Annotated in this window: 46 protein-coding genes, 1 tRNA gene and 1 pseudogene (2 of these 48 cut by a window edge); 34 read left to right on the forward strand and 14 right to left on the reverse strand. The window is 45.8% G+C overall.

All coding sequences use genetic code 11. The annotated features are described in order from the left end of the window. Positions 1 to 3,363, reverse strand: partial view of a vitamin B12-dependent ribonucleotide reductase gene (locus tag LEP1GSC061_RS08530; RefSeq protein ID WP_016544943.1) — the 5' portion only. 237 nt of this gene lie to the left of the window's left edge; the window shows 3,363 of its 3,600 coding nt (coding positions 1–3,363); its start codon is at positions 3,361 to 3,363; its stop codon lies off the left edge, out of view. A 53-nt stretch (positions 3,364 to 3,416) separates the two neighbouring features. After that, a pseudogene (locus tag LEP1GSC061_RS22110) lies at positions 3,417 to 3,485 on the reverse strand (hypothetical protein); the annotation flags it as partial. A gap of 96 nt (positions 3,486 to 3,581) precedes the next feature. Between LEP1GSC061_RS22110 and LEP1GSC061_RS08535 the strand changes: the two are divergent. The 3 genes from LEP1GSC061_RS08535 (at position 3,582) to LEP1GSC061_RS08550 (ending at position 7,099) form a co-directional block, all read left to right on the forward strand. Then, positions 3,582 to 3,657 (forward strand) — tRNA-Asn (locus LEP1GSC061_RS08535). Positions 3,658 to 4,319: 662 nt separating this feature from the next. Continuing rightward, complete coding sequence (locus LEP1GSC061_RS08545) at positions 4,320 to 4,868, forward strand: hypothetical protein (RefSeq protein ID WP_016544776.1); 549 nt, start codon at positions 4,320 to 4,322, stop codon at positions 4,866 to 4,868. Between the two features lie 17 nt (positions 4,869 to 4,885). Further along, positions 4,886 to 7,099, forward strand: coding sequence for a membrane dipeptidase (locus LEP1GSC061_RS08550; RefSeq protein WP_016544852.1), 2,214 nt, complete (start codon positions 4,886 to 4,888; stop codon positions 7,097 to 7,099). 98 nt (positions 7,100 to 7,197) lie between these two features. On the opposite strand, the gene LEP1GSC061_RS08555 is transcribed toward LEP1GSC061_RS08550, so the two are convergent. Beyond that, on the reverse strand, positions 7,198 to 7,935 hold the full coding sequence (locus tag LEP1GSC061_RS08555; RefSeq protein ID WP_016544971.1) for a LytR/AlgR family response regulator transcription factor: 738 nt from the start codon (positions 7,933 to 7,935) through the stop codon (positions 7,198 to 7,200). 42 nt (positions 7,936 to 7,977) lie between these two features. Then, positions 7,978 to 9,378, reverse strand: a complete 1,401-nt coding sequence (locus LEP1GSC061_RS08560) for a sensor histidine kinase (protein WP_016545056.1) — start codon at positions 9,376 to 9,378, stop codon at positions 7,978 to 7,980. A gap of 230 nt (positions 9,379 to 9,608) precedes the next feature. On the opposite strand from LEP1GSC061_RS08560, the gene LEP1GSC061_RS08565 reads away from it, so the two are divergent. The 3 genes from LEP1GSC061_RS08565 (at position 9,609) to LEP1GSC061_RS08575 (ending at position 11,001) form a co-directional block, all read left to right on the forward strand. Then, complete coding sequence (locus tag LEP1GSC061_RS08565) at positions 9,609 to 10,076, forward strand: hypothetical protein (RefSeq protein WP_040508279.1); 468 nt, start codon at positions 9,609 to 9,611, stop codon at positions 10,074 to 10,076. 120 nt (positions 10,077 to 10,196) lie between these two features. Next, positions 10,197 to 10,565, forward strand: coding sequence for a DUF5684 domain-containing protein (locus LEP1GSC061_RS08570; RefSeq protein ID WP_016544380.1), 369 nt, complete (start codon positions 10,197 to 10,199; stop codon positions 10,563 to 10,565). Next, positions 10,537 to 11,001: a DUF2752 domain-containing protein gene (locus LEP1GSC061_RS08575; protein WP_052006502.1), complete on the forward strand. Its 465-nt coding sequence runs from the start codon at positions 10,537 to 10,539 to the stop codon at positions 10,999 to 11,001. Before LEP1GSC061_RS08570 ends, LEP1GSC061_RS08575 begins: the two co-directional genes overlap by 29 nt. Here LEP1GSC061_RS08575 and LEP1GSC061_RS08580 read toward each other — a convergent pair. Genes LEP1GSC061_RS08580 through LEP1GSC061_RS08595 form a run of 4 tightly spaced genes read right to left on the reverse strand, consistent with a single transcriptional unit; the run spans position 10,998 to position 14,176 of the window. Further along, positions 10,998 to 11,285: an exodeoxyribonuclease VII small subunit gene (locus LEP1GSC061_RS08580; protein WP_016544190.1), complete on the reverse strand. Its 288-nt coding sequence runs from the start codon at positions 11,283 to 11,285 to the stop codon at positions 10,998 to 11,000. The two genes, LEP1GSC061_RS08575 and LEP1GSC061_RS08580, sit on opposite strands and share 4 nt — an antisense overlap. Then, complete coding sequence (xseA, locus tag LEP1GSC061_RS08585) at positions 11,282 to 12,559, reverse strand: exodeoxyribonuclease VII large subunit (RefSeq protein WP_016544815.1); 1,278 nt, start codon at positions 12,557 to 12,559, stop codon at positions 11,282 to 11,284. Before xseA ends, LEP1GSC061_RS08580 begins: the two co-directional genes overlap by 4 nt. 4 nt (positions 12,560 to 12,563) lie before the next feature. Then, complete coding sequence (locus tag LEP1GSC061_RS08590; RefSeq protein ID WP_016544508.1) at positions 12,564 to 13,676, reverse strand: AI-2E family transporter; 1,113 nt, start codon at positions 13,674 to 13,676, stop codon at positions 12,564 to 12,566. Continuing rightward, positions 13,676 to 14,176 (reverse strand): hypothetical protein, encoded by a 501-nt coding sequence (locus LEP1GSC061_RS08595; RefSeq protein ID WP_232218382.1) that lies wholly within the window; start codon positions 14,174 to 14,176, stop codon positions 13,676 to 13,678. Before LEP1GSC061_RS08595 ends, LEP1GSC061_RS08590 begins: the two co-directional genes overlap by 1 nt. A 65-nt stretch (positions 14,177 to 14,241) precedes the next feature. On the opposite strand from LEP1GSC061_RS08595, the gene LEP1GSC061_RS08600 reads away from it, so the two are divergent. Then, positions 14,242 to 14,883, forward strand: a complete 642-nt coding sequence (locus LEP1GSC061_RS08600) for a DedA family protein (RefSeq protein ID WP_016544893.1) — start codon at positions 14,242 to 14,244, stop codon at positions 14,881 to 14,883. Here LEP1GSC061_RS08600 and LEP1GSC061_RS08605 read toward each other — a convergent pair. Next, the gene (locus tag LEP1GSC061_RS08605) at positions 14,880 to 16,421 is read right to left on the reverse strand and encodes a phosphatase domain-containing protein (protein ID WP_016544706.1); all 1,542 of its coding nucleotides are present in this window, start codon (positions 16,419 to 16,421) and stop codon (positions 14,880 to 14,882) included. The genes LEP1GSC061_RS08600 and LEP1GSC061_RS08605 overlap by 4 nt on opposite strands. Positions 16,422 to 16,547: 126 nt before the next feature. On the opposite strand from LEP1GSC061_RS08605, the gene LEP1GSC061_RS08610 reads away from it, so the two are divergent. The 7 genes from LEP1GSC061_RS08610 (at position 16,548) to LEP1GSC061_RS22115 (ending at position 22,656) form a co-directional block, all read left to right on the forward strand. Further along, on the forward strand, positions 16,548 to 16,862 hold the full coding sequence (locus tag LEP1GSC061_RS08610; protein ID WP_016544525.1) for a Smr/MutS family protein: 315 nt from the start codon (positions 16,548 to 16,550) through the stop codon (positions 16,860 to 16,862). After that, complete coding sequence (gene cimA, locus LEP1GSC061_RS08615; RefSeq protein WP_016544580.1) at positions 16,859 to 18,412, forward strand: (R)-citramalate synthase CimA; 1,554 nt, start codon at positions 16,859 to 16,861, stop codon at positions 18,410 to 18,412. Before LEP1GSC061_RS08610 ends, cimA begins: the two co-directional genes overlap by 4 nt. Next, positions 18,400 to 18,969 carry an aminoacyl-tRNA hydrolase gene (gene pth / locus LEP1GSC061_RS08620; protein ID WP_016544274.1) on the forward strand — a complete coding sequence of 190 codons (570 nt, stop codon included), beginning with the start codon at positions 18,400 to 18,402 and terminating at the stop codon, positions 18,967 to 18,969. The genes cimA and pth overlap by 13 nt, the downstream gene beginning before the upstream one ends. Positions 18,970 to 19,022: 53 nt before the next feature. Beyond that, positions 19,023 to 19,970 (forward strand): site-specific tyrosine recombinase/integron integrase, encoded by a 948-nt coding sequence (gene xerA, locus LEP1GSC061_RS08625; RefSeq protein WP_016544664.1) that lies wholly within the window; start codon positions 19,023 to 19,025, stop codon positions 19,968 to 19,970. Further along, positions 19,945 to 20,502, forward strand: a complete 558-nt coding sequence (hslV, locus tag LEP1GSC061_RS08630) for an ATP-dependent protease subunit HslV (protein ID WP_016544984.1) — start codon at positions 19,945 to 19,947, stop codon at positions 20,500 to 20,502. Before xerA ends, hslV begins: the two co-directional genes overlap by 26 nt. Further along, positions 20,499 to 21,947 (forward strand): ATP-dependent protease ATPase subunit HslU, encoded by a 1,449-nt coding sequence (gene hslU, locus LEP1GSC061_RS08635; protein WP_016544457.1) that lies wholly within the window; start codon positions 20,499 to 20,501, stop codon positions 21,945 to 21,947. The genes hslV and hslU overlap by 4 nt, the downstream gene beginning before the upstream one ends. A 175-nt stretch (positions 21,948 to 22,122) precedes the next feature. After that, entirely contained in the window at positions 22,123 to 22,656 is a 534-nt protein-coding gene (locus tag LEP1GSC061_RS22115) for an RDD family protein (protein WP_415751830.1), read from the forward strand. A gap of 177 nt (positions 22,657 to 22,833) precedes the next feature. Here LEP1GSC061_RS22115 and LEP1GSC061_RS08645 read toward each other — a convergent pair whose 3' ends face one another. Next, positions 22,834 to 23,667, reverse strand: a complete 834-nt coding sequence (locus LEP1GSC061_RS08645; protein ID WP_016544436.1) for a hypothetical protein — start codon at positions 23,665 to 23,667, stop codon at positions 22,834 to 22,836. 69 nt (positions 23,668 to 23,736) lie between these two features. Between LEP1GSC061_RS08645 and LEP1GSC061_RS08650 the strand changes: the two genes are divergently transcribed. The 8 genes from LEP1GSC061_RS08650 to LEP1GSC061_RS08685 all read left to right on the forward strand — a co-directional run bounded on the left by LEP1GSC061_RS08650 (position 23,737) and on the right by LEP1GSC061_RS08685 (position 30,938). Then, positions 23,737 to 23,997: a lipoyl domain-containing protein gene (locus tag LEP1GSC061_RS08650; protein ID WP_016544535.1), complete on the forward strand. Its 261-nt coding sequence runs from the start codon at positions 23,737 to 23,739 to the stop codon at positions 23,995 to 23,997. Continuing rightward, positions 23,994 to 24,869 (forward strand): metallophosphoesterase family protein, encoded by an 876-nt coding sequence (locus LEP1GSC061_RS08655; protein WP_016544213.1) that lies wholly within the window; start codon positions 23,994 to 23,996, stop codon positions 24,867 to 24,869. The genes LEP1GSC061_RS08650 and LEP1GSC061_RS08655 overlap by 4 nt, the downstream gene beginning before the upstream one ends. Before the next feature lie 13 nt (positions 24,870 to 24,882). Next, a complete protein-coding gene (locus LEP1GSC061_RS08660) occupies positions 24,883 to 25,929 on the forward strand; it encodes an Mrp/NBP35 family ATP-binding protein (protein ID WP_016544301.1) in 1,047 nt (348 codons plus the stop codon). 40 nt (positions 25,930 to 25,969) lie between these two features. After that, positions 25,970 to 26,656, forward strand: a complete 687-nt coding sequence (locus LEP1GSC061_RS08665; RefSeq protein ID WP_016544766.1) for a hypothetical protein — start codon at positions 25,970 to 25,972, stop codon at positions 26,654 to 26,656. Positions 26,657 to 26,805: 149 nt separating this feature from the next. After that, positions 26,806 to 27,651 carry a hypothetical protein gene (locus LEP1GSC061_RS08670; protein ID WP_016544755.1) on the forward strand — a complete coding sequence of 282 codons (846 nt, stop codon included), beginning with the start codon at positions 26,806 to 26,808 and terminating at the stop codon, positions 27,649 to 27,651. Next, positions 27,648 to 28,379, forward strand: coding sequence for a tetratricopeptide repeat protein (locus tag LEP1GSC061_RS08675; RefSeq protein ID WP_016544266.1), 732 nt, complete (start codon positions 27,648 to 27,650; stop codon positions 28,377 to 28,379). The genes LEP1GSC061_RS08670 and LEP1GSC061_RS08675 overlap by 4 nt, the downstream gene beginning before the upstream one ends. 7 nt (positions 28,380 to 28,386) lie before the next feature. After that, on the forward strand, positions 28,387 to 29,898 hold the full coding sequence (locus LEP1GSC061_RS08680) for a tetratricopeptide repeat protein (protein ID WP_016544883.1): 1,512 nt from the start codon (positions 28,387 to 28,389) through the stop codon (positions 29,896 to 29,898). Beyond that, positions 29,895 to 30,938, forward strand: a complete 1,044-nt coding sequence (locus tag LEP1GSC061_RS08685; protein ID WP_016544495.1) for a hypothetical protein — start codon at positions 29,895 to 29,897, stop codon at positions 30,936 to 30,938. The genes LEP1GSC061_RS08680 and LEP1GSC061_RS08685 overlap by 4 nt, the downstream gene beginning before the upstream one ends. Before the next feature lie 11 nt (positions 30,939 to 30,949). On the opposite strand, the gene LEP1GSC061_RS08690 is transcribed toward LEP1GSC061_RS08685, so the two are convergent. Further along, complete coding sequence (locus tag LEP1GSC061_RS08690) at positions 30,950 to 31,579, reverse strand: UbiX family flavin prenyltransferase (RefSeq protein ID WP_016544631.1); 630 nt, start codon at positions 31,577 to 31,579, stop codon at positions 30,950 to 30,952. After that, a complete protein-coding gene (locus LEP1GSC061_RS08695; RefSeq protein WP_040508147.1) occupies positions 31,576 to 32,493 on the reverse strand; it encodes a UbiA-like polyprenyltransferase in 918 nt (305 codons plus the stop codon). Before LEP1GSC061_RS08695 ends, LEP1GSC061_RS08690 begins: the two co-directional genes overlap by 4 nt. 102 nt (positions 32,494 to 32,595) lie before the next feature. Here LEP1GSC061_RS08695 and LEP1GSC061_RS08700 point away from each other — a divergent pair, with 102 nt between their 5' ends. The 3 genes from LEP1GSC061_RS08700 to ychF all read left to right on the forward strand — a co-directional run bounded on the left by LEP1GSC061_RS08700 (position 32,596) and on the right by ychF (position 35,460). Continuing rightward, positions 32,596 to 33,246 carry a hypothetical protein gene (locus LEP1GSC061_RS08700; protein ID WP_016544926.1) on the forward strand — a complete coding sequence of 217 codons (651 nt, stop codon included), beginning with the start codon at positions 32,596 to 32,598 and terminating at the stop codon, positions 33,244 to 33,246. An 8-nt stretch (positions 33,247 to 33,254) separates the two neighbouring features. Next, on the forward strand, positions 33,255 to 34,262 hold the full coding sequence (locus LEP1GSC061_RS08705) for an LIC11612 family fibronectin-binding protein (protein ID WP_040508148.1): 1,008 nt from the start codon (positions 33,255 to 33,257) through the stop codon (positions 34,260 to 34,262). Positions 34,263 to 34,362: 100 nt separating this feature from the next. Next, positions 34,363 to 35,460, forward strand: a complete 1,098-nt coding sequence (gene ychF / locus LEP1GSC061_RS08710; RefSeq protein WP_040508149.1) for a redox-regulated ATPase YchF — start codon at positions 34,363 to 34,365, stop codon at positions 35,458 to 35,460. 8 nt (positions 35,461 to 35,468) lie between these two features. Here ychF and LEP1GSC061_RS08715 read toward each other — a convergent pair whose 3' ends face one another. Next, positions 35,469 to 36,923 carry a helix-turn-helix domain-containing protein gene (locus LEP1GSC061_RS08715; protein ID WP_232218383.1) on the reverse strand — a complete coding sequence of 485 codons (1,455 nt, stop codon included), beginning with the start codon at positions 36,921 to 36,923 and terminating at the stop codon, positions 35,469 to 35,471. Positions 36,924 to 37,620: 697 nt separating this feature from the next. Between LEP1GSC061_RS08715 and LEP1GSC061_RS08720 the strand changes: the two genes are divergently transcribed. The 9 genes from LEP1GSC061_RS08720 (at position 37,621) to LEP1GSC061_RS08760 (ending at position 48,645) form a co-directional block, all read left to right on the forward strand. Next, positions 37,621 to 38,589, forward strand: a complete 969-nt coding sequence (locus tag LEP1GSC061_RS08720) for a sodium-dependent bicarbonate transport family permease (protein ID WP_016544927.1) — start codon at positions 37,621 to 37,623, stop codon at positions 38,587 to 38,589. Between the two features lie 44 nt (positions 38,590 to 38,633). After that, on the forward strand, positions 38,634 to 39,944 hold the full coding sequence (locus LEP1GSC061_RS08725) for a SulP family inorganic anion transporter (RefSeq protein ID WP_232218384.1): 1,311 nt from the start codon (positions 38,634 to 38,636) through the stop codon (positions 39,942 to 39,944). A gap of 152 nt (positions 39,945 to 40,096) precedes the next feature. Next, the gene (locus LEP1GSC061_RS08730; RefSeq protein WP_016544566.1) at positions 40,097 to 41,995 is read left to right on the forward strand and encodes an alginate export family protein; all 1,899 of its coding nucleotides are present in this window, start codon (positions 40,097 to 40,099) and stop codon (positions 41,993 to 41,995) included. Between the two features lie 19 nt (positions 41,996 to 42,014). Then, positions 42,015 to 43,733 carry a proton-conducting transporter transmembrane domain-containing protein gene (locus LEP1GSC061_RS08735; RefSeq protein WP_016544422.1) on the forward strand — a complete coding sequence of 573 codons (1,719 nt, stop codon included), beginning with the start codon at positions 42,015 to 42,017 and terminating at the stop codon, positions 43,731 to 43,733. After that, positions 43,703 to 44,590, forward strand: a complete 888-nt coding sequence (locus LEP1GSC061_RS08740) for an NADH-quinone oxidoreductase subunit H (RefSeq protein ID WP_016544847.1) — start codon at positions 43,703 to 43,705, stop codon at positions 44,588 to 44,590. Before LEP1GSC061_RS08735 ends, LEP1GSC061_RS08740 begins: the two co-directional genes overlap by 31 nt. Positions 44,591 to 44,592: 2 nt before the next feature. Further along, on the forward strand, positions 44,593 to 45,201 hold the full coding sequence (locus tag LEP1GSC061_RS08745; protein WP_016544474.1) for a membrane protein: 609 nt from the start codon (positions 44,593 to 44,595) through the stop codon (positions 45,199 to 45,201). Beyond that, on the forward strand, positions 45,198 to 46,418 hold the full coding sequence (locus LEP1GSC061_RS08750; protein ID WP_016544587.1) for a proton-conducting transporter transmembrane domain-containing protein: 1,221 nt from the start codon (positions 45,198 to 45,200) through the stop codon (positions 46,416 to 46,418). Before LEP1GSC061_RS08745 ends, LEP1GSC061_RS08750 begins: the two co-directional genes overlap by 4 nt. Beyond that, on the forward strand, positions 46,415 to 47,833 hold the full coding sequence (locus tag LEP1GSC061_RS08755) for a hydrogenase large subunit (RefSeq protein ID WP_016544230.1): 1,419 nt from the start codon (positions 46,415 to 46,417) through the stop codon (positions 47,831 to 47,833). Before LEP1GSC061_RS08750 ends, LEP1GSC061_RS08755 begins: the two co-directional genes overlap by 4 nt. Then, a complete protein-coding gene (locus tag LEP1GSC061_RS08760) occupies positions 47,830 to 48,645 on the forward strand; it encodes an NADH-quinone oxidoreductase subunit B family protein (RefSeq protein ID WP_016544194.1) in 816 nt (271 codons plus the stop codon). Before LEP1GSC061_RS08755 ends, LEP1GSC061_RS08760 begins: the two co-directional genes overlap by 4 nt. Positions 48,646 to 48,663: 18 nt before the next feature. Here the strand turns inward: LEP1GSC061_RS08760 and LEP1GSC061_RS08765 are convergent, their stop codons facing one another. Continuing rightward, positions 48,664 to 49,715, reverse strand: partial view of a hypothetical protein gene (locus LEP1GSC061_RS08765; RefSeq protein WP_016544482.1) — the 3' portion only. The gene runs 364 nt beyond the window's last position; only the last 1,052 of its 1,416 coding nucleotides appear in the window; its start codon lies off the right edge, out of view — the gene reads right to left on this strand; its stop codon occupies positions 48,664 to 48,666.

The following is a 49,715-nucleotide window of genomic DNA, read 5'->3' on the forward strand; positions in this document are numbered from 1 at the left end:
AGAAACCGCCGCAGAGGAAGGTTTGTTCTGGATGGATTCGGAGGATTTTCTGGATCCGATCTCGTCTCCTCTTAAATCTTCCGGAGCCACCTGGCCCAGATCGTAACGTCCCAAGTAAGTGATTGCCAATTCTCGGAAGATGAAATCGATTACGGAAGTACTCATCTTGATATGTTTGTTTCCGGTCACGATTCCGTTCGGCTCGAACTTGAAGAAAGTGAAAGCGTCTACGAATTCTTCCAGAGGAACTCCGTGCTGCAATCCGAGAGATACGGAGATCGCAAAAGCGTTCATCAAACTTCTGAATGCGGCTCCTTCTTTATGCATATCCACGAAGATTTCTCCGATTTGGCCGTCTTCGTATTCTCCTGTGCGAAGATATACCTTATGACCGCCGACCACCGCTTTTTGGGTATAACCCGCGCGTCGGTTCGGAAGTTTGCGTCTATGAGAGATGTATTTGTAAACGATCTTCTCGGCGAACTGAGCCGGATCTTTAGAGACGGCCGCTTCCGTGATTTCTTCCTGCTCTTCCAGTTCGATTCCATTCAAGAGTTCCAGAACGGAATTTAAAGGTTGAGAGAGTTTGGATCCGTCGCGATAAAGAGCGTTCGCTTTTACCATCATCTTCCAAGAGATATAGTAAGCGTTTTTGATATCTTCTACGGTAGCGTCTTCCGGAAGGTTGATCGTTTTGGAAATCGCACCGCTGATGAAAGGCTGAGCCGCCGCCATCGTACGGATATGGGATTCGTAGGAAAGATAACGTTTACCGTATTTTCCGCACTTGTTCGCGCAATCGAATACCGGATAATCCTTCTCTTTCAGATAAGGAGCGTTCTCGATAGTCATCGTTCCGCAAACATAGTCGTTGGCCTTATTGATATCCTCTTTGGAGAATCCCAGGTATTCCAAAAGATTGAATGTGAAAGAATCGTAGGTTTCCTTAGCGATTCCCAGAGTCTTTTGTAAGAAGTCCTCGCCCAAATTGAATTTGTTGAAGGCGAAATTGATATCGAAGGCGAGGGGCAGGGAAGCTTCTACCTTCTGCAGGATCTCGTTCGTAAATCCCTTCTCCTTCAAGGTTTGAGTATTGACCACAGGAGCCCCGTTCAGAGTGGCATGTCCCTTACAATAATTGATGATGGATTCGATCTCGGAAGGAGAATATCCCAATTTGCGAAGAGCCAAAGGAACGGATTGGTTGATGATCTTGAAATAACCGCCTCCGGCTAATTTCTTGAATTTCACCAGGGCGAAGTCGGGTTCGATACCTGTAGTATCGCAATCCATGACGAGACCGATAGTTCCAGTAGGTGCGATCACGGTTACTTGAGCGTTTCTGTATCCGTGTTTTTCTCCCAGTTGTTGGGCCTTGTCGGAATCTTCCTGAGCGGCTTTTAACATATAAGAAGGGCAGAATGCAGGGTCGATTCCTACGGGCTTAATGGTTAAGCCTTCGTAATCTTCGGAAGGAGCGTTGTATGCGGCTCTTCTATGGTTACGAATCACTCGAAGCATATGCTTCTTATTCTTCTCGTATCCGGCAAAAGGTCCGAGCTCACTCGCCATTTCCGCGGAAGTAGCATAAGCAGTCATGTGCATGATGGAAGTGATCGCACCGGTAATAGCCATCGCTTCCTTGGAATCGTAAGGAATTCCCATGATCATGAGAGCGGATCCCAGGTTCGCGTATCCGAGTCCCAGAGTACGGAATTTATAGGAAAGCTCCGCGATTTCCCGGGAAGGGAATTGTGCCATGGTTACGGAAATCTCCAGAATGATGGTCCAGAGTCTGCAAAGATAACGGAAACCTTCCACGTCGAAGACCAGAGTTTCCGGATTGATGAATTTTTGCAGGTTTGCAGAAGCCAAATTACATGCTGTATTATCCAAGAACATGTATTCGGAGCAAGGGTTGGAGGCGTTGATCGCTCCATCTTCCGGACAAGTATGCCATTCGTTGATGGTAGTATGATACTGGGTTCCCGGATCCGCAGAAGCCCAAGCGGCGTAAGAAATCCTGTCCCAGAGTTCTCTCGCTCGGATCGTTTTAGAAGGCTTAGGAGATCTCTTCTCCTTATGCGCTTTCTCTTTTTCCGTTCTGTTGAACAGATGCCAAGCCTGGTCTTGCTCCACAGCGGTCATGAATTCGTTAGGCAAACGAACGGAGTTATTGCTGTTCTGACCGGAAACGGTATTGTAAGCCTCGGATTGCCAGTCGGTGGTCAATTCTTCGAAAAGAATTTCCTTATAACCTTGCTTCGCGAGATCGATGACCCGTTTGATATAATTATCCGGAATCAGAACCTTCTTAGCTTCTACGATGGCTTTCTTGAGAGCGGAGTTCTTTTTAGGTTCGAAACGATCCGCGCCTTCCATTTCATAGCAGGCTTTGATAATCGCATTCAAATGTCTGTTATTGAGCATGGACCCGGTGACAAGAGAAGCGACTTTCTTCTCTTCTTCCACTTTCCAATCCACGAAACGATCGATATCCGGGTGATCCACATCCAAGCAGACCATTTTAGCGGCCCTACGAGTGGTTCCTCCGGACTTGATCGCACCTGCGGCACGGTCTCCGATTTTCAAGAAACTCATTAAACCGGAGCTTTTTCCTCCGCCAGAAAGAGGTTCGTTTTCCGCTCTCAAATTAGAGAAATTGGTTCCGGTTCCTGAACCGTATTTAAACAGACGAGCCTCACGAACCCAAAGGTCCATGATTCCACCTTCGTTCACCAAATCGTCGTCTACGCTTTGGATGAAACAAGCATGGGGTTGGGGATGTTCATACGCTGAAGAAGATTTCACGAGCTTTGCAGTCGTAGGGTCTACATAATAATGGCCTTGGGATTTACCGTCGATTCCGTAAGCCCAATTTAAACCTGTATTGAACCATTGAGGAGAATTCGGAGCCGCCATTTGAGACGCGAGCATGTAGGCGACTTCTTCGTAGAAAATCTTAGCGCTTTCTTCGTCGGAGAAATATCCGTATTTGTATCCCCAATAAGTCCAGCAACCGGCTAGACGATGGAAAACCTCTTGTGCGGAAGTTTCTCCGCCGAAACGATCTTCCGATTTTAAGGATTCCAGCTTCTCTTTATCCGGTTCGGAGCGTTGTAACCACTCGGGAATTCCTTTCTCTTCTACCTTTTTCAGGTATTTAGGAACTCCTTTTCGGCGAAAATACTTCTGGGCCAGAATATCAACCGCTACCTGGGACCATTGCTCCGGCACTAGGATATCGTTGGCCTCAAAAACAACGGATCCGTCCGGATTCGATATCTTAGAATTACGTTTTACCCAACGCAGTTCGTTGGAAAAACCCTTATCAGGTGAAGTGAAATGTTTATTTAGCTTCATAGCATGCTCCTCAATGAAACTCCGGCAAAATATAGTGCGTTTTTTGGATTATGTCACGCTACTCTAGCTTTCCAAAAACCCCTAACACTTTTTCCCAAGGCCTTTCCGTTTTCTGGAAATTTCTTCCGACTCGGAGCCTCTAAAAATACCTATGTCTCGAAGATTTTTCATTGCCAGCCTGCCTCATTTCTAAAAACTGGATTCTGCTACCGCAACACTCCCCTTTAGCTCAGTCGGTAGAGCAAGTGACTGTTAATCACTGGGTCGCAGGTTCGAGCCCTGCAGGGGGAGCCATCCTTTTGGTAATCGCTTTCTATCCTTTCTTCGAACCAATTTTTCCGGTTACCCTTAGACCAACCTGTACCAATATTTGTTTAGTATTTCTTAAAGAATTTGGATTTTATCCTTAAATTACGATCTGAGGAGCAAACTCTCTTTCGGAAGAAATCAGAAGGAAGGCCTAAGATTTGGGAGGGAATTCCAATGAAATCCCTCCCGTGTTTGGAAGAATGATAAGTATCATCTCCGACTTATCCGCCAATATTTCCGCAGAATTAGAAGGTCACTTTCCACCAAAAACCATCGATTTTGTCGGTATAGATCGTGATTTCTCAAAAGAAGAATCCGATCTCTCACGGAAGATAAAAAGAAAAAGACACAAATTCCAAACAAAAGCTATATATGGAATGAAATCATAATTCAAAAACCAAAAGAGAAGGGACGCATCCTTCAAAAAGATTTTTCATACCAACGGTTCGAATAAGTAAACGCTCACTCACCGAAAGAAACCTTACTTTTCTCTAATGTAGAATGTGATTCATTTCTAATTTTCTTCGCAAGCATAGCTTGAGGGATAAGTCGAATCGTAGCCGTATTTTTTTCCGTTCGTCATAATTTGCTTATCATTCATCCCAAAATCATTGCATCCTAAATGGAATTACTATACCTTCCTTCGCATGTCGTTTCGAAAAATCGCGATTTTAGTTTCTTCTTTATTAGCTCTTATTCTTCTAATTGCTTTCGTCGTACCGAGTCAAAACACATCGTCCTATTCTTCTTCCAACGGTGCTATATCGGGTGGATTCTCCAGATTCGCGGGTTTTCTGGGCTTCAATAGGTCCTCTCAAGGAAGCGAAGAGGATGGGATCGTTTCTCCTTCCCTTTTAAAAAAAGAAACTCCGGACAATTTGTATTGGTTGGCGGTAGCCACTCCTACGAATCCGGCGGAGAGAAAGGCGCAAGACGAACTAAGGGAAAATTGGGCCACCTTGTACGGAAAAATCTACTCCGGCAAGGCTACTAAAGAGGAGATAGACGAATACTTCAAAGCTCAGATCAAACTGCAGGAAGACCAATTAGAACTCCTTAATATATTAGAAGAAAAGTATCCGGATAAGATCGATAACGACAAGAGAAGAATGATCGTCGCTGGAAAGGAATTATATTCAAAAAAGCTAAAAAACGTAACCGAAGAATATAAAAAATATGCAAACAACAAACCATGAATATGGAGAAGAGAATTATGAACGATCGGTCAATCAGGAGGACCGTATTCGGAGCTATTCTCGTTACGCTTTTTGTAGCGAGTACTTCCGTTTTCGGCGACCCCTATTGGGGGACATTCAAGAAGGATAGTTGCACGGCGATTTTCCCCGGAAAACGTCAATATTCGGCAATCCTTTACGGAATCCCATCGGGTCAAAGTTGGGAAACCACCTGCGCGAATATGGGAGCAACCATTAACGGTCAAGTATTTACAAAGCCTAGTCGTTGTAAGAATACCGGCTTGAATATGTGGGGAGAATTCGATCTAATCGACGATTCTTGTGAAGCGAACTGGGCCGCTACCGACGACGGCGGTGGGTACAACTGGACGCATAAAAACGACGGTTGCCAAACTTCCGGAACGTACGCAGGCAAACGTAAGTATTCTTCCCGCATTTGGAACGTAGTAGGTATCACCTGGGAAGCGGCATGTGCCCAACTTCCTATGACCATCGCAGGTAAGACTTACACTACTCCTCATCGTTGCGTTAACACCGGCTCCACAGGAATGTGGGGAGAATGGTATGTACAAGATTCCAGTTGTGAATCCGCACCTCAAGCTTACGCTCGAGGAACGCAGGACTCTCTGAAAAGAACAGGAACTCTTCCCGGCTACGTGGATCTTCATACTCACCCTATGGCGAACCTAGGCTTTGGGGGCGTAATTTTCCACGGTTCTCCTTTCGGAGATGCGACGACCGCGCTTGCGAATTGCCCTAGCGCTTCGGACGAAGGCCATTCTGCCGGACACTCCAGAGTGGAAGCGATCGTTCAAGACGATATCATCGGAGCCTTATTAGGCACGGCAAAACACGATAATAGAGGAAACCCTCTCTTCTCCTACTGGCCTGCGAATAATAGCTACACCCACCAAACCATGTATTACGAATGGATTAAGAGAGCCTATGAAGGCGGAATGAGAGCCATGGTAGTTCTCGCCGTTAACGGAGATTATATGTTCGGAGCAACGGACAACGGTCTTCCGGATATCATCAAAGGTATAGCGATCGCAACCGATCCGATCTACGATCTGAACGATATGAATACTCTGCGTCGTCAAACCCAAGCGGTCTACGATATGCAAACCTGGATCGACCAACAGAGCGGCGGTTCCGGACAAGGCTGGTTCCGTATCGTAAAAACTCCCGCCGAGGCCCAAAGCGTAATTGCGGCAGGAAAATTAGCGGTGGTTCTGGGAGCGGAAGTGGATTATCTACTGGATTGCACTCCAAGCACCTGTACGGATTCCATGATCTCTCAAGGCGTTCAGCAGCTTTATGATGCGGGTCTTAGATACATTTTCCCGATCCACTTAAAGACCAACGGATTCGGGGGAGCGGGACTCTATAATATCCTAGGCAGTGGAACCAAGTATGACTGTAAGCATTACGGTCAGGATTGTAACGTTGCGGGGCTGACTTCCTACGGACCTAAGATCATGAAAGCCTTGATGCAAAAAGGGATGATCATAGACGTAGGGCATATGTCCGCGAGATCGCTAGACGGAGCGTTGACATACGCAGAGCAGCAAGCCTATCCGGGAATCGTAACGGGACATACCGGAGTTTACGATATGGCCAATAAAACCAATCGTCATGAGGCAAATCCAACGGGAGCCGCTCTCAAACGTATCGTAAATCTGGGAGGAATGATCGGACTCATTCCTGGGCAAGGAAATCTGGATGAAGTAGGGGAGTGGAGAAATTCCGACGGAACCTATATTTCTCACGCTTGCGGTGGAACGAGTCAAACCTTCGCTCAGTCCTACCAGTATCTTCGTAATCTAATCGGAGATCCTGCATATGACGGAAGGATCGCAGTAGGAACCGACTTCAACGGTTTCGCTCATATGCCTGGTCCTCGTTACGGAACGAGAGCCTGTCCGGGAGGAACATCTACGATAGCCCAACCGGCAGCTTCCCAAGTCGTCTATCCGTTCTCTCCGGACGCTTCCATCAGACGTGCAGCCACCCTATCGGCAGCACCTTCTTTAGGAAGGCACCAATTCGGAAACAGGACTTTCGACTTTAATACGGAAGGAGCTTCTCATATAGGACTTATGCCTGATTTCTTCGAAGATCTCAGACAACAAGGACTCAAGCGCTCCGATCTAGAACCGGTCTATAGATCCGCAGACTTCTTTACCACTATGTGGCAGAATGCGGTAACCCGAGGCGCAAGCATCCAGTAAGCAAAAGGAAAAAGAAATTTGTCTTAGGCCCGCCGAACGGCGGGCCTTTTTATTTCATTCTGATAAAGGAAGAGATTCGTAAATGATTCTAAGAAAGATCAATCCAACATCTTTCGAAGTAGATTATAACGGGTCCGGGACAAAGCAACTTCTGTGGATTCTCCCAACTGGACTTTGAAATTATTTCCCTTTGTATGTAGGATCTTTTTTACTTCGGAAAGATTAATGATAAAGGATCTATGAGATCGGAAGAAGTCCGAATTCAATTCGGCTAGAACCGCCTCCATGGTCTTACGCACCAGCTCTTTCCGGCCGGACTTCAAATGGATCTCGGTGAAATTTCCCGCGGCTTCCAAATAAAGAATATCCTGAAATCGGATGACTTCCAACATTCCGTCCTTTTTCAAAGAGATACTATTCCTGCGTAGAGAATCCGTTTGGGAGGCCCTTTTCATCCTATCGATAGCCGCCAAAAATCTTTCTCTTGTGAAAGGCTTGGCCACGAAATCCAAAACGCCGAAATCGAAGGCGCTTACGGCATTTTGTTTGTCCGAAGAAATTACGATGGTATAGAAGGAATCTTTTTCGGGTAATTTCAGGATTTCATAACCGGATTGCCCTTTTAGATTGATGTCCAAAAGGAGAAGGTCGATAGGATTTTCCTGTATGCAATAGATCGCGGGAGTGAGCTCATCGAAAGTCTTGAGAGAAACTAAGTCCTTTCCGAACGCTTCTTTGCAATAATGCTGGATGGTCCTTGCCATTAGCTTATCGTCTTCGACAAGTATCGCTCGAACCATGCAGCAGATTAGAATATTAGGCTGATAGTCGGTCAATCGGAAATTCCGATTATTATGCGAAAACAAATCCGCGACGATTCACTTCCTCGAAGTCTTCTTTGAGATCTTTGCCTTAGGAAAAAGTAGAGTGAATACGGACCCTCGACCGGGCTCGCTGTCCAATATGATCTTAGCACCTAATAATTCCACCAACCTATGGACGGAATACAATCCCACACCGGTAGAACGTTCTCCTCCGGTAGGCTTAGCGGAAAGTCTGGTCAATCTAGTAAAAACGAGTTTCTTATCCGCCTCCGTGAAACCCTTTCCTTCGTCTTGGATTTGAATCTCCACAAAATCTCCCGACTCCTTCACGTGTCGAGTGCGTATAAAAATGGAACCCCCTTTGGGAGAATATTTCACCGCATTCGAAACCAAATTGTCCAAAATCCTAGCCACGGCTTTTCGATCCGAATACACCTTTAACTCGTTCGTCTCAGAGAATGTATGAAACTCTATCCCCTTCAGGGAAGCCTGGTAATTGAAGTTCTGTACTGTGGAGCGAATATAAGAGACGATATCGAAAGTTTCGTAATGCGCCTTTATATTTTCGAAGCCGGAAGCTGCGATTTCCACCAGATCGTCCACGTGACCTAGAATATTTCGGGAAGAACTCTCTATGTCCGAAAGGATCTCCTTCTTTTCCTTATCCGAAAACGACTTTAGACTCTTACGAAGAATGGTACTGATGCTCATGATCCCGGAAAGAGGGCTCTTCAAATCGTGTACCGCGATACTGATCATATCTCTCTTATTTATATCCTCCTCCCTGAGTCTTTGATTTAGCAAAAGTATCCTTTGGGTCTTGAGATAGGTATTCGCAAGTGTCAAAAACGACACCCGGTCGAAAATCAGGATTAGAAAAAAAGTGACTAACGGATTCTGTATTAGAACGGGTTCTCTGTTCCCGCTATAATAAATGAACGAGTATAGAATGGCGTAATTGATCGCATATATAGAATATTTGGTATTATCCGGAAAACGAAATAGGATCGCCACACTGAACATCGCGGCGGAGAAGAGGGAGATTTCCGGGAGTCTGGGAAAAACTACCACCGTGATACAGGTCCCGGTCAATGAGAGTAGAATCACTCCGAGTCTGGAGATAAATTTGATGCGATTCAATTCGGCCCTATGCAAACGCCCAGAATTCAAAAGCACATTCATCACTATGAATGTGCAATAGAAGATCAGGTCGAAGAAAACAAAGGAATTATCCTTAGCCCCATGAAAAGCGTCCACGAAATCGTAGGTTGCGAAAGGAAGAATGATGACCGGTAAAACCAGATAAACGTATCTAAGAACGGTGAGTATTTCCAGATACGCAATACGGGTGAATGTAGGAGCAAAATTTACGGAAGAAAGTATTTTTGCCTTTCTATATTGCCTCAGCGCAAAACGATAATTGAGTCCGAAAAACTTTTGGAGTAGCTTGCGCATATACAGTCGCAACTATCGAATTTGGAGTCGAAAAAGACTAGGGTCAATCAGAAAAAGAACGAGAGAGGGAAGGCATTAATGCGATGCATGTAGCCCTGTTGGAACGGTCCGAGTATCGTAGAAAACGTTCCATTTTTTACTCTTCCATTCTTAGGAAGAATGAGATCCTAGCATGGGAACGAATGGAGAAACGCACGGTCATAATAGATCAAAGAATCCGGAGACATTCCTTGAACCGAAAGACAGCAGTCGCCTTCCTATTATTCGTATTTTTCTTGGGTTGCTCGAACGGAGACACGAGCTCTACGGACGATACCGCGGCGACTCTTCTTTATTCCGCTTACGGGGCAAGCTTCACTCCGGTTCCTACCGGAGGCTGCACCGACTCTGCGGTGCCAACGATTTCCGTAGGAGGATCCACTGTTTTCACCGGAGCGAGCTATTATTATTATTTCTATCTGTTTACCGGAACCGGAGCTAGTAATACTTTCAGCCTAAGTTTTACCTCGGGAGAAGGAGACCTGTGGATCGGAGACGAGGGTGCCTTGCTGATTCCTACCGATTTCAGTTTAGTCGAATTCCGCAGCGAGAATATCGGGGTGGATTCCGTATCCTCCGTCAGCACGAGCCTCAACGCAAAACGTTGTATCGTGGTTCCGGTCACGGACGCCGGCTCCTTTACGCTCAACGTGCAATAGAATATCTCCCATTCGGGTTATAAAACCGCTTAGTAAATTAAAAGTTTCCGGAATTTTCTTCTTGCATTCCTTGTCCGATCATTAAACTTTCCCAGATTCTTCATTTAGGAGCAAAAATTAATGGAAGAAACTTCTGGTTCAGGCATCGGCAGTTTAATCGGGATAATAATTTATTTAGCGGTGATCGTTCTTTTCATAGTTTCCGCTTGGAAACTCTACGAAAAGGCGGGCAAACCCGGATGGGCAGCCATCGTTCCTATCTATAACCTTATCGTGCTATTGGAAATCATCGGAAGACCGACTTGGTGGGTCATCCTGTATTTTATTCCTTGCGTCGGTTTAGTCGTTTTGATCCTGAATGCGATCGACTTAGCTAAATCCTTCGGAAAATCCGCAGGTTATGGAATTCTCATAATCTTCGGTATCGGATATCCGCTACTCGCTTTCTCAGACGCTAAGTATGTGGGACCCGCTGCAAAATCAGCGTAAATCCTATCCTCAATCGGAAACCGAGCCCTCATTCGGCTCGGTTGTTCCGTTCTCTTTTTTTCGCATCCAAGCCTTGTTCTTATTCGGGATCGTTCTAACGTTTTGTGTGATTCTATCCCGCATCGTCCCTTTGGATACGGAGTCCGAACATTGGTTTACGATCTGCTGGTGGAAACATTTAACAGGATGGGACTGTCCCGGTTGCGGATTGGGTAGGGCGGTGGTTTGTTTTTTCCGGGGAGATTTTTCCAGTTCTTGGAATTACCATCCTTTCGGAATCCCCATCGCAATTTTAGGATTAATAGGAGTCTATGTTCGAAGCGGATCTAACGGTCAAGAGTGGAATCGGCTTTTGAACTCTAAGGCTATTACGGTTACTATCTGGGCCTTTGCGCTCGGAATATTCTACTGGTATATCCGAAAGCATTTCTTTTAAAATAATTCGTCGTCATTACTAGGAGGAGTCGCCGCGCGAGAAGAGGATTCCGACTTAGGACTTGCAGTCTTCTTTTGCGTCTCCCCCGATCCGGCTTTAGCCAAGTATTCTATCTTTCCTTCCGCTTCCGCAAGGATTGCCTGGCAAAGGGCTCGGAGTTCCATTCCTCTCTCGTAGGACTTAATGGACTCTTCCAAAGTGAGTTGCCCTCTTTCCAATTTCTCGGCGATCTGCTCCAATTCGGCCAGGGCTTGTTCGAAACTTATTTCAGTCTTTTTACTCATTTTATTTCACCTTGGTTTAAAACCCGGATCCGTCCCTCGGCCAAAATGACCTCTAGTTCTTCCTCTATCTCCAACTGGTTCGGAGATGTAACGACTTTTTTTCCTTTCTTTCTGACAACGGAGTATCCCCGCTTTAAAGTTCCCAAAGGAGAATATCCTTCCACCTTTCCCGCCAGAAGTTCGAATTCCTTTCTCTTTCGTTCGAGTTGGGTCTTGAACGCCGGCAAAAGTCCTGCGGAGATAGGAGTGAATCTGTTTGCGGAAGTCATAAGATTATTCTTTCCGAGCAGGTGGATTCTCGAGGTTAGCTCGTCTAACCTTTGCATCTTATCGCTTAATAAAGACTTGGGATCCTGAAAGGATCGTTTCCCGAGCAGAATCCTAAGTCTCTCTTTCAGATTGCTTGCTTGGTTTTTCAATGCGGTCTTGAGTCGGATTTCGAATTCGGTCAATTCGGATTCTATGATTTCCATTTCGGGTACCGCCATCTCTGCGGCGGCGGTAGGAGTAGGTGCAAAATGGTCCGCGGCCAAATCGGAGAGCACTGAATCTATCTGGTGTCCCACTGCGGAAATGATGGGAACTCTGGATTCGGCGAACGCGATCACCACCTTTTCGTCGTTAAACGCCATGAGATCCTCATAGCTTCCTCCTCCTCTTCCTGCTATGATCAGATCCACGTCCCATTTCGGGTCGTTCAATTCGCGGATCGCACCCACTATGGATTCGGGAGCACCGTCTCCTTGCACTAGGCAGGGAGAGATAAGAATATCCAGATTCGGAAATCTTTGTTTAGAAATGCGGATGATATCCTCTATGGCGGCCCCTGTAGGAGAAGTCGCGACTCCTATTCTCCAAGGAAAAGCGGGGAGTTTCCTCTTTCTATCCGGATCGAAAACGCCTTGTGCGGCTAACTTTCGTTTCAGCTCTTCCACTTTGAGTAGAAGGTCGCCCTGGCCTAATTCCTCCACTCGGGAGACATTCAGATTATACTGTCCCCTAGGTTCGTAAACGGAAATGGCTCCGAAGGCCTTGATCTCCATTCCGTTCTCTATAGGCTTTCCTTTGTATTTTCCGTTACTATAAGAGAAGAATGTACAAGCGACTAAGGATTTAGCATCCTTTAGATTGAAATAGATATGCCCCTGGTGGGACTTGGAATAATTAGAAACTTCTCCCTGTACCCAGATATTACGGAGTATATCCGGACCGGTTAATAATTGCTTAATGATCGCATTGACTTCCGAAACTGTGAGCGGTTTGGTTTCTTCCATCTACTTAGTTGGCGAAAAAATCTTTGCGGTATAATTTCCAGAAATCCCAGAGGATCACTACCATAGTCACAGTGACCGGACCTAGAACCAGTCCCATGATTCCGAATTCCTGGATCCCTCCGATCAGGGAGAGAAAAATAAGAAGGGGGTGAATCCTAAGCTTCTTATCCAACATTTTCGGTTTTACCACATTCTCCAATACGATATAAAGAGCGAGCCCAGAGGCCATAAACAAACTCGCGCCCAGGATATTATTCTCTATGAACATCAAATAGAGTCCGATCGGAAGCCAAACCACCGAGGTTCCTATCACGGGAATCAGGGAGAAGAATGCCGCAATACTAGCGTACAAAAACGGGTTCGAAATTTTAGCAAATAATAGGAGTATATAAACCCCGACCCCTTGCAGAATGGATACGATTAGATTTCCTTTAAATACGGTCTGGACCGCGGAAGCGATTTTACGGCCCACTTGTTCCTCCACCTCGGTGGAAAAAGGAAGATTGTCCAAAATGAATCTTTCAATCTTTCTTCCGTCCTGGTAGAAAAAGAAAAGAAGAAGAAGGGAAAAGAATAGATTCATGAGAATTCCGGCAGGCAGATCGATGGAACCTAGGATAAAAGTGGAAGCGTTACTCAAAACCGCGTATAAGCTGTCCAGGTTCAGAATATCGATATAATTCTTGGCAAAATCCGCATAGATCTCGGGGACCTTGACCCAAAAGAAAGGATTATCCGTGACCAGATCCGTCAGAATATTCAGACTCATCAGAGTATCTATGATCCTGTCCTCGGAAAGGGAAATTCTGATCTTGAAAAGAATGGAAAGGGACTCCTCGATCAGAGTGCGAATCATGAAATAAGAGGGAAGTAGAACGATCATACATACGGATCCGATCATGATCCAAGGAGCAAGAGCCTCGAATCTAGGACCGATCATTCTCCGCAACTGCTTGTATTGCTTTCTAGTGGCGATATACAAAATCAAGGCCACAAGAGCGGAATAAAAATAGGGCCTTAGGACGACGAAGAGTAGGCCTCCGACTCCGATACAAAAAAAGGCCAGAAATACGTTAAAGACCTTGCGATTGGTCTCCATTCCGTCCCGGGGCGACATCAAAATCCACCCGAGGATCTTTGGAATAATTTCACGGTAGTACCTTCTTCTCCCGGAAGAATGGAGATCGCGATGGTTTTTCGATTGAATACTTCCACCAGATACAGGCTTTTTTTATCCGTCTTCTGGCTTTGAAGGATCTTATGCCCCAATAAGGAAATCAAGGCCTCGTAATATCCTTCCACGAATTTCTTGGAGTTGGCGTTTTTCAGGATGAGAATGGATTCCCTTGTCTCAAGGAGTCTCTCCGATTTCAACTCGGTGGAGTATAATAGTTGAGAATCTTTTAATACGAAATCTCTGGGAATCGCACTCGGAATCCGAAGCGGATTTTCCTGTAAAGTAAGACGATTGTAACGAAAGATTCTAGGCTCTTCCTTGGATAGGGAAGGTTTGACCGGGTCCTGCACGGGTAATTCCGGAATCGTTTGCTCCTGGGAAAAAAGAGAGGGGGAAAGGATTAGAACGAAGGATAAAAACAGGAGAGATCGCAATTTCAAGATTCTTTGGGATTCCACGAAATTTAGTTGAATCCACGAGTCCCAGCTTGACAATCCTTTTCTAGATGCAGTTGCCCGGATTCGATTCATACTTCCAGAATCTTTTGGATTGGGTCGCCGGTTTGCCCTCCTTTCTCGTCTGGATTTTTTTCGCCTTTTCCAATCTTACCGAAAACGTTTTTCCTCCCTGGCCGGGAGATACGGTCACCGCTTTCGGCGGATTCTTGCTCGCAAGGGGAGGGATCGGTTTCTGGGAATTGGCCACGAGCACCTTATTCGGAAATCTGGCCGGGGCCTGGATCATGTATTCCTTCGGCCACAAATTGTTGGAATGGCTAAAGAACAAAGATTTCCCCTTTAAATCGGAGCTCTATAACGAGGACTCCATTCAAAAAACCTTGGATTGGTTTTCCCGAAACAGCGTACTCGTCATCATTTTTTCCCGTTTTTCGGCAGGGATCCGATTCTTCGTATCCATCGTGGCCGGAATGGTGGACATCCATCCCGGATTATTCTTCTCTTATTTTTCCCTAGCCGTTTTTCTCTGGTGCGGTATCCTCATCTACGGAGGATTTTATTTAGGAAGCCATTGGGAAAAACTTCTAGAATTTCTATCCTTGTACAACCGAATCTTTCTGACCGTATTCGTCGTAGCTACTGTCTCGTTTGTACTATATAAGAAATTTCGAAAAAAGAAAGAGGCTTAGACCTTCAAGACCTCTTCCAGAGTTTTAACGAATTTCTTATGAACGGAATTTACATCCTTAGGCAATTCCAAATTCTTCGCTAACTCCAGAAGCAGATCGGGTTCTATCACTTTTCCTTCGAACCACTGGCCGGTCATTTCTCCTGCGATTTTAAGAACGGAGGATAAGTCTAGGATTCCTTTTTCCACCATGACAAGCGCAAATCCCAAAGCACCTTCGGTGGGAATATAAGGACGAATCCCTTCCGTTTTCCAAGGATCTAGACCGTGAGGAAGAGCGCTCTGCACATTCCATTTCATTTCTTCCGAAGAAGGCCCCAATTGGGCTTTGTTCACGAGTACGAGCTCCACAGGATTCAAATCCCCGTGGATCCTACGATTTTCTTCCGCAAGTTCCCGGATCAATTTGGCGTTGTCTCTAGTGATTGCGTCTCTTCCCAAAAAATTCAATCTGTATAGAAAATCCTCCAATTCTTTTCCTTGGAGAGCCCCCGTAAGAATGAATTGGTAAAGTAGAAAGATAAGATAATCACTCTCCGAATTGTCCCCGAGGAGAATCTCTTTCGAACCTGTGGGAAGATAAATTCTATCCCGAAGTAGAATGGTAAGTTTATAAGCCAATTGGTCGAATAGACTCTGAAAAGAAGAGCCCGCAAATTTTCGAACTCTTTCCAAGGCTCCCCAAAGTCCGTCGGTTAGAAATCTTGTGGGATGAGAGAGTGTGTCCCAAAACTTATCCACCATCCCTTTGATGGTTCCTTCCAGATACTTTAGATGGAGGGATTCCGTTTTGATTCCTTGCAGACGAAACGTGGAGAGAAGGGTTCTGCGGAAGAAATGGGGACTCGCGGAAATAAAACAAAGAGGAGAATCCTCCGTGCTATCCCTGAGTTCGTGTACCAAGGCAGGCATGCCGGGTAAGGGCAATTTCTGCTCTGGCGTTTCGAATAATGTGGAAATCTTTCCCTTATTGGAATGGATATCTGTGGCAAGATAGGTTTGGTCAATATCGGAAGTCGTCACCCAACCTTCGTATTCTTCGGAAAGAATACGAAGAGCTCCTTTACCGATCAAACTATCCGTGACAAGCTCGTGCTTTCCGGGAGTGTTCAGATACGCTAAATCTTTTCCGAACTGCCTGTAAGAATCCGGCTTCAAAAAATGAATATGAAATAGATAATTTCCCGGCTTGAGAGGAAAGGTGAATTCATGAAAGAAAAAACCGCTTTCATCGCCTCGGATCTCGGGGGAAGTATGTAGTACCTTTCCGGACTCGTCCAGGATCTCTGCAAGTAGGATCGGCTTCCGAACCGATTCCAAGGAGTAATCCAGAAAAGGGGTGATCTCCTTTTCCTGCCCCTCATACAAGCCCGTAAGAAGATTCCACTTGGAAGGATCCGTCATCTCTTCGGTGATTCCTATATCCACAACCTGGCCTCGGATATAGTAACGATTTTCTCTACCCAGGGTTCCGCCGCAAATGGCAGCCCTGCGTTTTTCTGTGTTCCTAGAAACCTTGCGCTCCGCTTCTTCTGTCACAACTCTTCCGGGATCCTTTTTCAAAATTTGGGAAAGGAAAACTCTAACACGGGGTCCCTAAAGGGAAAGCAAAAATCGAATTTCTTTGTTTTCGCCCCGAAGCATCCGTCTAGGATGGTATCTAGGATGCCGAGGGGGAGAGATTCTAGCGGTTCTAAGAAAGGTCCAAGAAGGATCTATATCCGCAAACTACGCTACGAAGAGGCCTATCGCATTCTGGACCGTGAAATTCAGGACGCTTTCCTAAAAGGAGAGACCCTGGTCGAGGTGATTCACGGCATAGGAGAGGGGGTTCTTAGAAAAATGACCGAGGATTATATCGGAGCCAATTCTTTTCTGAAAATCCTGGAAGATGCCGGTCTGAATATAGGAAACCCAGGATCGACTCTCATAGAAATCATGGGACCCTCGGCTGCGGACTTAAAGAAATACTTAAAATGACGACGGAACAGAGAAAAGCCATCCAGATACTCGACGTAACTCTCCGGGACGGGGAGCAAACCCGAGGTGTGAGTTTCTCCGCTTCGGAAAAATTGAATATAGCTAAATTCCTACTCCAAAATCTGAAAGTGGATCGGGTCGAAATCGCCTCGGCCCGAGTTTCCCAGGGAGAATTGGAAAGCGTACGTAAAATCATGGAATGGGCGGACTCCGAAAACGTAGGAGATCGAATCGAAATTCTAGGTTTCGTGGACTCCAATCGCAGCGTGGATTGGATCCTTGCCGCGGGTGCAAGAACTTTGAATCTTCTTACCAAAGGCTCCCTCAAACATTTGGAGGGGCAGCTTAAGAAAACTCCATCGGAGCATTTTGCGGAAGTATCGGAAACGATTCATTACGCCAAAAAGAACGGCTTAAACGTAAATATCTATCTGGAAGATTGGTCCAACGGTTATCTGAATAGCAAAGACTATGTATTGGATTTCGTGGATCATCTTTCCAAAGAGCCAGTGGGAAAAATATTCCTACCGGACACATTAGGAGTTCTTTCTCCCGACGAAACTTTCGAAGGAGTCAACACTCTCGTAAAAAGACATCCCGGAGCTCATTTCGAATTCCACGGTCATAATGATTACGATCTTTCCGTAGCCAATTGCATTTTTGCGGTCAAAGCGGGAGCAAAAGGTGTTCACGTTAGCGTAAATGGATTGGGAGAAAGAGCCGGTAATTCTCCGTTGGAGGCCGTGGTAACCGCGCTACACGATAAAGCCGGCATCCGAACTCTTGTGGATGAGAAATGCATTACGGAAGCAAGCCGCTTAGTAGAGACATTCAGCGGAAAAAGAATCTCAGCCAATCGTCCGGTTGTGGGCGAAGACGTATTCACTCAAACTGCGGGTGTTCATGCCGACGGTGATAAAAAAGGAAATCTATACGCAAATCCCATTCTTCCGGAACGTTTCGGAAGAAAGAGAAGTTACGCTCTGGGTAAACTCGCAGGAAAAGCGAGTATATCGGAAAACCTGAAGCAACTCGGGATGGTTCTTTCTCCCGAGATAGAGAGAAAGGTTTTGGAAAAGGTCATAGAGATGGGAGACCAAAACAAAACCATCACCCCCGAGGATCTTCCCTTTTTGATCGCGGACGTTTCCGGAGCGGCAACGGAACAGGCTCTGAAAATCGTAGGTTGCAAAATCGATTCCGGACTAGGAATCCGTCCTAAGGCAATCGTGGAATTGGAATGGAAGGGCAAAAAATTCTCCGCAGAAGGAGAAGGGGACGGAGGCTACGACGCCTTCATGGTGGCTCTCTCAAGCATCGGCTCCCAAGCAGGATTCACCATTCCTAGGCTCGTGGACTACGAGGTGAGGATTCCTCCCGGAGGAAAGACCGACGCACTTGTGGAGACCATGATCACCTGGAATAAGACCCAGGAAAATCACGAAGAAGAGAACTTCAAAACCATCGGCGTGCATTGCGATCAAACCATCGCTGCGGTCCTCGCTACTGAAAAAATGCTGAACCTAGTTCTCCAAAAATGGCACAACTGAAATTATTATTAGTGGGCCTTGGAAATCCGGGCCGCCAGTACGAAAAGAACAGGCATAATGTGGGTTTCCTTCTCCTGGACGATCTGGCTAAGGATTGGGACGTATCCTATTCTTCTTCCACCAAGGAATCAAAAGGAAAAATAGATCGCAATGGAATCACATTCCATTTTCTAAAGCCCTTGGAATATATGAATCTTTCGGGGAGAGCCGTCGCAGAACTCGCTAGAAAAAACGGAATCCCTCCGGAAAACATTTTAGTCATTCACGACGAAGTCGACTTCCCATTCTCCAAACTCAAATTCAAGCAAAGCGGGGGACACGGGGGCCATAACGGACTTAAAGACATCATCGAAAAATTAGGTTCCCCCGATTTCTTCCGCCTTCGTTTCGGAGTGGGAAAACCGGGTGATAGCGCTCTCACCTCGGGACATGTTCTATCCAATTTCCGTAAAGAGGAGATGGAACAGATGCCGGAACTCTTCCTTGCGGCTAAACAAAAAATCTCGGATTGGGTCCGGGAAAGAGAGATCCTTTTTTCGAAAGCCTCCGATAAGTAAAGTATCCCGAAAGCCTTTGCCGAATCGGGAGAATTGCTTTCGGAGACACCAGTTTGAGCGAATACGCCGTCAAGATTCCGACCTTCGAATCGGAGACCTTAAATTACGCAGCGAACCGGTTCTACGAATACCTGCGGGTGGAAAAGAATTATACCCAGAACACACTCAATGCGTATCTTCTGGATTTAAAATCATTCTTCGAATTCTGCCAAAAGGAACAGATCCAAATCTACGAATTAGAATCCGTCGACGTTCGTTCTTATTTCGCATATCTATCCCAAAACCAAGGACTCGACAGAAGAACCCAGAGCCGTAAACTTTCGAGTCTTCGCACCTTCTACAAGGTTCTCTTAAAAGACAATCTGGTTCCGGGAAATCCGATCCTTTCCGTTAGCTTCCCTAAAACCAGAAAGCAGGTCCCTAAGAATTTCAGAATAGAGGAAACGGAAAGCATACTGGATTTCGAAAACGAAAACGCATCCGAAATCCTAAACCTAAGAGACAAAGCGATTATAGAGGTATTGTATTCCACAGGACTTCGAGTATTCGAATTAGTGGATGCAAGTCTGACTCAATTATCCGCCGACCATACGATCTTAAAAGTAATGGGTAAGCGTAGAAAAGAAAGGTTCGTATACCTGGGAAAAGAAGCCGTAGATTGCTTAAAAGAGTATCTGGAATCCAGACCTCGCTTCCGCCCGAAATGCGATGAAATTTTTCTGAATCAAAAGGGAAATAAACTGACGACGAGAGGGGTCCGTTATATCTTGAACGAGAGAAGAAAGCGGATGGGATGGGACAAACCCATTACTCCCCATAAATTCCGTCACACGTTCGCAACGGATCTACTCGACGCAGGCGCGGATATTCGTGCCGTCCAGGAGCTTTTGGGCCATTCCTCTCTTTCCACCACCCAGGTGTATCTGAGCGTAAGCAAGGAAAAGATAAAAGAGGTCTACCGAAAGGCTCACCCGCATGCAAGACTCGATAAATCCAAGTAAAATCCACGCGACTACGATTCTCTGCGTTCGCAGAAACGGCAAGGTGGCCATTGCGGGAGACGGACAAGTCTCCTTCGGAAACACCGTAATGAAAAATAACGCGCGTAAGGTACGTAAATTATACAATGACCGGATCGTTTCCGGATTCGCGGGTTCCGCTGCGGACGCATTCACTCTATTCGAACTATTCGAAAAAAAAGTACACGAATTCGGAGGCAGTCTTTCTCGTAGCGCGGTCGAATTGGCAAGAGAATGGAGAACGGACCGCATGCTCCGAAGACTGGAAGCAATGCTCATAGTCGCAGATAAGGACGAATCTTTTCTAGTTTCCGGAACCGGGGACGTGATTTCTCCGGACGACGGAATTCTTGCCATCGGATCCGGCGGAAATTACGCTCTTTCTGCAGCTAGGGCCTTATTCCACCACACCCAATTAGAACCTTCCGAAATCGTCAAACAAGCCATGGATATCGCCGCCGATATCTGTATTTATACGAATCATAATATCATCGTGGAGGAAATCACCCCATGAGCGATCTCTTCCCGATCCCGTCCGAAAAAGAAGAATCCAAAATAGGAGACGACGAGCTCACTCCTAGACAAATCGTATCCAAGTTAGACGAGCATATCATCGGGCAGAAGAATGCGAAACGGGCCGTTGCCGTCGCGCTTAGAAACCGTACTCGAAGAAGAAAACTCGATCCGGAACTCAGAGAAGAAATCTATCCTAAAAATATCATCATGATCGGACCCACCGGAGTGGGAAAAACCGAAATCGCCAGAAGACTCTCCAAACTTTGCGGGGCTCCTTTCCTAAAAGTGGAAAGTACCAAATTCACCGAAGTGGGTTATGTGGGTCGGGATGTGGAAAGCATCATCCGAGATCTGGCTATGGTTTCCCTGAATCTAGTAAAGCAGGAATTCCGAAAAGAGGTGGAAGGCAAGGCCAAAGAAAGAGCCGAAGAGGCGTTATTAGATATACTATTGCCTTTTCCTTCTAAGACGACTTCCATTGCGGATCCTCATCCTCCTTCCATAGGCTTCTCTACGAACGTCGACGAAGATGAGAGAGAAAAACGTTTCTTAGAAACCAGAGAAACCATGCGAAAGAAACTAAAGTCGGGAAAATTGGACGACCAGATCGTAGAGTTGGATCTCCCACAGGCAGGTCCCCAAGGTTTGCCCATGCTGCAAGTATTCGGTGCGGGAAACATGGAGGATTTGGATAATCATATCCAAAACGTACTAGGTGATCTCATGCCCAAAAAGCAGAAGAAGAGAAAACTCCCGATCCAAGAAGCCTTAAAGGTTCTGGAAGAATCCGAAGCGGAAAAACTTCTAGATCCGGACAAATTGCAAAGGGAAGCCCAGAAGAGAGTGGAAGAGATGGGCATCGTATTCCTAGATGAAATCGATAAGATTGCGAGTAAGGAAGGAAGAGCGGGGGCAGACGTTTCCAGAGAAGGGGTCCAAAGAGATCTATTGCCTATCGTAGAAGGCGCGACCGTAAACACGAAGATCGGCCCCATCGTAACGGATCATATTCTATTCATCGCTGCGGGTGCATTCCATATGTCCAAACCTTCGGATTTAATCCCCGAGTTGCAGGGACGTTTTCCGATCCGAGTGGAACTGGAAAAATTGTCCATGGACGATTTTGAGAAAATTCTCACAGCCCCTAGATCCTCTCTAGTCAAACAATACCAGGCACTTCTCGCAACGGACGGGATCCAGGTGGAATTCACTTCCGACGGAATCCGGGAAATCGCAAAAATCGCCTACGAGATGAACGAGAAGCACGAGAATATCGGAGCAAGAAGACTCAACACCATCATGGAAAGACTCTTGGAAGATGTGAGTTTCGAAGGACCGGATCTACCCGAGAACCAAAGATCCCTCAAGATCGATCAAAAAACCGTGGAATCCAAACTGAAGGGAATCGTAGAAGATAAGGACCTGAGTCGTTATATTCTATAGTTTAGTCTCGGTAAGTCAAAAACTTACAAAATCATAGGGATAGCAGTTTTTGAGATATCTCGTTTCATTTATAACATTTTTCTTAATCCTGATCCTACTTTCCATTTTCAGCACGCTGATCATAGAAATGTATATCGGCCATGAGCTTTCGGATCGAGATTTGGAAAGTGTTAGAATGACATTATTATCTTTGATCGAGTTATCCTTCTCTTTTCTACTAACAAGATTCCTTGTAAAGAAAGGCTACTTGCCGTTCATCAAAAAAGAGGAAAAAGAGAATCTCATTCCGGACAAAAAAGATTTCGGACAGATATCGGCTTCCTTATTACGTCGTTATCTCGCATTTCAATTCGATACGATATTTCTACTGCTTCTACTGTTTGCGTGCGCTCGATTGATAACATTATTTGAAGCCGAATCGCAATTTCTACAGGCGCTACTATTACTTCCTCTTTATCTCTATGACGCTCTATTCGTTTATTTTTTCGGAGCCACCCCTGGCCATTATCTTGCAGGTCTAAGAGTGGTCTCGGCATCGGGTTCAAAATTAACTTTGGTAAATTGCTGTTTGCGATCTTGGCTTAAATTTGCCCTATGGATATTTTTCTGGATCGCTTTCATCGGGAAACGAAAACAAATGCCGCAGGATTACCTCACTTCGACCTACGTCGTATATTCGAAAAAAATAAAAGATATTTCAATCGAATGAGGCAAGCGGATGCAAATCTTGTGAAGATTACGGTTCCTTTACTGAGACGAGCGGATGCGAGTCTTATATCGAAGGAAGCCGAATCCAAAAATTCAGCCCTTTAATGATTTATACTCCGCATAAATCATTAAAGGGACCGGTCGGTCACAAGGTCGGTCTGATGTCCGTAAGAGAGTATTAAAAAGCCATTTCTCGTAGAGCGCTTAAAGGATATCTCATGTAGACAGTAGTGGTCCTACTTCCGGAAGTGATGGTAAGTAGGTCCAAAGGATTCAGCCCCATGGTATAATAGCCTTCGTCGATCATTGCGATTCCGAAACCGGCGCTTTCCTTCTCATCCAAGAATTCGGGACGAAAGAAATCCGCAGAATTTCCCTGGTCGAATAATTGCTTATGACGAACACGAGATTCTTCTATTCTACCGAAATCCATATTATGAATCGGAGAATCGTTCCGGATCCGGAAATTCAGCTCGTCGTTCGTGATTCGAATCTTGACCGAGATTCTCATCCTATTCTTCTTAAGCTTAAAGCGGATATCGGATAAGAATTCCCTTTCTTCGGATTTTAGGATTAGCTTCTTAGCTCGAATCTTATCTTCGAGTTGCAGGATATTCTGCACCTGGCGCTTGATCTTTTCGGGAACCACGTATCTTTGCATGGCGTCCCTAAGAGGAGAAGTGTCCATGATGATTTCCAGAAGCTCTTCGGCTTCTTCTTGGGAATCGCCTAGATTCGCGATTTTCTTCAGGAGCTCGTCTCGAAAGATGATATGACGAATATTACCTTTGATTGAGTTTAATAGGGCTTCCATCAATCCGCTGAATAAATGAAAAGCAGCCAAAGGATTGGCTCCTATCTCTTCCAAGAGTCCGTTTACAAGCTCGGAAAGAATATCCCGAGTCGGTTTCGTTAGGCCTTTTAGCTCTAAGTGAAAAAACCTTCTCTTTTTGAGGTCTTCGATATTTTGGAGGATTTCAGCCCCTTTGAGGACAGATTTCGGGTTTGCCATAGGAGGGAACTTAGAAAATTTAGTACACGTTGGCGAGCCGATCCGATTCGGCAAGCTGGTTTTAGGAAGATGGTACCAAAAACCGAAGATTTCGAACTCATAACTCCCGATCTAGGCGACACGGATAAGATCGAATTAGTAAGATGGAACGTGCGACTTGGAGAGAAAATCCAGGAAGGACAAGAAGTCTGCGAACTCGTCACGGATAAAGCCTCCTTTCCCATGGAATCTCCCATTAACGGAACCTTATCCAGAATCGATAAGGAAAAAGGCTCCGTGGTGAAAAAAGGTGAGGTGTTAGGCGCAATTGCGAGGGATACCTCCCAGTGAAATTGGTCCATTTATCGGACCTGCATTTTCCCGTTCCTCTTCCTATATCTAGTTTGAAGGGGAAAATGATTCCCGGTTATATCAACTACACCTTTCGGCGTAGAAAAAAATATCCGATTCTTCTCTGGGATGCTATCCTTCGGAAAGTGGAAGAGATCCGACCGGATGCGGTAATCATTTCCGGGGACATTACAAACGTCTCCCATTGGAAGGAATACGAGTACGCACTGGAATACCTCCGTCCATTGTTGGGCGACAAAACTTTTATGATTCCCGGAAATCATGATCGTTATACTATAAAGGCCGCCGGAAAGGAAGCGGAACCTCCTTATTACGAAAAATTCTTTTCCCCTTGGATGGGGGAAACCGTTGCCTCCGTTCCCGGCTATCTCCGTACAAAAAAAATAGGATCCCTGACACTGGTAGGCTGGGACTCTAATATGCCTCTCTTCATTCTTGACGCATTCGGATACGTTCAAAAGGAAATAGCCGAGGCCACCTTGCGGTATTTGGAAAAGGAAAAGATCCGGGATTATATCCTAGTCTGCCACCATCCAATCTGGAACCCGCCGGAAAACCAGGAAAGCTATAGTCATAAGATGAGAAATCGGGACGAAATCGCAGAGCTTTTGCAGGCCAAGCCTCCCTTGGCCTATCTGCACGGACATGTTCATACGAACTGGGTCAAGGCTCCGGATCCGGAAAAACCTTACTACGTGATCAATTCCGCGTCCAGCACTCGAATTTTAGATACGAAACACCAAAGCGGATTCCATGTTTTGGATTACGACGGCAAATCCGTGTCCGTCCAGAGATACGCCTTCTCTAACGACAAGAGAGAATTCATAGAATCGCAAACGATCTTATATTAAGAAAAGGGAAACAATGGCCGGCAAAATCGAACCCATAGAAATCCAAAGAGAACTCACAAAAATAAAACACCCCGAACTAAAGAAGGATATCGTCTCCTTGGGAATGATCGCATCTTTAAGCATAGAAGAAGATGAAACGAATATTCTAGTCAAGACCCCGAACCAAGACCGTAGGGTCCAAATCGGACTCGAGGCGCAGATCCGTCAGGCTCTTTCCAAGAAGGAAGGGGTGGGTAAAATCAAAATCAAATTCGAAGTGGATCCTAAATTCCAGCTCGACGACTCCAATAAGATCCTAGGCGTAAAAAAGGTCATCGCGGTCGGATCCGGAAAAGGAGGAGTCGGTAAGTCCACCGTAACCGTAAACCTTGCCGCCGCTGCTGCAGCCCTAGGATACAAAGTCGGAGTGATGGATGCGGATATCTACGGACCTTCCATCGGAAAGATGTTCGGTATCAACGGAAAAGTCGCTCTAAAGGCCGAAGAAGATAAAATCTATCCTTTGGAAAAAGACGGACTCAAAATCATTTCCTTCTCCTTTCTGATCGAAGAGAAACAACCCGTGGTCTGGAGAGGACCCATGCTTGGAAAGGCAGTCGAACAATTTCTCTACGATATCGTTTGGGGAGAACTCGATTTTCTTTTCATCGATCTACCACCGGGAACCGGTGACGTGCAACTTTCCCTTGCACAGCTCATAGACTTGGATGGGGCCGTTTTGGTAACCACTCCTCAGTCAGTCGCTCTTTTAGATGCGAATAGAGCGGCTTCCATGTTCCAACAAGTAAAGGTCCCGATCCTAGGAGTCGTGGAGAATATGAGCGAATTCATTTGTCCGAATTGCGGACACGCTTCTGCCATCTTTTCCAAAGGAGGAGGACAGAAATTGGCGGATTCTTCGGATACTAAATTCCTGGGCGGGGTCCCACTCACCATGGATGTAATGAACGCAGGAGAGACCGGAAAACCGTTGGTTTTCCAGGATCCGGAAGGAATTATCGCAAAATCCTATAAAAACATACTCCAGAATCTGGCAGAAGAGATAAAAAAGTGGGAATAATTGCCCGGCGACAGTCAGTTAGTACAAGGGGAGGAAAACCGTGAAGTTCGAAAAAGGCACAGAAAAGAATCCGTCCGGAAACCTCATAGTTTATTGTAACGTAGTCGGAGAAAATCCGCTATATCCGGGAGGCAAGATCATCGCATCCAATGTCGTGGTCAGCTTTCTCCGAATCGGCGAAAATTTTCCAGTAGTTACTTTCCCTCCGGTATCCTTGGATAGCTACGACGATCTTAAGAGAATCATAACAGACCATTACGATAAGTATGATGTGGTCAAAATCAAGGACTTCGAAATGCCTGCCGGCCAGGAAGATTCCAATTCCTATATCAAGGAAAGAATGGACCATTTCGAAAACGTGGTCATTCGCTATGTGGAACTCTGTAAAAATAGGGAAGGAGGCAACTTCTCCGCACCCGAGAAAGAACCGGAAGGCGTTAGGGATTATCTGGACGCACTTGCCAATCTTTCCTTAAAAGTAAGACGTTCCAGTGGTATCGCAAGAGAAGCTTCCTTGCTTCATATGGAAAGACTCGTGGAAACTTTTTCCGGAAAACACCCCGAATTCGATCTTCATAATTTCCGCAAGGCGCTGGAAGTTCCGGGCCAAACCGGTGAGGAATTGATCGGTCTTTATCTACAGAAATTCAACGCGATTTCCTACGAAAGATACGAAGACGCCTCTTCCTTGAACAAGCGCATCCAAGAAATAGAATCTGTAGCCTGAAACCTTCGCGGGACCGAATCCTTCGGTCCCGTTTTCAAATCCTTCTTTAATTTCCTAATCAAATCCTAACGTAAGGCTCTTATCCGCAAATAAGGGAAGGCAAAAAAGTTTTTTGTCTCAAAGCATCCTTTATAAGACTATCCTATAGTATGAGAAATCTCCCGGCATTATTCTCGGTGCCTATCCTATTCTTACTATTCGAGTGCAGTACTGCCCCCATTTCTCTTCCTCAAAAATGGATCAATGAGAAATTCCAAGACAAGGTATTGGAGCCGCACGGAGATCTAATCGTTTACCTACCTCCGGGAATCTTTGAAGGAAAGCGATCGGATACCATGCAATTAAAGCTCCGGTTAACGGATATCCGAGAAAGCCGCCTCAGCGGGGAAAGCGATAGAATCTCCGTAAGTCTCCCTTTCATTCCCAAAGAGGAAAATATATTGTATTTTCCCATCCCTGTAGGAACTTATAGGCTTTATTTCGAAATGGGTTACGATATTAGCACCGCTTTCTCGGAGAAATTGGAAGCCAAATCCGACGATTCCTTACAGGGAAAATTCGACATCACCGTAACCAAGGAGAGCCGTTTTGTGATCCGTCCGGAGGCAGAACGAACAGAAGGGGACTTAGCTCTTAATCTTTCCCTATTCTTATTTTCTCCGATTCTTTTTCCTGCCGGAAAATTCCCTTACTACAAAAGAACACATTCCTTCGGATTGGAAGTATTGCCTAACGCTACCAAGGAAACGCGGGAGGAATTTTTTCTTCCTCTGGGAGAAGTATACGAAGCCAACGGTAATTCGTTGAAACTGAAATCCCGTCCTGGAACTCTTAGCCCCGGCCAGGTAATCAGTATACTCGACAAAGACGATCGCACTATTGCTCAAGCTACGATAATTATGAATTTTCACGCGTATTCCGAAGCGAAAATAATCGAACCTTACAAATCCGTAAAATTACAAGGACTCCGATACGGAGTAATAATCAAAAAATGAAAATTTTTCCCTTAACGATTCTACTACTCTTTCTATTCTTCGGATCTGCATTTTCTTCCTGTAAAAAAGGAGAAGGAAAACTAGACGTCGATAAAATCGGGAAATCCGAGTTCAATCAAAAGATAGAGGGACTTTTATCGCGAGCCGTCTCCGAGAAAGATCCGAACATTAAGGCCAAACTTTATGGAGAAGCTTCCGACCTTCTCTCGGAAAAGGGGGACCTGAAAAGAATGTACGAGACCGCACTCCTCGGGAAGAAGGAAAATCCTCTCCAGAAGCAATGCCTCGCCTCCATTGCAGAATATCATTTTAGAAAAGGAAATAAAGAAGAAGCGAGAATCCAATTAACGGATCTTTTATCCAGAGAATCCGATTTTCCACGGGCAAATTTTTTATTCGGGTTAATTCTTATGCATTCCGAGAAACCGAAACTAGCGAGGCCTTATTTTCAAAAAGCCCTTTCTGTAGATGCAGAAAATCCGGAGTATGCGCTGAATTGGTTAGTCTCCGTCTATGAATCCGGAGATAAGAAGAAGGCTTTGGACTCCATTTCCACCTTAACGGAAAAATTTCCGAAGTACGGACCTTTATGGAAAAATGCAGGCCTGATACAGGAAGCAATGGGAAAAAAGAAAGAAGCAATTCTATCTTACGAAACATATTTGCAACTCAATGAGAATGGGACGGACGTTCCTGCCGTAAAAAAATGGATTTCCAATCTGAAGTAGGCCACTTATGAAATCGAATCTGATTCTTATCCTTTCGTTCTTATCAATTCTTACCGGCCCGGCCTATTCCTTCACAGTGGGAGTGGCGGACATAAAAACATTCGATCCGAATACGGATATAGGAAAAATCTCCGACTCCTTACAACAAGAAATCCAGAAAGGCAAACAAGCGGTCGTAAGAGATAGAAAGAGTATCGAGAGTCTCTTGGAATATTTCGACGAATGTTCCTCTGGAATTCGCAAATGCAGCTCCGATTCTTCTCCCGATATCAAGGGCCTGGATGTGATCGTTTTCGCAGAATTGTTTCGCACTCCACTCGGCTATTCTCTTTCAGTGAGAGCCGTGAGAGAGAGTTCCTGGACTGTATTCGCAGTTTCTCAGGTTTCCGGCAAGGATCCGGAAGATCTAATCCGAGAAGCCGGAGCGGAAATCAACGAATCCTTTAGAGCCGTAAACGAAGGAAAAATACCTTTAAACGATTCAGATAGCATTTCAGGAAAGTATACTTTAGCAATCCATGAAATTCGCATGGCGAACGAAGATGCGGAACGCGCCAATTTGGGCGGGAGAATGGATTCGGTCTTAGGTTCGGTCTTCGGAAAAAAAAGCAATTTCGTATTGGTGGAAAGGGCGAGAACTGCGGATCTCGCTGAGGAAAAGAAACTTTCCTTAAGCGGACTAGCCAGAACGAACCGAAAGGAATTCGAGATTAGAGGGATCACTCATTTCCTTACCGGTTCCCTAAAGGTGTTCGATGGAATCTATGTATTGAGTTACCAGATCAATAGCGTCAAGACGGGACTTCCCATCTTAAGCGATATAGTAGAATGGTCCGACGAGAAAGAATTAGAAATCGCAAGTAACGAACTCGTAAAATCCGCCAATCGAAAGATCTTCGAAGAAAACGGAAAATTATTCGTACATTCCTGCGATGTGAAAGATGCGATCGTCACTCTGGAAAAACAAGGCGGAGGAGTTCCGGACGAATTGGGACATTGTCCGATCAGCATTGAAGACCTTCCTCCCGGAAAATACGTACTCTCTTTTTACTCCGAGGAAAAGGATACGCTTACCATGCAAATAGAGATTCGTCCTACGGAAACCGTCAATCTGGACTCGATTCGACTTCCGCCGATCGACCTTTCTCTTTTAAAGGAGGCCTCCGATCTGGAATACCAGGAGAATTACCAACGCTCCCTGGAAAAATACCGCGCCTTTTACGGAAAATATCCGAAACATAGGCTATCCTCCTACGCCTTATATAGGGAAGGCTTTATCCTACAAATCAATTTACATAAATATGATGAAGGAAAGGCGGTCTTGCAGGAGGTTTTGAACAGGAATCCGGACGCCTCCATTAGAACCGAAGCGTATTACGGAATCGCGTTGGGTCTACGGAAGCAAGGGCTCACGGAAGACGGAGATCGAATCCTAAAAATGCTTGCGGAGGAATACCCAGGAAGCATAGCAGCGGAAGCGGCAAAAGAATGTTTAACCACTAGGAGTTGTTCTCTTTGAAACTTCCGTTAGGACTCGGAATCATACTATTTCTATTCTCCGCGTCTCTTATTTCCAAGGAGAAATCCGGCAGAATATATGACTACAATCGACTCAACTCTAAAGCTACGATCTTAGTCAAAAAACCGGGAATCTTCAGAATGGGGGAGACTCTTTCCGTTTTCCGGGAGGGAAAAAAACAAGGAGAGCTTAAGGTTTCCCTTTTATTCCATTCTAAGATACTTGCGAGTCCCGTATCCGGAACGGATTTCCGTTCGGGAGATTTGGTAATAGAAGGAACCGAAGAAACGGCGCCCGAATCCGATCCGGAACCTAAAAAGGCCCGTCTATCCTATGTAAGTTTGGCCGCGGGAGCGGGATGGATTACGAATTTCGAATGCGATTCGGAGGGAAAGAAAAGCGAACCGCAATTGCGAAAGCTGGAATTCCCGCAAAAAATCGCCTATCGAACGGCCGACTCCTCTTTTTATGATTCGATCCCTGCGGAATCGGTAAAGGAAATCCTATTTCTTTGGGACGGAAGCAATCTTTCTTCTTACTCCATACGACCCACGAAAGGAGAAGAAATTCGCAGCCCCGAAATCCTATTGTCCCAGGTGGCAAAGAAATTAAAAGCGCCCAAGGATAGTATAGCCGGCAAAACGATATGTAAAGTCCAGCCCAAGGAAAGAAAGTCCGCTTTGGAAGTTTCTCCGGATGCGCTCAACTTAAAGATTATCGCCGACGGAGTCTATCCGCACGGATCGCAAGGCAAAACCTACCTTTTGAAAGTATATTCAAATTCTCTGTTTATCGAAGCTTTCAAGATTCCCGTTCAAAACGGCTCCAAGGAATACGTATTAGGTATCGGTGTGCAGGACCTATTTCCCGGAAAAAATACGATCCAAGTCTTTTGGGTAGAATCGGATTCGAACGGCGAAGAAATATTTTCCGGATCGGCGCCCGCACTCATCGACACTTTCGAAATCTCCGTCGGAGAAAATACCGGGTATGAAAAAATCCGAAAGCTCACTTCGAAAGGGATCTTGTTAGAGCCTTAATTCGAAAAGATTTATATTTCACCTTCCGGCTTCCATCTAGGATACAGATCGATCTCCTTGCCCAGAAGACGAAAAATCCTCCCCGCCATAAAGTCTCCGAGTTCTTCCAAAGTCTTAGGGACTTGATAGAACCCGGGAGAAGCGGGAGCGAGGATCGCGCCCGCATCATGCAGTGCCAACATATTCTCCAAATGGATGCGATTATAAGGAGTTTCCCTCGGAACCAGGATTAATTTTCTCCTTTCTTTCAGGGAAACGTCAGCGGCCCGCTCAATCAGGTTATCCGTGATTCCCGCCCGTATGGAAGCGACGGTCTTCATGGAGCATGGAACGATCACCATGCCTTCCCAAACATTCGAGCCGGAAGCGATGTCCGCTCCCACGTCTTCGAATTTTCTCAAACGAAAAGAATGTACCGAATTAGGTCTCCATTTCTCTCGGATAAAATCCAGGACCTGTTCGCCCGTCTCAACGGAAGTCTGATATTCCTCTCGGAAAACTCGGATAGCGGCGGGACTCGGTACGAACCAACTTTCTCCCGGTAATTCCATGAGAGCCCGGAGAAACCGGGCGGCATAAATCGATCCGCTCGCTCCGGCCATGGCTACGACCAAACTGGTTCCTAATTTCGGAAAACTCATGGATTGGATCCGGAGCTTATTAAACGAACCAGGTCCGGAAATTTCTCGGATAAGATTCCCAAAAAAATCACGATGGAAATCCAAGAGTGAATTCTATAAAACGAGGGCGGAAAATTTCCGTCCGGATTCTCCGCGGCGATTTTTTGTTCCCAAGCCAAGAAAAAGGCGGTGATCGCCCAAAAGAACCAAAACGCTTGCGAAAGCCCCGCGTTCCAGGCGGCCAATCCCAGGAAGACCAGGGATAATACATGAGAACTTCTTGATATAATAACGGACCACTTTTTACCGAATTTCGCAGGAACGGAATGTAGTCCTTCCTTTCTGTCGAATGCCTCGTCCTGGAGAGCGTAGAGTATATCGAAACCGGCCAAATTGAATGCGAGACCGACGGTCCAAAATCCCGCTATCCAAGAAAATTCCTCCCGAACGGCGATCCAAGCCGCCAGAGGTGCAAGGCCTATGGTCAGTCCTAAATAAAAATGGCAAAGAAAAGTGAATCTCTTCGTATAAGAATAAGTTAATAACAGGAATAAGGTGGGGAAGGAGAGATAAAAAGATAACCGGTTTAAGAACCAGCTCCCGAGGAAAAAGACTAAGGAAGATGCAATTATGAAGAGAATCGCGGTGGTATCGGAGATCTGTCCCGACGGAATTTCTCGATTGGCGGTTCTAGGATTTTTAGAATCTATCCTCTTGTCCGCCCAGCGATTGAATCCCATCGCGGCGCTCCTAGCTCCCACCATGCATACCAATATCCAAAAGAATTTCATTCCGATTGCAGGAAGAGTCGGAACAGGAGGTTCTAGGATCGCGAGTACAAAGGCTATCCCCGCAAAAGGCAAGGCGAACAGAGTATGGGAGAATTTGATAAATCGCCCGTATTTGGCGATCGCTTCCAGAGCGGTTGAGTTCATCGTTTATGAGAATGCGAGGTCCGTTCGGTGAAGAAAGCAGATTTTTCAGGATAGGAACGAAAATAGATGATTTTTTGCGCTCCAAGGAAATCCTAGTGCCAGATGATTCCAAATTCTGCGAAAGCTCCAAGCGTAACGGCTCAAGAAATCGATTCCTTATTATCCAAAATCGTATTATCCAGGGATCTCCATTTCAAGTGGTTAAACACCTTGTCCCTATTAGAGCATATCGGATCCAGAAAGATCCATCATACTCAAACAGGATATTCCGTTACGGAAATGGTATTAAGACACGCGGCGGAGGAAGCAAGACACGCCGCATTCTTCAAAAAGCTAGCGTTAAAAATCGATCCGGATGGGCCCAAGGATTTTCCTAAGGATTCTCTTTTAGCTGGATTCTCCGCGATTTCCTATTTCCAGAAATTGGATTCCTGCGTGGACCGATCTCTGACCGACGAAGACTTTCGAGGAAAGACCCGTACGTTTCTCTGTTATTTGTATGTGACAAAAATGATAGAAGAAAGAGCGGGACTAGTATACGAAATCTACGACCGCATCTTAGAGGAGAATAAGATCGGAATCTCCATAGGGGGAATCATCAAAGAAGAGGAAAACCATCTCTTCGAAATGAACTCCTGCCTAAGCCAATTAGACCCTAAATTCCAAGAAAGATCCGAATTCTTTCGACAAAAAGAAGACGCGCTCTTCAAGAAATATTATCAAAACATAAAGCATAGGGTCGGCGTCGCCTAAGAACGAGCATGTTAGCCAAAGAGAGTCCTCTCACGCTAAAAAGAAGTGTTGCCTTGCTTCTACTACTTTTGCTTTTCGGAGCGGGAGAAGGCGGATTATTCTCCCAGTCCGATCCTACTAAAAGAAAAGACTCTCCCGTAGGAGTCGTCGTCTATTGCCCTAGTTCTTCGGATAAGGATATACCTTTCGATTTCGAGAGAACTCTCGCTATTTGGTATAAACGATACAAAGCCCAAAGAACCTCCGAAGGGGGAGGGGCCATTCTTCTAGTAACGGCCCCCTTTCTTCCTAAAAATTCTCCCGAGGTGGAAAGGCTTAAGACAAGTTTAGGAGCAGAAGTCGTTTTCCCCGGCTCCGTATCCGTTGCCTCGAAAACAAAACAAGTCTCCAAAGCTTCCATAAAGAAAAAAGGTAAGAGAGCTAAATCCAAAAAAGAGTCGGCTAAGACCAAAGTCCAGAAGCAAGATTCTACCGCTCCTACTCCCGCATCCGCACCTCCTTCAAAAAAAGCCGCTTCTTCTAAGAAGAAAAAGGCAAAGCTTTCCTCTCTTAAGAAAGCGAAACCGGTCGTTCCTCCAGGACTCATGGTCGCAAAAGAAGAGGCCGGCTTAGGATTCGCATTCTATTCTCCTAGTATCGAAGCATTGCAATCCAAGTCTTGGATCTCCGATTTTAAATCCGAGATTGGGAAGAATCTAGAGTTTCATAATCTGCATTTTCTATTAGTGCAGGACCCTGGTCCCCAAACGATAGAAGAAGAGAATCCGATAACGGAAAACGTGCAGGCGATAAAGAAGGAACTCACCGCCGAGTTACCCTCTATCGTTCTTTTGTCGGAACAAAGAGCTTTGCGTTTTCATAATGGAGAATACAGTTTCGGTTGCGGAGCCACCCCGAATTCTCTGAAAATATCCGTTTTGGAATTATTCTTTAGAAACGGATCCTTAATTCGAATCTCCGAGGACTCCCAGATACTCAATTCCAAGGATTCGAATAAATCCTGGATTCTGGAATAATATCCGCTTAGAACCGGAATTCTCTTGGATTCCGATACGGGTTTCGTTTCCGGTTTCGAAACGAATTTACAGATTCCCGAGTTTCCAAAAATTGACTTCTATGAGCCTGAATTGCGGAATCGTCGGTCTACCGAACGTGGGAAAATCCACTATTTTTAACGCCTTGACCAAGGCGGGTGCGGAGATGCAAAATTATCCGTTTTGCACGATCGAACCCAATAAGGGGATCGTAGAGGTTCCGGATACGAGGCTGGAAAGACTCACCGAAATCTATAAACCCGAGAAAATGATTCCCGCTATTATGGAATTCGTGGACATCGCCGGTCTCGTCAAAGGTGCCAGCCAGGGAGAAGGACTTGGAAATAAATTTCTCTCCCATATCCGGGAAGTGGACGCAATCTGTCACGTGGTCCGGGCTTTCGAAGACGATAATATCACCCACGTCCACGGTAAGATCAATCCAGTGGACGACGCTCAAGTAGTCACTATGGAACTGATCCTTGCCGATTTGGAATCCATAGATAAGCAATACCAAAAAATTTCCAGAAACGCCAAAGCGGGAAACAAGGAAGCGATCGAAGCGGCCGCCCTAATGGATAGAATCATCGCAGTCTTAAAAGAAGGAAAACCCGCGAGATTAGCCGGCATCAAACCGGAAGAACAAAAATTGGCTAAGACCTTCAATCTGATCACCGCAAAACCGGTTTTGTATGTGGCGAATATCACTGATAAGGCCGCAACCTCTAAGGACAATCCTTTGGTAGAAGCTGTAAAAAAAATGGCAAAGGAAGAAGGCGCCGAAGTAGTCACGCTTTGTGGAAAATTCGAAGAGGAAATCTCAGGCCTAAGTCGAGAAGAGCAGGCTGAATTCTTAGCCGAGATCGGAGAAACCAGAAGCGGATTGGATAGAATGATCCAGGCTGCTTACAAACTCCTGGGACTCGTCACATTCTTCACAGCAGGAGAAGTGGAAGCGAGAGCCTGGACGACTTCCGTAGGAAGTCCCGCTCCGATCGCGGCCGCAGTGATCCATTCCGATTTTGAAAAGGCGTTTATTCGAGCCGAAGTCATGAAATTCGAAGACCTGGATAGAACCGGAAGTCCCGCCAAGGTTAAAGAAGAAGGAAAACTAAAAATAGAAGGAAAGGAATATATAGTCCAAGACGGGGACGTGGTATATTTCCGAGTAAACGCTTAAACGCTCCTTTATTTTCCGGCGGTGCTTTCTTTCCGATAAGCGTTCGGATTGGTTCCCGTAATTTTTTTAAATTCCAAGTAAAATGCGGAGCGGGAACTGAAACCCGCTTTGGAACCGATCTCAGTAGTATTCTCATCCGGGAATTGCTTCAATAGATCCTTGGCTTCCTCTACTCTGTATTGGTTGATGAGAGAAGGAAAATTCGTTTTGAATTCTGAATTGATCAACTCCGACAATTGGTGGATATTGATTCCCAACTCGCGAGCCATATGCTCTTCCTTCAAGGCCTTGGTTAAATAAATCTTATCCTTGGTAAGAAGAGCCTCGATACGATTCACATAATCTCCCACATCCAAAGAAGCGATATGACTCTTTTTGGCGGAACCGTCACCTTCTTCCCGCCTGCGAATGATCTCCTTGGATAGAAGGGACACGAACGCGGTCAAAGGAGGCAGATAATACATCACTCCGTAAACCGCCATTCTATTGTACGGATAGAAATCGAAATGAAAGATCGTTTTGTAAAGATCCAGCAATAGGAAAATGCTCCAGACCGTGACATAGAACATTTCGTAAACGCTATGGTCACGAATGGAAGAAGCGTGAGTCTTTCCGAAATAAAAAAGCATGAGGCCGTAATTCACGACCAAAACAAGAATTCTATGATCGTACCAAAACTGGTAAAGTGGAATCAACGGGTATAGAATGCCCGCAATGCAAACCAACCAGAAGAGGGGAGACTTATAAACTCCGCCGTTTTCTTCCCGATTCCAAGCGGCAAGATATAGGAAGAATGCGATGTGAGTTACGCCTAAGAATAAGAAATAATTATGCCGAAATAGATTATTCTCGTTACCGGCAATCGAAGCGAATTCCTTTCCATGCAGGAAATATAGGGTAGCGGCCACCGAGGCCAAATGCAGAGGCAAAGCCAAAAAGGTCAGACGCCTGGATCGTAAATAATAGAATAGATTATAAGCTATGGCGAGAAGCAATACGAAGCCGATGGAAACGAATAATACCGAACGAAGTCTCACGATTACCATGTAATCGTCTTCTGAAAGCAGGCGGACTGGATAATTGATATCCTCATTCGATAGCACGTATAAGTAAAAGGTCCTTTCTTCCTGGGATTCCAAACGGATATTGAAATGGGGGAGAGGGGATACCAGATCGTCCCAAAGAGGATCCACGTCGTATCCTGAAAATCCGGCCTCGAATTTTCCCTTTGAATCCACTGAGCAAAGCTCAGCATCCGGAATATTCAGCCAAAATAGTACAAGAGTCCGAAGCATGGGTCCGGTTCCGTCGTTTTTCAGCCGAAAGCGAAGCCAATTGCCGGCGGGACTACGTTTCACCCGAAGAACGCTTCCTCCATTATGATGCCATTCCAATTGATGCAGAGAAGCTATCGTTTCCAGCTTACAATGCCGGAATTGATAGCCTCTGTACCTATATTCCATTTTAGGACTGATATTTTCGACCGGAGAAAGGGAATTTAGACGGATCGTCTCCGCTTCCGGAGCCTCGGGGGAAGATAGGAGGGAAGAATAACCTACTAAAAAGAAAAGGGAAATTAGGAAAAAGCGTTTGCCCGAGTCGAGACGAGACCTCTGTCTCCTCCGAAAGATATGAAAAAAGGCAACCATCTAAGCTTGATTCCTATGAAATTCCCCAATGGGAGAATACCAAGCTTTTTTGGACCCGTCATTTCCTTTTTTATAGAATTCAGTCCAAAGTTTTCCGAGCGTTCAAATTTCTAAGCCAAGCCTTTCTTAAAAAATAAAGAGTACAGAATTATAAACCAGGAAAGATGAAATAGCCTTTTGGGGCTAATTTATTTGAGCTAAGATCCGGCAAGTTTCCAGGCTCTTTCAGACTTTCTTTTCCTCAGACAAATATGAGATAAAGTGCCATCCTAAAAACTGCTGACAGGCTGGCATAAACACATTAGATTCGAACAATTCTGCCCAATTACTAAGCACCAAAATTCGATGCGTTTATAAAATAGATTTTTTTCCTAAATAAAGTATTTTTTAGTGTCCAGTTTTATAAGTTTGGAAGGTCTTGTAATTAAAAGGTTCCTTCCAAATGGGAAGTGGACAAAAGAGTCGAAGGCACACACCGCCAGAAAGCTCGAAGAAAAATAGGAGTTTAGCAATGGCAGATTCAGCGATCTTACAGAACATATTGAACCCACCAGTATTGTTCTTCTTCCTGGGAATGGGAGTCATCATTTTCAAATCCGATCTGGTGATTCCGGAAGCCCTATCAAAGTTCTTTTCAATGTACCTATTGTTTGCCATCGGGTTCAAGGGTGGACACGAGCTTTATAAGACACCCTTCACCTCCGAACACGCCCTCACTTTGATCGCTTGTTCCGCAATGGCTACTTTAGTTCCGATCTACGCTTATTATATTCTTAAAATCAAATTAGAGAAGCATAACGCAGCCGCACTGGCAGGATCGTTCGGATCGATTAGCGCCGTGACTTTCGTTACCGCCGGCGCTTATCTTCACAATCTCAATATCGAATACGGCGGTTTCATCGTCGCCGGTATGGCCCTCATGGAATCTCCCGCAATCGTGATCGCGGTTATTCTCGACAGGCTTTCCAAAAACAAAGCCAACGGGGGAGGAGCCATCAACTGGAAGGCTCTCTTACACGAAGCCCTTTTCGGTTCTTCCATCTACCTTTTAGTGGGTGCATTGATCGTAGGTTATTTAACGGGAGACAGCGGCTGGAACGCAGAGAAACCGTTTACCGAAGATCTTTTCAAAGGATTTTTAACTTTCTTCCTACTGGATATGGGTATTTCCGCTGCAAAACGCTTTAAAGAACTGACCCACGTAGGATACTTCCTGATCGGAGCAACCCTAGTACTTATGGTGATCAACGCAGGTCTGGGACTCTTATTGACCAAACTGATCCATATGCCTCAAGGGGATGCGGTTATGTTTGTGGTTCTTTGCGCTTCCGCTTCCTATATAGCGGTTCCTGCCGCAATGAAGGATATGATCCCCGAAGCGAATCCGAGTATCTACCTGACGGTAGCTCTCTCGATCGTATTCCCGATCAATATCATCTTCGGAATCCCTCTCTATCATTATCTAGTCACCATAATATAAGGTTGGATTAGATTAGGGACTGGACAAAGGTTATGGCAAGCTCATTGAAAAACATATTTACTTATGTGCGGAGAGATGCAGCTGCCGGTACGATCACCGGATTCGTCGCCATTCCTTTGTCGGTAGGCATCTGCCTAATGTCGGAATATCCGATCCAAACCGGACTCTTGACGGTCGTATTTGCCTGCATCGTGGGATTCATCACCGCGTTGTTCAAACCCGGAAATTTCGTGGGAGTTCCCGGAATCGCGGCCGGTCTAGCTCCAGCGTTAGCCTTAGGTATACATACTTTCGGTAGGGAGAATATGCCATTCCTAATCTTTCTGACCTCGGTCTTTCAGATTATAGTATGGAAGTTCAGATGGGAAGGGTTTATCCTTAAGACGGTCCCTCATTACTTGGTGGAAGGTCTTCTCGCAGGGATCGGTCTTAAGATCGCGCTTAAATTCGTTCCATATATGTACGCCGTGGAGCACGAGACTTCCGGAAATTGGCTTAGCGAAGATAGATTCTTCGTTTTAGCACTTTCCATCCTATCGTTCGTCGCGTTCGTACTGCTTTACCGTAGATTTAAATCGACCAAGCCGGGTATTCCGTATTTTATCGTGATAGGTCTAGGGATTTTGATCAGCTTCTTTTACGATCTTCCCATGCTGGCAGTCGATAATGTACCGTTCAAGCTGGGTCTCCCTTTGCCTCACCCCCATGGAGATCCTAGCCTCATGCATACCACGGTATTGGTGGTAGAAATGACGGGATATTCTCTTATGTTAGCTACGATAGACGTCATCGAACAAGTAATGAGCAACGTCGCCATCGAAAAGCTGGATCCTCTGAAAAGGAAGTGCGATTCGAATAATAGTCTGTTTTCGATTTGGATCGCCAACTTGGGTTCCAGTTTTTTCGGAGGTATGACGAATCTGGACGGTCTCGCCAAAGGAACTACGAACTCGGTAGCGGGCGCGATGACCAAATTATCCAATCTGTTCGTTGCGTTGGTGATTACGATCGTATTGGTTTATCCTAAATTGTTGACCCATCTTCCAGAGTATTCCCTGGGAATAGTCATGATCTTCACAGGATGGAAAATGATTGAAGGACTCAATCATGTGATGCAGGAGGGTGTTTATCCGTTCTGCCTTTCGATCGTTTGCGGATTATTCGTATTCAACTTCGGAATCTTCGAAGGACTACTGATCGCCCTATTCCTGCATGGTGTAATTTCCATCGTGCGCTGGAAAAGAGACGGGGTTTCGAATACTGAAATTTGGTCCTATTTCAAAAGACGCTATTCCAGGCGTCCCGAAGAATCTACTGTAGCTTTACAAGTCTTAAACGAGGAAATCGTACATTGACTTAAAACCAGAGAATTAGTACAAAGACGTATGCGGGGATCCGAAAAGTCCCGAGATTCGTCTCTTAAAGAAAAAGAAAGAACCGAAAAAAATACAGACGGTTATATCGGATGAGTTGGCAATTTATTCTTATTAGGAAAGGTCCCGGAACCATGAACAAATCGCATCAGTTTCTTAAACTTTTTGCTCGTTTCCAATACGTAATTTACTTTTCGCTTTTCGCGCTGGTGTCTTCCGCGAATCTATTCGCGCAAAATGCGCCCGATTCTTCCCAAGCCTCCAAATCCGTTGCAGAGGAAGAGGATTCCTACGTATCTCCGATGAAATCCAGCGGTTTAACACCCGATTTTACTAGGAGTACATTCTTCGAGCCTGAACTGGGCAAAAAAGTCGCTAACCGCAAAAAAGCGTGGCTGAACGATTGGATACGTGTAGGCGCTTATGTGAGACCTCGTTATGAAGACAGATATAATCTAAGCTTCGATAAATCGAATAAGGGATATACATCCAGAGCGATGCAGACCTCCCAATTATTCTTCATCATAGACCCGAGCCCCTATTTCTCGGCAAAGGTAACCGTCCAAGACGCAAGAGTTTGGGGGGGAGAAACCCCCGCAAGCGCAGGCGACGTTCGCGCCAACACCTTCGACGGGACTGGAACTACGACGACCAATAATTCTAGCGGGCTTACAGGTAATAATATTCCTAGTCAGACGAGCATCCGGGAAGCGTTCATTCTTGTGAAAAAACTTCCCTTAAACGCGAAAGTGCAACTCGGTAGACAGATTCTGGCTTACGGAGACCAGAGAATGATCGGCGGCGCCAACTGGACAATAAACGGCCTCTCTTACGACGGAGCTAAGATTATGTTCGACCAGGACAACTATAAGATCCATTTCTTCGGAACTAAAATCGCCGCCAACCAAAACGGCGTAAACGGTGTGCTTTCCGCAAACGCGCCAGTGAGTGCCGTAGATCCTGCAACCGGAAAGACTGTGGTGGTAAACCCGGGGCAACCGGATCAGTATTTAGTGGGAACTTATAACTCCTTCACAGTAAAAGACTGGTTTCTTGTGGATGTGTATTCCATCGGAGTGCTTACAAAGAAGACCGCAAGCGCAGGAGCCAAATCCGATCTGGATCTGAACTCTGCGAATACCTGGTCCAAACAACAAAGCGATCTAATCACCACAGGTTTTAGAATTACGAACCGTACTGCGAATAATAACCTTCCTAAAGATGGATTCTGGGGAGGTTTAGACTGGGCGATTGAAAGCGCTTGGCAATCCGGAGCGACCGGACAAAGGACCGTTAAGGACCCTCTTCTAAACTCTTATGCACAAGAAAATATCGCGGGCTTAAGTGCAACAGGCCAAGTCTATGGTACCCAGGCTCAGAAATACTCCGGCTCTTTCCATGTTTTCCAAACGGGTTATACCTTCTGGGAAAAATTAAGAGCAGGGGTACAGTATACATACGCATCCGGGGATAGAAACCGCACGGACGGAAGTAACGGAACTTTCCAAACCCTTCCAGGACCTCGTTTTGGGGTATTTCCTTATTGGAATAACGTATCCGGTCTCTCGGAGAATATCGATACCAAGAACTTAAGTTCTTATAATATTAACCTCTCCTACAAAACGGATAATTTCGGGACCTTCTATGCCGCCTATATCGTTAACAATAAAGTGCAGACCCAGGACGCTTGGTATGCGATCAACGGTTCGGCCAACACCGGTTTTACGACAGAATCGAACGGCGCGGGACAAACCACAGTCGCTGTCGGCGGAACGGGTAAGAACATCTATAACGAGGTGGATTTCACCTGGATGTATATTATAAACGACTATGTTTCCCTCTGGATCGGAGGCGGTATCCTAACTGCGGGTAACTCCGTCAAAAACCAAAGAAACGCTCTTTATCATTATAACACTCAGGCAACCTCAACGGAGACGGCCGGACTCCATTTAAATACCGGAGTCGCGACTGGGGCGAATGGAACCGCATCCCAAGCGCATATGTTCTTCTTTCAGGTAAACGCAGGGTTCTAAAAAGGAAGTTTGATACAGTATGACAGTATTGGCGTATCTATCCGTAATCACGTCGCTTTTAGCTCCGTTTCTCATCGGAAACGTGCTGGGCTTCGAGTTTCTCGGTAAGGATAGTTCGATCGGAATCGGCTTGGTTTTACAAGCCGTTCTTGGAAGTTTCATCTCCGCTTATGTTTACGGATATGAAAAGGAAAGAAAGCCCCTTATCATTCTGGGTTATGCGATCTTTTTTCTAAGCACCGGCTTATGCTATCTGGTCGGAAAAAGCGTTTGGTTGATTCTTTTTTGGGAATTATCCACGATCAGTTCCTTTCTGTTATACACCGGAGGAAAATGGAACGAAGGTTCGATTCGAAGTTTCGTGGCTCTCGTGGCTGCGGGCGGAATCGGAGCCTTCTTCTTCACTTTTTGGATCTATTCCAGCGATCCTGCCTCCGGATTATTCTTCTTAGTCGCCGGATTACTCGTAAAATCCGCATTCTTCGGAGTTCATTATTGGCTACCGGAAGCTCATGCCGGCGCTCCCGCACATGCCTCCGCCGCTTATTCCGGCTTACTTGTGAATCTTCCTCTCGTCTTATTCACTAAATTCGCGGCTCCCTTATTGCCAGGAACGCCATATGCTACCATTCTGATTCCCATCGCAGGTATCGGAGTTTTCTGGGCGGGGATAACCGCCTTATTCAGTAAGGAAATCAAGAAATCCATCGCTTATAGCACCGTGGAGAATATGAACTTCCTATGGCTTTGTCTTTTTCTTTCTTCCTATTGGCAGAATAGTGAATCGGAGGAATTGAAATTATTAAGCAAGGCCTTCGGCGCCTTATTTCTGATCTCTTTGGTCCACCATAGTATCAGTAAAACCTTCCAATTCCTATTCTTCGGGTATCTGACCAAGCTCTCCGGTTCCTCTAATGTGGACGAGAGCACGGGTGTGGGAAGAATCAGCCATATTCCCACTTTCCTGGCCGCGGTAGGAACCATGAGTTTCCTCGCGATTCCAGGTACGACCGGATTTCTCTCCGAAGCGACTTTCATTAAATTGCTTTCCGTAGTGCTTACCGTTCCGGGAACCAGCGCTATCCTAGTGCTTCCTCTATTGATTTTGGTCTGCACAGGACTTGCGATCGGAGCCGCTTCCCATCTTCGCTTATTCTTGGGACTCGTATTATCCCGTCCGAGAAAAGAATTCGAGGACCACGGACTAAACCGAGTAATTCAAGTTTCCTTAATACTTACCGGGAGCCTCGTATTATTAGCTCCGGTTGCCGTCCTATTCTTCGCGAATTATTACGCATGGAGAGTGGACTGGCTGGACGCTTCCTGGTTCCAAGGAATCGGAATCGTCAACGTGATCGGACTCGTAATACTTACGACCGTCGGGGTGTTAGGACTCAGACATAAAATAAAAGAGAGAAAACTGTGGGATTGCGGCGGATTATTCGGCGGGTCGGAAGTGGCGATCGGTAGTTCGGCACTTTCCGATCCGCTTGCCGCTCCCTTGGGAAAATATTTCGTTACTTCGGAAGGTTATTCCAAATTGGACAAGGGCTTCATCCGGATTCTTCTCAAGGTGATTTCCTCCTTGAAAGCTAAGATTCGGGGCGCGGACGACGAATCGATCTCCGTCGATCTGACCTATTCTTCCTTTACAGTTCTTGCAATCTTGATCGTTATTATCGTCGTTCGTTTGGCGGAGGGGGACATTTGGGCACAACTGTTGTCTTGGGTCTACTGATCCAAATCCTATCGTTTCTATCGCTTCCGTTCCTTTGCGGAGGTATATTACAAAAAGTTAGGGCTTACGCTCAGGGCAGAAAAGGAGCCCCCGTTCTCCAGATCTTTTACGATACCGTTCGGACGATCCGAAAATATCCGATCGACGGTCCTTTCTCCGGTTTCTTCTCGGAAAGTTCCGCGATCCTAGCGTTTTCTTTCGGACTCGTATTATGGTCTCTTGTTTCCTTCGAATGGGCGTCTTTGCTATTCATACCTTTCTTAGTGGGGATGATCCGTTTTGCGACCGTGGCTTACGCGGTGGAAAACGGAACTTCCTTCGGAGGAATGGGAGCAGCAAGAGAAACTCTACTTTTCATCTTCGGAGAACCGGTTCTCATCCTAGTACTTGTGGTTTTCGAATCCAATGTGGTATTCCAGTCGAATTTCGCGAATATATCCTTCGGAATCCTATTCTTCTTAGGGGCGACTCTGATCGTGCTTTCGGAACTCGCCAAACCTCCGTTTGACGATCCGAGAACCCACCTGGAATTGACAATGGTCCACGAGGCAATGTTACTCGAAGCGTCCGGTAGAACGAGAGCCCTATTCGAGTTGGCGCATCAGTTCAAAACCGCATCCTTCTTTCTTCTTATGACTAAACTGGGATTGGAACATTTGGAATTCTTCCTAAATGTGGCTACGGTCCCGATCTGGAAGGAATCTTTCGCCGTGGGGGGAGCCATTATATTCTCCGCATTCATAGGTTATTGGGAAGCGAACAGCACCCGTAGAAAATGGGTTTGGATCCCGGAACTCTTGGGTTTGAACTTCATATTCATGCTGATACTCGGCATTCTATTAAAATTAGGTAAATAAGCATGAGTAACGACCTAACTTATCTCATCATTCTTCTTACTGGCGTAATGATCCTATTGGAAAATCGCCTGAAGAGAGTCGTCATTCTTCTCAGCATCCAAGGATTCCTTCTTCTTCTTCCTTTATACCAAGAAGAAGGGGGAGACGGATTCCATTCCCTATTCTTGGCCGGAATGGTGGTCGTCTTCAAGGGAATACTCACCCCGATCATTCTGTTATGGACCGCAAGAAGAATCAATTCTCCCGAGTCTACGTTCCCACAGGTGGGATATCTTCCTACGTTAGGACTTCTTTTCGCGGGAGCTTCCACTAGTTTCGTTTTCATGGGAATGGTCTCCGCATTCTTCGGAAAAAGCCACCAATTCGGACTTCTTTACGTGCTTCTACTCATCTATGTGGGAGTCATAGGATTCATCGTCCGAAGGAACTGGGTGGGGGTCATCGCCTGTTTCAGTATTTTTGAGAATGGGACCTTTCTCCTAACGCTGCTTTTGAAATCGGGAGTCCCGATCGGGGCGGAGTTGGGATCCTTCCTCGACGCGGTGCTGATCATCGGAGCGGGAGCCGCCCTTCGGATCAATAGCGAATTAGGGAAAGGAGAAACGCGATGAATTTCGAAATTCTTTTAGGAATCGGAGCCGCGGTTTTCGTTCTGATTTTTTTGACCTATGTTCTCGCTCCCACCAAAGGACAGACGAATCTATTCTTCTGGTCCGTTCTGCTCGTAATTTGTGCCGGACTGAATTTCGCGGTTTGGTTTATACGAGGCTGGGACGACGCGACTACTCTCCAGTGGGTTTTGATAGAAGCCACCACATTCGTAGGATCCTTATTGATCTCTTCGAGTAGAACGACAAAATCCTTTCCGATCGCTTGGAAGTTCCTACTGATCAATTCCTTCGGTCTGGGTATCGCGTTTCTGGGAATCGTCCTAATCATGGCTTCCTTGCATGTGATCAATCAACCGATCGAATATTTAGCCGCGAATGCATCCTCTCATCCGGAGATCATTTGGGTGGAAATAGGTTTGTGGCTCGCGATTTTCGGATATACGGCTAAGCTCGGACTTTTTCCGAATCACGTATGGATCGAGGATACTTACGGAGAAAGTCCGACGCAAGTCTCCTCCTTGCTTTCCGCTTTTATTCCGGTTTCGGTCTGTTTCGCCCTGCGACCTTTCGTTCATCTGGACCACCAATTATTCCCTCATACTTTCAGCGGAGCGGACGGTTTATTGGTTTTGGGGATATTTACGATTTTATTAAGTATTTTCGCAGTATACGATCGGGACGATATCAGAAGAATTTCCGCAAAAGTCGCCCTTTTTCATACGGGAGCTTTGGCCGTATTTCTTTGGATGGACCTGAGCGAGACGGTCTTTCTATACATGATGGCCACTAATCTCGTGGTGAAATCCCTTCTGTTCATAAGCATGGGGATCGTCCGAATGGACGCCGGCAAAAGGGAATTGGGTAAAATCATACAAGCCGATTCCATTCACAAGCCGGCTCTTTCCCTTTTCATTCTGGCCCTCTTTTTAGCGTTTGTGATGCCGGGCTCTCCCATTTTCGTAACGGATATCGTTCTGATCAAATCCGGACAGATCGGAGGAAAGTCGTTCGTTATCTTGGTTCCGATCTTAGGCCTGGTGTTCTTCGGAGTAATGTTGTATAAACTTGCCCCTCTCTTGAACATCAAGGGCAGACCATTCCAAAAGGAAGTCGCCACCATTCTCCGAATCCGAATGACGAACGGATTCTTCCTGTTGTTTATTCTCCTTAGCACCGGTTGCTGGGGATTCTACCTTCTATTGCAGGGAATATTATGAAGAACGTAACCGGAATTTTTCAGACATCCGAAACCAAGCAAACCCATAGATTCTGGCTGACCAAAGACGGAATCGAAAGAGAAACGTTATCCAAGACCTCCGATAAGAAGCTATATGAAGATTCCGTAAATCCCATATGGGTCCTTAGGCATAGTTTAGGAAACGATCAGGGTCCGGAAGATTATTCTCAGATAGAATACGAGAAGTATCTTTCCCAGGATCGAAAACATCTTTTGGATAGATTCGTAACCAAGGACGGAATCAAAGACCTGGTTTACCGAGGCATCAACGTTCCCGTACCTGCGTCCTTTTATTCTCATGCCGTGGGGCCCATCCATGCCGGCGTCATTGAACCGGGACATTTTCGTTTCATAGTAGAAGGAGAAGAGATTCGTAATTTGGACATCCGCCTAGGATTCCAATACAGAGGACTTCTGGAGAAAATGAAGGGTTTAAACAAAGACTCGATCGCTCCGTATGCGGAAGCGATCTCCGGAGATTCCAGTATAGCTTATGCGATCGCTTTCAGTAAGGCCTTCGAGGAGGCTCACGATATCCAAGTCCCGGAAGAAGTGAATTTTGCAAGAACGGTTCTACTAGAGGTCGAAAGGATTGCGATCCATATCGGAGATTTGGGAGCAATCGCGGGTGACGTAGGATATTATCCTCTCCAAGGAATTTGCTCCATGCAAAGGGGAGTCCCCCTAGGAGTCATGGAAGCCTTGACCGGAAACCGGTTCGGAAGAGGCGCTCTTTCCGCAGGAAAGGTACGCTTAAGAAAGGATCTTTCCGAATCTTTCCTTTCCGAACTGACAAAAAGAATCTCCGACGTTACAGAAGAAATCGCAGGTCACTTCGAAAGAGCCGCCGCGAAATCCACGAACAGAGAGAGACTGCAGATCTGCGGAGTCATCACTCATAAGCAGATCAGGGATCTTGGATTCGTGGGAATGGTGGAAAAATGCGCGGGGATCTCCAGGGATCTCAGACAACACGATTCGACTTATTCTCTGGCGGGAGAAAATATCAATTTAACCTTGGATTCCGGACAGATGAAAGGGGACGCTTGGTCCAGATTCTATCTAAGATACGAGGAATTGAAGAATAGCGGCAAGTGGCTGACCAGGGCAATTCCTCTTCTGAAGAATTTCACATCCTCCTACGAAGCATTCCAAAAATCGAAAGTAGGCAAGGCCAAGCCGGGGGTTTACCACGGAGCGGTCGAAGGCTGGAGAGGTCCAGTGCTCGCAGCTTTCCAACTCAAATCCTCGGGAGAAATCGCGGAAGCCTATGTCAGAGATCCTTCCGTATTGAATTGGCATGCCCTGGAATTAGCGGTCCGCGGCGAAAACATTGGGGATTTCCCTTTAAACAATAAATCTTTCAATCTTAGTTATGTAGGGGTGGATCTATGAAACAACTCCAAGAACTCTGGAATATTCTTAGTCCCGCAAAGAATCTTAATTTCGAGAAGCTATCGGTCTCAAATCCGAATGCGCGGGGAATCCCCATCCCGAATCCGAAAAAAGGGAGCTTCCATCTGGACAAGTCCGTAGAGAAAATCTGCCCGACGGGAGGACTCAAGGTCACCTCCAATAAGGAAGTCACTTTCGATTACGGTGCATGTTTGCAATGCGGTCATTGTGTGGAAGCGGCCCCCGACCAACTGGAAAATTCCGGTTTCATTCACGTGTATTCCGTAGATAGGGAAGCATTAAAAGTTCGTTATATAGACGGAGTGCCCCAAGGCTACGAGGAGAATATCTCGGAAGAAGTCGAGCAATTCCGCAAGATCACCAAGAATACTGGATTTCAATTCCGAGAAGTCGCAGCCAGCGGGAACAACGCGACGGAGGCGGAGATCAATGCCAGCTTTAACGCAGTTTTCGATAGCGAAGCAAGCATGGTAAGAGTGGTCGCCTCTCCCAAACACGCGGATGCCGTAGTTTACGCGGGCCCAGTCGGTCCTAATATGGAAATCCCTCTTCAAGTAGCCTGGGATACGATGCCCGGTCCGAAGGCTTTAATCGCGGCGGGAACGGAAGCGGTTTCCGGAGGTTTATTCCAGAGAGGAAGACTTCCGAAAGAACCGGATCTGTTCATAGGAGGAGATCCTCCTAGACCGGATGTGCTTATAAGCGCATTTCGTTATTTGATGGGAAGAAGAAAGTTCTCCTTCAGGGAAGAACTTTCCAAATTCATTGCCGAGCGAAGATCTAAACCTTAAATCTCCCACCCTAAAGTTTTACGCAGAGGTGATCATTTCCCCTGCGTAAAACGCTTCTTTCGTCTTCAAACCGATCCCGGAAAATTTATCCTCTCCGTTTATATCCGAAATCACGTCGGTAGGATAAGAAATACTCGGGTCCAATTTCGTATGGATCGGATAAAATCTTTTTTGATCCAGATAAGAATATGAAGTCAAGATCACGACTTCCTCTTGGTTTCGAAAGACCGCTTCCAAATTCCGAACCATGGTATTCACTCTAGAGGAAACGTTTTCGTTAAAATCTTCCCAGCTTCTGATCTCACCGGAAATCTCCACATTCAAATGAACGATAATAGGGTAGGGCTTAGGATCATTCTGTCTATTCTTCTCCAAAACCTTTTTGGCAACGAGTAGCGCGTCGATATCGTCCCCTCTCCCGGTCTTTACCAGAACCGCTTTATTTCTTTGTAATAATTCGAAGCCTTCTCCGTAGCAGATCAGTTCTTCCGCATGGTCCAAATGTTTCCAACGTTCTTCGGCAGGTAACTTGGAAAGTTTACGCTTTTGGTTCAGTGTATAGGCGACATTCCATATAATCTGATATAATAAACCAGGAAGAAGCGTAGCAGGCAGATCCTTGATTCCCGAAAGTTTCCCGTAAACTGCGTGAAATAGATCCGGTTGTATCAATTTTTGGGAATCGATTTCTCCTGAGGAGATGATAGCGGAAATCTCACGAATCAAAAAGGACTTCAGGGAAAGGGAAGTCTGGAAATCCGCATAAAAATACGGAATCTTTCCGGCAAATAATTCTTCCGGAGTCTTAAATCCCACATTTTTGGAAATCGCAGGATCCTTAATTTTATATTTTAAAAAAGCGGAATGGAATATCTCGGAAGGTTCGTTAAAGCCGAAATTTGCCACTATTTCCTGGGAATCTATAACGGTTCCGTCATCGAACTCCAGAGTCTCGGACATCAGATCCGTATTCGTGATCCCTTCTATCACATAAAGTTGTTCTTTAGAAAAGACTTTTCTAACCGCTTCCGCCTGTTCCCTGATGGCGGCGCGAGCTGCCTCCTCGTTCC

It is taken from the genome of Leptospira wolffii serovar Khorat str. Khorat-H2, assembly GCF_000306115.2.
GTDB classification, from domain to species: domain Bacteria; phylum Spirochaetota; class Leptospiria; order Leptospirales; family Leptospiraceae; genus Leptospira_B; species Leptospira_B wolffii.

What these genes read in the sequence shown, in the direction of transcription:
- LEP1GSC061_RS08545 (WP_016544776.1), top strand. Translation starts at nt 4,320, where the DNA reads ATGTCGTTTCGAAAAATCGCGATTTTAGTTTCTTCTTTATTAGCTCTT.
- LEP1GSC061_RS08550 (WP_016544852.1), top strand. Translation starts at nt 4,886, where the DNA reads ATGAACGATCGGTCAATCAGGAGGACCGTATTCGGAGCTATTCTCGTT.
- LEP1GSC061_RS08560 (WP_016545056.1), bottom strand. Translation starts at nt 9,378, where the DNA reads ATGCGCAAGCTACTCCAAAAGTTTTTCGGACTCAATTATCGTTTTGCG.
- LEP1GSC061_RS08570 (WP_016544380.1), top strand. Translation starts at nt 10,197, where the DNA reads ATGGAAGAAACTTCTGGTTCAGGCATCGGCAGTTTAATCGGGATAATA.
- LEP1GSC061_RS08575 (WP_052006502.1), top strand. Translation starts at nt 10,537, where the DNA reads ATGTGGGACCCGCTGCAAAATCAGCGTAAATCCTATCCTCAATCGGAA.
- LEP1GSC061_RS08580 (WP_016544190.1), bottom strand. Translation starts at nt 11,285, where the DNA reads ATGAGTAAAAAGACTGAAATAAGTTTCGAACAAGCCCTGGCCGAATTG.
- xseA (WP_016544815.1), bottom strand. Translation starts at nt 12,559, where the DNA reads ATGGAAGAAACCAAACCGCTCACAGTTTCGGAAGTCAATGCGATCATT.
- LEP1GSC061_RS08590 (WP_016544508.1), bottom strand. Translation starts at nt 13,676, where the DNA reads ATGTCGCCCCGGGACGGAATGGAGACCAATCGCAAGGTCTTTAACGTA.
- LEP1GSC061_RS08600 (WP_016544893.1), top strand. Translation starts at nt 14,242, where the DNA reads ATGCAGTTGCCCGGATTCGATTCATACTTCCAGAATCTTTTGGATTGG.
- LEP1GSC061_RS08610 (WP_016544525.1), top strand. Translation starts at nt 16,548, where the DNA reads ATGCCGAGGGGGAGAGATTCTAGCGGTTCTAAGAAAGGTCCAAGAAGG.
- cimA (WP_016544580.1), top strand. Translation starts at nt 16,859, where the DNA reads ATGACGACGGAACAGAGAAAAGCCATCCAGATACTCGACGTAACTCTC.
- pth (WP_016544274.1), top strand. Translation starts at nt 18,400, where the DNA reads ATGGCACAACTGAAATTATTATTAGTGGGCCTTGGAAATCCGGGCCGC.
- hslV (WP_016544984.1), top strand. Translation starts at nt 19,945, where the DNA reads ATGCAAGACTCGATAAATCCAAGTAAAATCCACGCGACTACGATTCTC.
- hslU (WP_016544457.1), top strand. Translation starts at nt 20,499, where the DNA reads ATGAGCGATCTCTTCCCGATCCCGTCCGAAAAAGAAGAATCCAAAATA.
- LEP1GSC061_RS22115 (WP_415751830.1), top strand. Translation starts at nt 22,123, where the DNA reads ATGACATTATTATCTTTGATCGAGTTATCCTTCTCTTTTCTACTAACA.
- LEP1GSC061_RS08645 (WP_016544436.1), bottom strand. Translation starts at nt 23,667, where the DNA reads ATGGCAAACCCGAAATCTGTCCTCAAAGGGGCTGAAATCCTCCAAAAT.
- LEP1GSC061_RS08650 (WP_016544535.1), top strand. Translation starts at nt 23,737, where the DNA reads ATGGTACCAAAAACCGAAGATTTCGAACTCATAACTCCCGATCTAGGC.
- LEP1GSC061_RS08660 (WP_016544301.1), top strand. Translation starts at nt 24,883, where the DNA reads ATGGCCGGCAAAATCGAACCCATAGAAATCCAAAGAGAACTCACAAAA.
- LEP1GSC061_RS08670 (WP_016544755.1), top strand. Translation starts at nt 26,806, where the DNA reads ATGAGAAATCTCCCGGCATTATTCTCGGTGCCTATCCTATTCTTACTA.
- LEP1GSC061_RS08675 (WP_016544266.1), top strand. Translation starts at nt 27,648, where the DNA reads ATGAAAATTTTTCCCTTAACGATTCTACTACTCTTTCTATTCTTCGGA.
- LEP1GSC061_RS08680 (WP_016544883.1), top strand. Translation starts at nt 28,387, where the DNA reads ATGAAATCGAATCTGATTCTTATCCTTTCGTTCTTATCAATTCTTACC.
- LEP1GSC061_RS08690 (WP_016544631.1), bottom strand. Translation starts at nt 31,579, where the DNA reads ATGAGTTTTCCGAAATTAGGAACCAGTTTGGTCGTAGCCATGGCCGGA.
- LEP1GSC061_RS08695 (WP_040508147.1), bottom strand. Translation starts at nt 32,493, where the DNA reads ATGAACTCAACCGCTCTGGAAGCGATCGCCAAATACGGGCGATTTATC.
- LEP1GSC061_RS08700 (WP_016544926.1), top strand. Translation starts at nt 32,596, where the DNA reads ATGATTCCAAATTCTGCGAAAGCTCCAAGCGTAACGGCTCAAGAAATC.
- LEP1GSC061_RS08705 (WP_040508148.1), top strand. Translation starts at nt 33,255, where the DNA reads ATGTTAGCCAAAGAGAGTCCTCTCACGCTAAAAAGAAGTGTTGCCTTG.
- ychF (WP_040508149.1), top strand. Translation starts at nt 34,363, where the DNA reads ATGAGCCTGAATTGCGGAATCGTCGGTCTACCGAACGTGGGAAAATCC.
- LEP1GSC061_RS08715 (WP_232218383.1), bottom strand. Translation starts at nt 36,923, where the DNA reads ATGGAATATAGGTACAGAGGCTATCAATTCCGGCATTGTAAGCTGGAA.
- LEP1GSC061_RS08720 (WP_016544927.1), top strand. Translation starts at nt 37,621, where the DNA reads ATGGCAGATTCAGCGATCTTACAGAACATATTGAACCCACCAGTATTG.
- LEP1GSC061_RS08730 (WP_016544566.1), top strand. Translation starts at nt 40,097, where the DNA reads ATGAACAAATCGCATCAGTTTCTTAAACTTTTTGCTCGTTTCCAATAC.
- LEP1GSC061_RS08735 (WP_016544422.1), top strand. Translation starts at nt 42,015, where the DNA reads ATGACAGTATTGGCGTATCTATCCGTAATCACGTCGCTTTTAGCTCCG.
- LEP1GSC061_RS08745 (WP_016544474.1), top strand. Translation starts at nt 44,593, where the DNA reads ATGAGTAACGACCTAACTTATCTCATCATTCTTCTTACTGGCGTAATG.
- LEP1GSC061_RS08750 (WP_016544587.1), top strand. Translation starts at nt 45,198, where the DNA reads ATGAATTTCGAAATTCTTTTAGGAATCGGAGCCGCGGTTTTCGTTCTG.
- LEP1GSC061_RS08755 (WP_016544230.1), top strand. Translation starts at nt 46,415, where the DNA reads ATGAAGAACGTAACCGGAATTTTTCAGACATCCGAAACCAAGCAAACC.
- LEP1GSC061_RS08760 (WP_016544194.1), top strand. Translation starts at nt 47,830, where the DNA reads ATGAAACAACTCCAAGAACTCTGGAATATTCTTAGTCCCGCAAAGAAT.